The sequence below is a fragment of the Oerskovia sp. Root918 genome (genome assembly GCF_001428945.1).
Lineage (GTDB): Bacteria > Actinomycetota > Actinomycetes > Actinomycetales > Cellulomonadaceae > Oerskovia > Oerskovia enterophila.
This window is the reverse complement of sequence record NZ_LMJG01000003.1, coordinates 1-57,215: the sequence shown is the minus strand read 5'-3', so window position 1 is coordinate 57,215 and position 57,215 is coordinate 1. Positions and strand designations below refer to the sequence as shown.

48 protein-coding genes (1 of these 48 running past the window's edge) are annotated in these 57,215 nt (G+C 72.1%); 28 read left to right on the top strand and 20 right to left on the bottom strand.

Annotated elements, in window-relative coordinates; all coding sequences use genetic code 11:
* The 5 genes from ASE27_RS05865 to ASE27_RS05845 form a co-directional block, all read right to left on the bottom strand.
* A protein-coding gene (locus ASE27_RS05865; protein WP_082608597.1) for an RICIN domain-containing protein crosses the window boundary here: on the bottom strand, positions 1–2,713 show its 5' portion. It extends 821 nt beyond the left edge of the window; only the first 2,713 of its 3,534 coding nucleotides appear in the window; its start codon is at positions 2,711–2,713; the stop codon falls past the left edge of the window.
* Positions 2,714–2,879: 166 nt separating this feature from the next.
* A complete protein-coding gene (locus ASE27_RS05860; protein WP_056647443.1) occupies positions 2,880–4,934 on the bottom strand; it encodes a beta-galactosidase in 2,055 nt (684 codons plus the stop codon).
* A 133-nt stretch (positions 4,935–5,067) separates the two neighbouring features.
* Positions 5,068–6,438 (bottom strand): sugar ABC transporter substrate-binding protein, encoded by a 1,371-nt coding sequence (locus tag ASE27_RS05855; RefSeq protein ID WP_056647440.1) that lies wholly within the window; start codon positions 6,436–6,438, stop codon positions 5,068–5,070.
* Positions 6,439–6,502: 64 nt separating this feature from the next.
* On the bottom strand, positions 6,503–7,435 hold the full coding sequence (locus ASE27_RS05850) for a carbohydrate ABC transporter permease (RefSeq protein WP_056647437.1): 933 nt from the start codon (positions 7,433–7,435) through the stop codon (positions 6,503–6,505).
* Complete coding sequence (locus tag ASE27_RS05845; protein ID WP_056647553.1) at positions 7,435–8,358, bottom strand: carbohydrate ABC transporter permease; 924 nt, start codon at positions 8,356–8,358, stop codon at positions 7,435–7,437. Before ASE27_RS05845 ends, ASE27_RS05850 begins: the two co-directional genes overlap by 1 nt.
* Before the next feature lie 204 nt (positions 8,359–8,562).
* On the opposite strand from ASE27_RS05845, the gene ASE27_RS05840 reads away from it, so the two are divergent.
* The 11 genes from ASE27_RS05840 to ASE27_RS05795 all read left to right on the top strand — a co-directional run bounded on the left by ASE27_RS05840 (position 8,563) and on the right by ASE27_RS05795 (position 20,582).
* Positions 8,563–9,606: a LacI family DNA-binding transcriptional regulator gene (locus ASE27_RS05840; protein WP_082608596.1), complete on the top strand. Its 1,044-nt coding sequence runs from the start codon at positions 8,563–8,565 to the stop codon at positions 9,604–9,606.
* 58 nt (positions 9,607–9,664) lie between these two features.
* Positions 9,665–11,188 carry an alpha-N-arabinofuranosidase gene (locus tag ASE27_RS05835; protein WP_056647434.1) on the top strand — a complete coding sequence of 508 codons (1,524 nt, stop codon included), beginning with the start codon at positions 9,665–9,667 and terminating at the stop codon, positions 11,186–11,188.
* A 310-nt stretch (positions 11,189–11,498) separates the two neighbouring features.
* Positions 11,499–11,879, top strand: a complete 381-nt coding sequence (locus ASE27_RS05830; protein WP_056647432.1) for an SHOCT domain-containing protein — start codon at positions 11,499–11,501, stop codon at positions 11,877–11,879.
* A 150-nt stretch (positions 11,880–12,029) separates the two neighbouring features.
* Positions 12,030–13,199: a cell division protein ZapE gene (gene zapE, locus ASE27_RS05825; protein WP_200955897.1), complete on the top strand. Its 1,170-nt coding sequence runs from the start codon at positions 12,030–12,032 to the stop codon at positions 13,197–13,199.
* Positions 13,200–13,308: 109 nt separating this feature from the next.
* Positions 13,309–13,896, top strand: coding sequence for a dienelactone hydrolase family protein (locus tag ASE27_RS05820; protein WP_056647429.1), 588 nt, complete (start codon positions 13,309–13,311; stop codon positions 13,894–13,896).
* Between the two features lie 118 nt (positions 13,897–14,014).
* Entirely contained in the window at positions 14,015–16,660 is a 2,646-nt protein-coding gene (locus ASE27_RS05815) for a LuxR family transcriptional regulator (RefSeq protein WP_056647424.1), read from the top strand.
* A gap of 223 nt (positions 16,661–16,883) precedes the next feature.
* Positions 16,884–17,045 (top strand): hypothetical protein, encoded by a 162-nt coding sequence (locus tag ASE27_RS20180; protein ID WP_157257401.1) that lies wholly within the window; start codon positions 16,884–16,886, stop codon positions 17,043–17,045.
* Positions 17,042–17,815, top strand: a complete 774-nt coding sequence (locus ASE27_RS05810) for a glycosyltransferase family 2 protein (protein ID WP_056647421.1) — start codon at positions 17,042–17,044, stop codon at positions 17,813–17,815. The genes ASE27_RS20180 and ASE27_RS05810 overlap by 4 nt, the downstream gene beginning before the upstream one ends.
* Positions 17,746–18,120, top strand: a complete 375-nt coding sequence (locus tag ASE27_RS05805; RefSeq protein ID WP_056647420.1) for a hypothetical protein — start codon at positions 17,746–17,748, stop codon at positions 18,118–18,120. Before ASE27_RS05810 ends, ASE27_RS05805 begins: the two co-directional genes overlap by 70 nt.
* A 288-nt stretch (positions 18,121–18,408) precedes the next feature.
* Positions 18,409–19,497 (top strand): hypothetical protein, encoded by a 1,089-nt coding sequence (locus ASE27_RS20570; RefSeq protein WP_056647417.1) that lies wholly within the window; start codon positions 18,409–18,411, stop codon positions 19,495–19,497.
* 200 nt (positions 19,498–19,697) lie between these two features.
* Positions 19,698–20,582 carry a universal stress protein gene (locus ASE27_RS05795; protein WP_056647414.1) on the top strand — a complete coding sequence of 295 codons (885 nt, stop codon included), beginning with the start codon at positions 19,698–19,700 and terminating at the stop codon, positions 20,580–20,582.
* 15 nt (positions 20,583–20,597) lie between these two features.
* Here ASE27_RS05795 and ASE27_RS05790 read toward each other — a convergent pair whose 3' ends face one another.
* Positions 20,598–22,418 (bottom strand): glycerophosphoryl diester phosphodiesterase membrane domain-containing protein, encoded by a 1,821-nt coding sequence (locus ASE27_RS05790; protein WP_056647411.1) that lies wholly within the window; start codon positions 22,416–22,418, stop codon positions 20,598–20,600.
* A gap of 152 nt (positions 22,419–22,570) precedes the next feature.
* On the opposite strand from ASE27_RS05790, the gene ASE27_RS05785 reads away from it, so the two are divergent.
* Positions 22,571–23,863, top strand: a complete 1,293-nt coding sequence (locus ASE27_RS05785) for a hemolysin family protein (protein ID WP_056647407.1) — start codon at positions 22,571–22,573, stop codon at positions 23,861–23,863.
* Between the two features lie 100 nt (positions 23,864–23,963).
* Here ASE27_RS05785 and ASE27_RS05780 read toward each other — a convergent pair whose 3' ends face one another.
* The 3 genes from ASE27_RS05780 to ASE27_RS05770 form a co-directional block, all read right to left on the bottom strand.
* On the bottom strand, positions 23,964–24,281 hold the full coding sequence (locus ASE27_RS05780) for a helix-turn-helix transcriptional regulator (protein WP_200955896.1): 318 nt from the start codon (positions 24,279–24,281) through the stop codon (positions 23,964–23,966).
* Positions 24,278–24,772: an SRPBCC domain-containing protein gene (locus ASE27_RS05775; RefSeq protein WP_056647405.1), complete on the bottom strand. Its 495-nt coding sequence runs from the start codon at positions 24,770–24,772 to the stop codon at positions 24,278–24,280. Before ASE27_RS05775 ends, ASE27_RS05780 begins: the two co-directional genes overlap by 4 nt.
* Positions 24,773–24,838: 66 nt before the next feature.
* Positions 24,839–25,237: a metalloregulator ArsR/SmtB family transcription factor gene (locus ASE27_RS05770; RefSeq protein ID WP_056647403.1), complete on the bottom strand. Its 399-nt coding sequence runs from the start codon at positions 25,235–25,237 to the stop codon at positions 24,839–24,841.
* 104 nt (positions 25,238–25,341) lie between these two features.
* Here ASE27_RS05770 and ASE27_RS05765 point away from each other — a divergent pair, with 104 nt between their 5' ends.
* Together ASE27_RS05765 and ASE27_RS05760 are read left to right on the top strand one after the other, a co-directional pair.
* Positions 25,342–26,853 (top strand): NAD(P)-binding protein, encoded by a 1,512-nt coding sequence (locus tag ASE27_RS05765; RefSeq protein WP_056647402.1) that lies wholly within the window; start codon positions 25,342–25,344, stop codon positions 26,851–26,853.
* A complete protein-coding gene (locus tag ASE27_RS05760; RefSeq protein ID WP_056647398.1) occupies positions 26,850–27,248 on the top strand; it encodes a low molecular weight phosphatase family protein in 399 nt (132 codons plus the stop codon). The genes ASE27_RS05765 and ASE27_RS05760 overlap by 4 nt, the downstream gene beginning before the upstream one ends.
* A gap of 103 nt (positions 27,249–27,351) precedes the next feature.
* Here the strand turns inward: ASE27_RS05760 and ASE27_RS05755 are convergent, their stop codons facing one another.
* A complete protein-coding gene (locus ASE27_RS05755; RefSeq protein ID WP_056647395.1) occupies positions 27,352–29,136 on the bottom strand; it encodes an AMP-binding protein in 1,785 nt (594 codons plus the stop codon).
* Between the two features lie 295 nt (positions 29,137–29,431).
* On the opposite strand from ASE27_RS05755, the gene ASE27_RS05750 reads away from it, so the two are divergent.
* From ASE27_RS05750 to ASE27_RS05740, 3 genes are read left to right on the top strand one after another with little or no spacing between them, the layout of a single operon-like run.
* Positions 29,432–29,983, top strand: a complete 552-nt coding sequence (locus tag ASE27_RS05750; protein WP_056647392.1) for a hypothetical protein — start codon at positions 29,432–29,434, stop codon at positions 29,981–29,983.
* The gene (locus ASE27_RS05745; RefSeq protein ID WP_235534148.1) at positions 29,980–30,654 is read left to right on the top strand and encodes a SigE family RNA polymerase sigma factor; all 675 of its coding nucleotides are present in this window, start codon (positions 29,980–29,982) and stop codon (positions 30,652–30,654) included. The genes ASE27_RS05750 and ASE27_RS05745 overlap by 4 nt, the downstream gene beginning before the upstream one ends.
* Positions 30,651–31,814, top strand: a complete 1,164-nt coding sequence (locus tag ASE27_RS05740; protein WP_056647388.1) for a hypothetical protein — start codon at positions 30,651–30,653, stop codon at positions 31,812–31,814. The genes ASE27_RS05745 and ASE27_RS05740 overlap by 4 nt, the downstream gene beginning before the upstream one ends.
* A 19-nt stretch (positions 31,815–31,833) precedes the next feature.
* Here the strand turns inward: ASE27_RS05740 and ASE27_RS05735 are convergent, their stop codons facing one another.
* The 3 genes from ASE27_RS05735 to ASE27_RS20170 form a co-directional block, all read right to left on the bottom strand.
* The gene (locus ASE27_RS05735; RefSeq protein WP_056647386.1) at positions 31,834–32,667 is read right to left on the bottom strand and encodes a 2,3-bisphosphoglycerate-dependent phosphoglycerate mutase; all 834 of its coding nucleotides are present in this window, start codon (positions 32,665–32,667) and stop codon (positions 31,834–31,836) included.
* Between the two features lie 25 nt (positions 32,668–32,692).
* Complete coding sequence (locus tag ASE27_RS05730) at positions 32,693–35,659, bottom strand: helix-turn-helix transcriptional regulator (protein WP_056647380.1); 2,967 nt, start codon at positions 35,657–35,659, stop codon at positions 32,693–32,695.
* 161 nt (positions 35,660–35,820) lie between these two features.
* Positions 35,821–35,976 (bottom strand): hypothetical protein, encoded by a 156-nt coding sequence (locus ASE27_RS20170; RefSeq protein ID WP_157257399.1) that lies wholly within the window; start codon positions 35,974–35,976, stop codon positions 35,821–35,823.
* Positions 35,977–36,318: 342 nt separating this feature from the next.
* Here ASE27_RS20170 and ASE27_RS05725 point away from each other — a divergent pair, with 342 nt between their 5' ends.
* Together ASE27_RS05725 and ASE27_RS05720 are read left to right on the top strand one after the other, a co-directional pair.
* Entirely contained in the window at positions 36,319–36,981 is a 663-nt protein-coding gene (locus ASE27_RS05725; RefSeq protein ID WP_056647377.1) for a hypothetical protein, read from the top strand.
* Positions 36,978–37,352 carry a UBP-type zinc finger domain-containing protein gene (locus ASE27_RS05720; RefSeq protein ID WP_056647374.1) on the top strand — a complete coding sequence of 125 codons (375 nt, stop codon included), beginning with the start codon at positions 36,978–36,980 and terminating at the stop codon, positions 37,350–37,352. Before ASE27_RS05725 ends, ASE27_RS05720 begins: the two co-directional genes overlap by 4 nt.
* 107 nt (positions 37,353–37,459) lie before the next feature.
* On the opposite strand, the gene ASE27_RS05715 is transcribed toward ASE27_RS05720, so the two are convergent.
* Complete coding sequence (locus ASE27_RS05715; RefSeq protein WP_056647371.1) at positions 37,460–38,461, bottom strand: LLM class flavin-dependent oxidoreductase; 1,002 nt, start codon at positions 38,459–38,461, stop codon at positions 37,460–37,462.
* Positions 38,462–38,558: 97 nt separating this feature from the next.
* A complete protein-coding gene (locus tag ASE27_RS05710) occupies positions 38,559–39,143 on the bottom strand; it encodes a sugar O-acetyltransferase (protein WP_056647369.1) in 585 nt (194 codons plus the stop codon).
* 77 nt (positions 39,144–39,220) lie between these two features.
* On the opposite strand from ASE27_RS05710, the gene ASE27_RS05705 reads away from it, so the two are divergent.
* Entirely contained in the window at positions 39,221–40,372 is a 1,152-nt protein-coding gene (locus ASE27_RS05705; protein WP_056647365.1) for a serine hydrolase, read from the top strand.
* On the opposite strand, the gene ASE27_RS05700 is transcribed toward ASE27_RS05705, so the two are convergent.
* The 3 genes from ASE27_RS05700 to ASE27_RS05690 are packed head-to-tail and all read right to left on the bottom strand — an operon-like array spanning position 40,359 to position 45,499.
* Positions 40,359–42,146, bottom strand: coding sequence for a SulP family inorganic anion transporter (locus tag ASE27_RS05700; protein WP_235534147.1), 1,788 nt, complete (start codon positions 42,144–42,146; stop codon positions 40,359–40,361). The genes ASE27_RS05705 and ASE27_RS05700 overlap by 14 nt on opposite strands.
* Positions 42,143–43,138 carry an HAD family phosphatase gene (locus ASE27_RS05695; RefSeq protein ID WP_082608594.1) on the bottom strand — a complete coding sequence of 332 codons (996 nt, stop codon included), beginning with the start codon at positions 43,136–43,138 and terminating at the stop codon, positions 42,143–42,145. Before ASE27_RS05695 ends, ASE27_RS05700 begins: the two co-directional genes overlap by 4 nt.
* A gap of 3 nt (positions 43,139–43,141) precedes the next feature.
* On the bottom strand, positions 43,142–45,499 hold the full coding sequence (locus tag ASE27_RS05690) for an arylsulfatase (protein WP_056647359.1): 2,358 nt from the start codon (positions 45,497–45,499) through the stop codon (positions 43,142–43,144).
* 285 nt (positions 45,500–45,784) lie between these two features.
* Here ASE27_RS05690 and ASE27_RS05685 point away from each other — a divergent pair, with 285 nt between their 5' ends.
* From ASE27_RS05685 to ASE27_RS05665, 5 genes are all read left to right on the top strand, one after another.
* Positions 45,785–46,141, top strand: coding sequence for an S-adenosylmethionine decarboxylase family protein (locus ASE27_RS05685; protein WP_056647356.1), 357 nt, complete (start codon positions 45,785–45,787; stop codon positions 46,139–46,141).
* The gene (locus tag ASE27_RS05680) at positions 46,141–46,878 is read left to right on the top strand and encodes a DUF4178 domain-containing protein (protein ID WP_056647353.1); all 738 of its coding nucleotides are present in this window, start codon (positions 46,141–46,143) and stop codon (positions 46,876–46,878) included. The genes ASE27_RS05685 and ASE27_RS05680 overlap by 1 nt, the downstream gene beginning before the upstream one ends.
* Before the next feature lie 107 nt (positions 46,879–46,985).
* Entirely contained in the window at positions 46,986–47,210 is a 225-nt protein-coding gene (locus ASE27_RS05675) for a DUF350 domain-containing protein (RefSeq protein WP_056647350.1), read from the top strand.
* A 2-nt stretch (positions 47,211–47,212) separates the two neighbouring features.
* Entirely contained in the window at positions 47,213–48,895 is a 1,683-nt protein-coding gene (locus tag ASE27_RS05670) for a polyamine aminopropyltransferase (RefSeq protein ID WP_235534146.1), read from the top strand.
* A gap of 149 nt (positions 48,896–49,044) precedes the next feature.
* Positions 49,045–49,884 carry a DedA family protein gene (locus ASE27_RS05665; RefSeq protein ID WP_082608592.1) on the top strand — a complete coding sequence of 280 codons (840 nt, stop codon included), beginning with the start codon at positions 49,045–49,047 and terminating at the stop codon, positions 49,882–49,884.
* Positions 49,885–49,923: 39 nt separating this feature from the next.
* Here the strand turns inward: ASE27_RS05665 and ASE27_RS05660 are convergent, their stop codons facing one another.
* The gene (locus ASE27_RS05660) at positions 49,924–51,150 is read right to left on the bottom strand and encodes an ATP-binding protein (RefSeq protein ID WP_369818991.1); all 1,227 of its coding nucleotides are present in this window, start codon (positions 51,148–51,150) and stop codon (positions 49,924–49,926) included.
* Positions 51,151–51,345: 195 nt separating this feature from the next.
* On the opposite strand from ASE27_RS05660, the gene ASE27_RS05655 reads away from it, so the two are divergent.
* The 3 genes from ASE27_RS05655 to ASE27_RS05645 all read left to right on the top strand — a co-directional run bounded on the left by ASE27_RS05655 (position 51,346) and on the right by ASE27_RS05645 (position 56,591).
* Positions 51,346–52,551, top strand: coding sequence for a MalY/PatB family protein (locus tag ASE27_RS05655; RefSeq protein WP_056647344.1), 1,206 nt, complete (start codon positions 51,346–51,348; stop codon positions 52,549–52,551).
* Positions 52,552–52,733: 182 nt separating this feature from the next.
* A complete protein-coding gene (locus tag ASE27_RS05650) occupies positions 52,734–54,761 on the top strand; it encodes a penicillin-binding transpeptidase domain-containing protein (protein WP_235534145.1) in 2,028 nt (675 codons plus the stop codon).
* Positions 54,762–55,286: 525 nt separating this feature from the next.
* The gene (locus ASE27_RS05645; protein WP_235534144.1) at positions 55,287–56,591 is read left to right on the top strand and encodes an APC family permease; all 1,305 of its coding nucleotides are present in this window, start codon (positions 55,287–55,289) and stop codon (positions 56,589–56,591) included.
* 354 nt (positions 56,592–56,945) lie between these two features.
* Here ASE27_RS05645 and ASE27_RS05640 read toward each other — a convergent pair.
* On the bottom strand, positions 56,946–57,215 hold a 270-nt coding region (locus tag ASE27_RS05640), incomplete at its 5' end, for a response regulator transcription factor (RefSeq protein ID WP_162259219.1).

The window sequence follows — 57,215 nt, the reverse complement described above, 5'->3', positions numbered from 1 at the left end:
TGACCGTGAGGGTGTCGGTGGCGTTCTTGTCCGAGGACTTCCAGTTGGACCACGCCTTGTCCGTGGTGCTGCCGTTGACGATCCCCGAGGCCGAGTAGCCCGGCTCGGTGAAGGTCGCCGAGGCGGTCGTCCCGGGAGCGGACGTGGCTCCCTCGTCGACCGCGGCCGTGACCTGGACGCGGACCGTCGCGGGCAGGAGCTCGCCCAGCCCGGAGTCGGCCGTCCCGGCGAGCTCGACGACGCCGACCTCGGCGAACGCACCCGCGGGGGCGGTCTCCCAGGTCACGGGGCGCTCGACCTGGCGGCCGCTCGCGGTGACCGCGGGAACCGTGGCGGGAAGGACGGGCGTGCCGCCCGCGTACGCCTTGGCGCGAGCGGGCAGCGTCGCGGTCAGGGTGTCGACGACGACCTCCGCGGTGGCGGTCACGGGACCCCCGGGGGTCGTGACGGTGCCCTGGACCTCGACGGTCCCGGCCGTGGCCCAGGCAGACTCGGCCGGGAGGTCCCACGTCACGGGCAGGGTGCCGCGGGCGCCGTCGCGGTAGACGGGCACGACCGTGGTCGGCAGGGTCGGGACGGTCCCCGGCACGGTGAACGCCTCGACCGGGGTCGTACCGACCACGGTCTCGTCGGTCAGGCGCCAGCGCTGGTTCTGGCCCGAGTTCGCGGTGTACGTGGACACCGTCGCGCCGTCCGTCGAGGACTGGCCGCCGACCTCGAGCACGCGCCCGCTCGCGGCGTTGACGAGCGTGTAGGTCTCGTCGCCGGTCGTGGAGAGGATCCACTGCGCGGTCGTGGCGGGCTGCGCCGCCGCGTCGACCAGGACGGCCGTGCCGTCGGGGACGACCGCGAGCTGCTTGCCGTTCGCCGCGGACGTCACGGCGTAGCGGGTCGTGTGCGAGCCGGAGCCCTCGGGGGCGCCGAGCGGCGTGAGCTCCCACACCTGGGCCGGGGCGGCCGCGTCGTTCGTGCGGATCACGACGCCCGAGCCGCTCGCCGCGGGGGCGAGGGACTTGCCGGACTGGACGCCCTGGAGGCGGTAGACGTGGCCGTCCTGGACCAGGGCGGCGTCCTGCGCGACCCCCGCGACGCCGTCGACCACGAAGGTCGTGACGGACTCGGCCGGGACCGTGAGCGTGGCCGTTCCCGACCCCACGACGACCGGGGTGCCCTCGACGAGGGTCCCCGCGGTGCTCGTGACGAAGGGCGTGACGGTCGCGCCGTCCTCGATGCTGCCGAACCCGGACAGGTCGAGCGTGACGGCGCGCTCCGACGTCGTGCTGTTGACGTGGACCACGGTCGCCGCGTCGCCCGAGGCGGACACGGCTGCCGTGCTGCTGGTGTCGTCGACCCCGATCAGGTGGTCACCGGGCGCGATGAAGTGCGTGAAGTTCTGCGTCGTCTGGTACTTGGTGTTGGTGTAGATCGGGCACGTCTCGAGCGTGTCCTCGGCGGTGCAGTCGAAGGGGATCTGGATCTCGCCCCAGTTCGCGCCCTCGGCGCTCTCGCCGCCGGGAGCCATGTTGGTGTAGTCCTCGACGGGCTGCCAGAACACCCACGCCGAGGGCTCGAGCTCGCGCAGGTCGTCCGCGATGTGCTGGGCGCTGCCCAGGCCGGACTCCATGCTCACGAAGTCCTGCCCGGTGCTGCTCCAGGACCCGCCGACCTCGCTCATCCACAGGCGCTTGCCCTCGCCCTTGGCGATGTCGCGCACCGCGGTGCGCTGCCCGGTGCCGTACGTGTGGACGTTGAGCTGGTCGACCTTGGCCTTGACGTCGGCCGGGTACGCGTTCCAGTTGGTCGTGAACGTCCCGGGGTTGGTCTCGTCCATGGCCGCGATGCCGGCCGAGGTGTCGGCACCCTCGAGCGCCGCGTCGAGCGCGTTGATGACCTTCTGCTGGAGCGCGGGGCCCATGTGGGCACCCTCCTGGCGCCCGCCCGTGGGCTTGCCCGAGGAGTCCAGCGTGGTCCGCCAGTAGTTGGTGTTGGGCTCGTTGAACGGGTCGATCGTGCCGACCTCGATCCCGTGCGCCTTCTCGAGCCGCTCGGTCACGCCCACCATGTACGCCGCGAAGTCGTCGATGCTCTCGGTCTTGAGCTGGTCGTCGGTCGCGTTGAAGCTGCCCGAGACGTAGCCGTTGGGCGTCATGAAGTAGGGCGGGGAGTTGCTGAACGTCTCCCACGTGTCGACGTCATCCTTGATGCGGTCGACCCACCAGCGCTGGGTCGCGTCGGCGTCCTCGTTCCAGTCGGCCGGGTCCTCGGGGTCCCACCAGTCGACGTCGGTGCGGGTCGTGCCCTCGGGCGCGTTCCACCACCCCTCGACCGCGCCGCCCGCGCGCAGGTAGTCCGTGACGTCGGGCGCGTGCCCGCCGCCCACGTTGTAGCGCGCGATGTTGAGGTTGAGCCCCTCGTCACCGAACACCATGTCCGCGAGCTTGTCGCGGACCTCGTCGGGGTAGTCGCCCGTGGCGTTGGCGAACCAGACGAGGCTCGTCCCCCACCCCTCGAAGGCCTTGCCGGCGTAGCTCGGGTCGGGGCGTACGGTCACGCCGGGTACAGCGGCAGTGTCCGCGGCGGCTGCGGTCACGCCCGTGGCGAGCGCACCGCCCGACGGCGCCGCCTGGGCCGTGGCGCTCAGCGCACCACAGCTCAGGGTCACGGCGGCGACGCTCAGTGCGGCGAGCCACCTCCTCGATGCTCCTGCGTTCATCCTTGAACTGCCTCTCTCTCGCTTCTCTGCGAACCTGGCGTCGTGCACGCCACGGGCCGGCGCCTGCCGGGGTGCGGCAGGCGCCGGTCGTGGACGCGGGGGTCGTGCTGGTGGTGCGGGTCGTGCGTCGGTGCTGGTCGTGCTGGTCGGGTGGGGCGCCCGGCCCTCAGCCCCTCGGGCGGCGCAGGACGGCCACGCCGCGCGGTGCGAGGACGACCGTCGCGTCCGGTGCTCCGCCCGAGCGTCGGCCGACGAGAACGTCCCCCGTGACGCCGTCGACGTCCACCTGCTCGGCCGTGCGGTTGATGAGGAACCAGAACTCGTGCTCGTCGGTCCCGCGGACCGCGAGCTCGACCTTGCCGCGGACCGTGGCGGGCAGGTCGCCCGGGAGGTGCGCGTCGTCGAGGAGCGAGCGCACGAGCGGCTCGAGGCCCGTGCCCAGGCGCGTCGAGACGTAGGTCGCCGAGCCCGAGCCGACGGGCCGGCGCGTGATGGCGGGGCGCCCGCCCTGCTCGCCGGTCTTGTACCAGGCGAGGACCTCGACCGAGGCGTCCGTGACCGTGATCGGCTCGGACCACAGCGAGCCCTCGTTGCCGTCGTCGAGCAGGACCGTCTCGCCCTCGAGCAGCGGGGCGAACTCCTCGACCCGGATGCCCAGGAGGTCGGAGAACGCGCCCGGGTAGCCGCCCAGGTGGATGTGGTCGTTCTGGTCCACGATGCCCGAGAAGTAGGTCGTCACCAGGTGGCCGCCCCCCTCGACGAAGGCCTGGAGGCGCTCGGCGAGCACGCCCGGCACGACGTGCAGCACGGGGGCGACGACGACGTCGTACCCCGAGAGGTCGGCGCGGGCCGGGACGACGTCGGCGCGCACTCCCGCGGCGAGGAACGCCGAGTACCAGTCGAGGGCCTCCTGGCGGTACCGCAGCGAGTTGTTGGGGTGCGAGTCGAGCTCGCTCGTCCACCAGGACTCCCAGTCGAACAGGATCGCGGCCCGCGCGGGGACCTGCTCCGAGCCCGCGATCTCCGCGAGCGCGCCCAGCGTCGCTCCGAGCTCGCGCACCGTGCGGTGCACCTCGCTGTCCTCACCGGCGTGCGGGACCATGCCCGAGTGGTACTTCTCGGCGCCCGCGCGGGACTGGCGCCACTGGAAGAAGCAGACGGCGTCGGCGCCGTGGGCGACGTGGGTCAGGGAGTCGCGGACCAGGTCGCCGGGCTTCTTGGCGACGTTGATCGGCTGCCAGTTCACGGCGCTCGTCGAGTGCTCCATGAGGAACCAGGGCAGACCGCCCGCGATGTGGCCCGTGAGGTTCGCGGAGAACGAAAGCTCGTCGTGGGCCTGGACGCCCGGCAGGACGTAGTGGTCGTTGGACACGAAGTCGATCTCGTCGGCCCAGTCGACGTAGTCCATGCCCTTGGTCTCGCCCATGACCATGAAGTTCGTGGTCACCGGGACGTCGGGGGTCAGCTCGCGCAGGACGTCGCGCTCGGCGCGCAGGTACGACTTGAGCGCGTCGGACGAGAAGCGCTTGAAGTCGAGCTGCTGCGTGGGGTTGGGGTGCGAGGCCGCGAGGCGCGGGGGCAGGATCTGGTCCCAGGCGCTGTAGCGCTGCGACCAGAAGGCGGTGCCCCAGGCGTGGTTGAGCTCGTCGAGCGTGCTGTAGCGCTCGCGCAGCCAGTCGCGGAACGCGCCCGCCGCGTCGTCGCTGAAGTCGTAGACGTTGTGGCAGCCCAGCTCGTTCGACACGTGCCACGCGGTGAGCGCCGGGTGGTCGCCGTAGCGCTCGGCCATGGTGCGCACGAGCCGCAGCGCGTGCTCGCGGAAGACGGGGGAGGTGGGGCGCCAGTGCTGGCGCGCTCCGGGCCACAGGGTCTCGCCGTTCGCGGTCACGGGCAGGATCTCGGGGTGGGCGGTCGTGAGCCACGGGGGAGGGGAGGCGGTCGCGGTCGCGAGGTCCACCGCGATGCCGTTCGCGTGCAGCAGGTCCATGATCTCGTCGAGCCAGGCGAAGTCCCAGGTGTCGGCCGTCGGCTGGAGCCGGGCCCACGAGAAGATCGCGACCGAGACGATGTTGACCCCGGCGGCCCGCATGAGCCGCACGTCCTCGGCCCACACCTCACGGGGCCACTGCTCCGGGTTGTAGTCCGCTCCGAAGCCGAGGCGCGGCGTCGCGCGGTCCTCGGGCCACCGCAACCAACGGTGCGGTGTGGGGGTCGATGACATGGGTGCTCCTCGATCTCTCGTCGACCGGGGCGGCGTCTCTCGCGCCCCGGAAGGGGGACGCCGGCGTGCGTCGTGCTGCGCACGCCGGCGTCGGGTCGGTGGGCCGGGCTGCCTGCCCGGCCCACCGGGCAGGTCAGTCGTTCGTGACCTTGAATCCCTGCCCGTTGCCGTACGTGGTGATCTGGTCCTGCCAGGCCGTCAGGCCGTCGGCGATGGGCGTCGCGTTGCTGAACGCCTGGCCCGCGGTGTCACCGAAGACCGAGTTCGCGTAGACCTGGAAGGGCAGGTACTGCCAGCCCGAGCTGACGTCCTTGGACGCCTGGACGAAGACCTCGTTGACGGCCTGGCCGCCGAAGAAGTCGGACGTGGCGCCGAGGAAGTCGGTGTCGGCCATGATCGAGCTCGTCGAGGGGAAGAGGCCCGCGTCGACCTGGGCCTGGACGGCCTCGGAGTCCGTGCTGAGCCAGCGGGCGAAGGCCAGGGCCGCCGCCTTGTTCTCGCTCTTCGCGAGCACTGCCGTGCCCGAGCCGCCGTTCTCGGCGTTGGCCGGGGTGCCGGCCTCCCACACGGGCATGGTCGCGGCCTTCCAGCTGCCTGCCGTGGAGGGGACGTTGGTCTCGAGCGAGCCCGGAGCCCAGGCGCCCGTCATCCACATGGCGTAGCGGCCCGAGTCGAGCGAGCGCCAGAACGCGTCGTTCCAGCCGCCCGCGACGTCGACGAGCTTCTCCGAGATCAGGGTGTCCCAGAGCTCGTTGAACTTCTGCGTGCCCTCGTCGTCGAACGAGATGTTGACGTCCGTGCCCTCGACCGAGAACGGACGGCCCTCGGCCTGCCAGATCAGCGAGTCCACGCCGCCCGCGTCACCCGGGTCGATCGACGCGATGAAGTTCTCGGGGTTGTCGGCCTTGATGGCGCGCGCGACCGTGAGGAACTCGTCCCACGTCGTCGGGGCCTCGACGCCCAGGCGCTCGAGGATGTCCGCCCGGTAGAACATGACCATGGGGCCCGTGTCCTGGGGGAACGCGTAGTGCCCGTCGCCTGCGGCGACCTGCTCCCACGCGGAGGCCGTGAAGTCGGACTCGAGGTCGGACAGGCCGACGTCGTCGAGGCTGACGAGGGACTCGCCCAGCGCGAACTGGGGGAGCGCGAAGTACTCGATCTGCGCGAGGTCCGGTGCGCCGGAGCCCGCCTTGATCGCGTTCTGCAGCTTGGTGTACTGGTCGGCCGACTGACCGGCGTTGGTCAGCTCGACCTGGATGTTCGGGTGGGCCTCGTTCCAGAGGTCGACCGTGGGCTGGAGGTTCGGGACCCAGCTCCAGTACTGCAGGGTCGTGGTGCCCTCGGCGTCGAGGGCTGCGTCGATGTCGGCTGCCGTGACGTCGCCGCCACCGCCGCCGCCGTCCGTGCTGCCTCCGTCGCTGCCGCCCGAGCAGGCGGCGAGCGTGAGCGTGAGGGTGAGTGCTGCAGCGGTGACCGCGGCTCCGCGGGCGCGGGTGATCCTCATGGGGTGACTACCTTTCACTTCGGTGTGGAGAGGGGTCCGTCGGGGAGCCGACGTGGGGGTGGTGCTACTGCTTGACCGCACCGGCCGCGAGGCCGGACTGCCAGTACCTCTGGAGGAAGAGGAAGACGATGATCAGGGGGATGATCGCGACGAGCGACCCGGTGAGCACGAGGTTGTAGACCGGTTCGCTCGCTCCGGAGGAGCCTGCCTGCGCGCTCCACTGGTTCAGTCCCACCGTGAGCGGGTAGAGCTTGGGGTCGGTGAGCATGATGAGCGGCAGGAAGTAGTTGTTCCAGGTCGCCACGACCGTGAAGAGCAGCACGGTGATGAAGCCCGGGGTCAGGAGCCGGAGCGAGACCGACAGGAAGGTCCGCAGCTCGCTCGCGCCGTCGAGGCGCGCGGCCTCGAGCAGGGACTCGGGCACCGAGTCCTGCGAGTAGACGTACATGAGGTACAGGCCGAACGGGCTCGCGAGCGCGGGGATGATCACGGCCCAGGCCGTGTTGACCAGCCCGAGGCGGGAGAACATCAGGAACGTCGGGACCGCGAGGGCCGTGAGCGGGACCGTCATGGCACCGATCACACCGGCGAGCACCCACTTGCGACCGGGGAACGAGAACTTCGCGAGCCCGTAGCCACCGAGCGTGGCGAGGATCGTGGCTCCGACCCCGCCGACGCCCGCGTAGAGCACGGTGTTGAGGAGCCAGTTCGAGTAGATGCCGCCCTGGTAGGAGAACAGCTTGGTGAGGTTCTCGCCGAGCGCGAAGTCGTCCGCGAACCACAGGCCGAACGAGTTGAACAGCCCGCCGTTGGTCTTGGTGCTGTTGATGACGAGCCAGAGCAGCGGCACCACGGCGTAGAGCAGCATGAGCGTCATGAGGATGGACAGGGTGGGCGAGGTGCGTGCCCGGGACGGGGAGGCGGTGCGGCGGCGACCGGTCCTGGTCTTCTTGACCGGGGCCTCCTGCGACGCCTGCACGGTGCTGGTCTGCGTCATCACTTCTCTCCTGCTCGGCTCAGTCGTTGCGCGAGGGCTGCGACGACGACGGTGACCGCGCCGACGATGATCGCCACGGCGGCCGAGTAGTTGTACTGCTGACCGTTGAACGCCAGGTTGTACGCGTACATGTTGGGCGTGAAGTAGCTGCTGATCGTGGTGGGGGCCAGGGCCCTCAGGACGTTGGGCTCGTTGAAGAGCTGGAACGACCCGATGACCGAGAAGATCGTCGTCAGGAGCAGCGCGGGGCGCAGCGCGGGGAGCTTGATCGAGAAGGCGGTCCGGATCGCGCCGGCTCCGTCGATCTCCGCGGCCTCGTAGAGCTCGGTGGGGATCGAGCGCAGCGACGAGTACAGGATCAGCATGTTGTAGCCCACGAACGACCACGTGACGATGTTGCCGATCGCGACCAGGACCCACGACGCGGACAGCAGGTCCGGGGTCGCGAGGCCGATCGCGTCGCCGATCTGGCGGATGAGCCCGAACTCGTTGCCGTACATGTAGCCCCACATGAGGGCCGCGACGACCGAGGGGACCGCGTAGGGGAGGAAGAGCGTGATGCGGAACGCGCCCTTGGCCCGCAGCCGGCCCGAGTCGATCGCGAGGGCCGCGAAGAGTCCGAGGCCGAGCATGATCGGGACCTGGACCGCGAAGAACAGGAGGACCCGCCCGAGGCCGACGTGCAGCAGCGGGTCGGTCAGCGCCTGGGCGTAGTTCGCGAAGCCGGCGAAGAAGGAACCTCCCACGAGCCGGTCCTGGAAGAACGAGAGGTAGACCGCGTAGAAGAGCGGGGCGACGATCGCGAAGACGAACACTGCGAGGAAGGGGAGGACGAACGCGAGTCCTGTCCACTCGCGTCGTTCGGGGGGAGCCTTGGCGCGCCGGGCCTTGCGGGGCGGCGCGCTGGTCGTCACGGACGTCATCGTCATCTTCCTCGATTCGGGCAATCATGTTTGCGCAACCATGCGCTTGGTGCCCAGCATCACACGTCAGATTCGAGCGGTCAAGCCGCTTCGGCGTCGTGCACAGAAGGGGAGTGGGCGCTACAAGGCGTGACGAATGGTTGCGCAACCGTGATGTCGGCTACAGTTCTGCCCACAGGTCCGGAACGAAGGAGTGCGACCCCCATGACCGATTCACCCGCGACGCGGCACGGCAGGGTGCCGACCATGGTCGACGTCGCAGCGGTCGCGGGCGTCTCGCCCCAGACGGTCTCGCGCGTCTCGAACGGCTCACCGAACGTCGAGGCGTCCACCCGCACCAAGGTCCTCGAGGCCATGCGCTCGGTCGGCTACCGGCCCAACGCCGCCGCCCGGGCTCTGACGACGGGACGCTTCGGCGCGATCGGAGTCGTCGCGTTCTCGCTCTCGCGCTTCGGCGACGTCAAGACGGTCGAGGCGCTCGCGCTCGCGGCCAAGGCCCACGGGTACTCGACCAACCTCATCTCGCTCGACAGCCCGACGGCGGGCGGCGTGAGCGCGGCCATGGCCCAGCTCGCCGCGCAGAACGTCGACGGGCTGATCGTGGTCGAGAGCGAGATCCTCGAGCGCTCGTCGGTGATGTTCGCACCGGGCGTGCCCGTGGTCGTGACCGACGACGTCCTCGAGACGTCCTACCCGCTCGTCATGACGGACCAGGCCAGCGGCGTGACCAAGGCCGTCGAGCACCTGCTCCGGCTGGGTCACAAGACCGTGTGGCACGTCGCCGGCCCGCCCAACGGCAACGCGACCCGTGTCCGCCGCGACGCGTGGGAGGCCGCCCTCGTCGCGAACGGCGCCCCCGTCCCGCCGGTCTACCACGGCGACTGGACACCGGCCTCGGGCTACCGCCTGGGAGCGGTCCTCGCCGACAGGATCCCGGACGAGATCACGGCGATCCTCTGCGCCAACGACCAGATGGCGATGGGGCTCATGCGAGCCTTCCAGGAGCGGGGCATCTCGATCCCCGGAGACGTGTCCGTCGCGGGCTTCGACGACATCGACGTGGCCGAGTACGTGTGGCCGCCCCTGACGACCGTCCGTCAGCACTTCGACCAGGTCGGCCAGCTCTGCGTCGACCTGCTGCTCGAGCAGATCGCCGGCCGCCGGCCGACCCCCGGAAAGGTCCACGAGGTCGCGGTCGAGCTCGTGGTCCGCGCTAGCACGTCGGTGCCTCCCGGGCCGCGTTCCTGACCCGTCGGGCCGGACGGTCCGCCCCTGCTCCACCCTCGTCCCGAACGGAGTTCCTCCTATGCTCGCCGGCCGAATGGTCCTCAACCCCGACTTCCGGGTCGCGCCCGTCTCTCGCCGCACGTTCGGCTCGTTCGTCGAGCACCTGGGACGCTGCGTCTACACCGGGATCTACGAACCGGGGCACGCGACGGCGGACGCCGACGGCTTCCGCGGGGACGTCCTGGACCTGGTCCGCGAGCTCGGGGTCTCGACCGTCCGGTACCCGGGCGGGAACTTCGTCTCGGGCTACCGGTGGGAGGACGGTGTGGGGCCGGTCGAGGACCGCCCCGCGCGGCTCGACCTGGCGTGGCACACGCTCGAGCCCAACACGTTCGGGCTCCACGAGTTCCTCCGCTGGGCGGACAAGGCCGAGATCGAGCCCATGATGGCCGTGAACCTGGGGACTCGCGGCGTCCAGGAGGCCCTCGACCTGCTCGAGTACACCAACATCGCGGGCGGTACGGCGCTCTCCGAGCGACGTCGTGCGAACGGCGCCGACGAGCCGTTCGGGATCACGATGTGGTGCCTGGGCAACGAGATGGACGGTCCGTGGCAGGTCGGGCACAAGACGGCCTCCGAGTACGGGCGCCTCGCGTCCGAGACGGCCCGCGCGATGCGCCTCGTGGACGACCGCCTCGAGCTCGTCGCGTGCGGGTCGTCGGCTCCCGACCTGCCGACGTTCGGCGAGTGGGAGCGCGTCGTCCTGACCGAGACCTACGACGAGGTCGACTACATCTCGGTGCACCGGTACTACGAGATCAAGGGCGACGACCTGCACTCGTTCCTGGGTTCCGTGGTGGACATGGACCGGTTCGTCGACTCGGTCGTGGCGACCGCAGACCACGTCAAGGCCGTCAAGAAGTCCGACAAGCAGATCGACCTCTCGTTCGACGAGTGGAACGTCTGGTACCAGTCCCGTGCGGCGTCGGTCCCCCCGCAGGGCGCGGACTGGCCCGTGGGCCCGGTGCTCCTCGAAGACCGGTACTCGGCGGCCGACGCGGTCGTGGTCGGCAACATGCTCGTCTCGCTGCTGCGGCACAGCGACCGCGTGACCTCGGCCAGCCAGGCGCAGCTCGTCAACGTCATCGCGCCGATCATGACCGAGCCCGGCGGGCGGGCGTGGCGCCAGACGATCTTCTACCCGTTCGCGCAGGCGTCGGCGCTCGCGCAGGGCACGGTCCTGCGCGTCGAGCCGGTCTCGCCGACGTTCCCGACCGCGCAGCACGGCGACGTCCCCTCGGTCGACGCGGTCGCGACGTGGGACGAGGCTGCCGGGAGGCTCGCCGTGTTCCTGGTCAACCGCAACCCCACGGAGCCCGTCACCGTCGATGTGGACCTCGCCGCGTTCGGAGCGCTCGTGGTGTCCGAGGCCTCGACGCTCACGAGCGAGGACCCGTACGACGCCAACACGGCCGACGAGCCGGACCGCGTGGTGCCCGTCGCCCGGGAGGACCTGTCGGTCGAGGGCGGCGTCCTGACGGTCGAGCTGCCCGCGGTCTCGTGGTCCACGGTGCTGCTCGTCGCTCGCGAGGCGCAGGGCTGACGCAGCGGTCCCCGCTGGTCGGCGGGCGGCGTCGAGCATGCGGTTGTCGTCGTGATTCGTCGGATTCTTGATGACAACCGCATGCTCGATCCACGACAACCGCATGCTCGTCCTCGGGCCGCCCCGGGTGGGATTCGTGGCCGGGCCGGCCATGGCGGGAAAGTCCCGCATGCGGGGGAGTCGGCAGGTCTGAGCGAGTTCACCCGGATTCGACGTCTCTTCACCGCGCGCGCACAACGTGCCCTCAGTAGCCTGACGTCAGCGTCCTCGCGCGCCGCGAGCGCTGACGGCACTCCGAACGGGGCTTCACATGGATTTCTGGGACTTCTTCTGGCTGCTCATCTGGTCCTTCGTCTTCATCGCCTACCTGATGGTTCTGTTCCAGATCCTCGGGGACCTCTTCCGTGACCACACGCTCAACGGGTGGTGGAAGGCGCTGTGGATCGTCGCGCTGGTCATCTTCCCGTTCCTCACGGCGTTGATCTACGTCATCGCCCGCGGCAAGGGCATGACCGAGCGACAGCTCGCCGCTGCCAGCGCCGCCAAGGCGCAGGCGGACTCGTACATCCGCGAGGTCGCGACGGGTGGTCAGTCACCGACCGACCAGATCGCCACGGCCAAGTCGCTGCTCGACGCGGGCACCATCACGCCCGACGAGTTCGCGTCGCTCAAGGCCAAGGCGCTCGCCTGACCTTCGCACCACGGGCTCGCCCGCTGCGGCGCGAGCAGCAGCACCACGGACCGGTCGTCAGAAGTACCCCGGGGTTCCACCCGGCTCACTTCTGACGATCGGTCCGTGCTGCGTCCAGGTACGCCCAGGAGGCTCGCGTACCCTCGACGCGTGGACGAGGAACTGGCGACGGGCGACTCGCGCGATCTCCCGGCCGGCCACCCGACGCGTCCCCCGACCCTCGACGAGGGCGACCGACCGTCGCGCTCGGTGCGTGACGCCGTCGGGCAGGACGCCGCGCGACGTGGTTTCTCCCTCGATCCCGGCCAGGCTCCCGCGGTCGAGGCACTCGACGCCCTCGCGGCCCGGCTCGCCGACCCTGCCCCTGGCGGGCTGAACGGGCTCTACCTCTGGGGGCCCGTGGGCCGGGGCAAGACCTGGCTCATGGACGTGTTCCACGCGACCGTGGGTCGGCTCGCCCTCGGCAGCGGTAGCGGTAGCGGTCGCGGCCCCGGCACCCGCGCGGTGCGCGTGCACTTCCACGACTTCCTGCGCCGCCTGCACGGCGAACGCTTCCACCGCGGGTCGATCGACGCCGCGCTCGACGCGATCCTCGGGGACGCCGACCTGGTCTGCTTCGACGAGTTCCACGTGCACGACGCGGGCGACGCCATGCTCGTCGCGCGCGCCGTGCGGACGCTCGACGCGCGCGGCGTGCGGGTGGTCCTGACGTCGAACTACCCGCCGTCGGGCCTCATGCCGAGCCCCGCGTACCACCACCTGTTCGTCCCGACGATCGACCTGCTCACCGCGAGGCTCGACGTCGTCGAGGTCGGCGGGCACCGCGACCACCGGCGAGCGCCGAGCGAGGACGTGGCCGGCTTCCGGGGCGGCTCGTTCGTGTGGCCCGCCACGGATGCCCGGCTCGCGGCCGCGGGGCTCGACCGCCCTGGGCCGGCAGAGGCGACGACGGTCCGCATCGGCTCGCGCGAGCACCCGGTCCTCGCCGTCCGGGGGGACGTCGCGTGGCTCGGGTTCGGGCACTGGTGCGCGGGGCGCACCGCGGTCTCGGACGTCCTGTACCTCGCAGAGCGCTTCGGGACGGTCGTGCTCGACGGCGTCCCCGCCCTGGGCGCGCAGGCCCCCGACACGGGGCAACGGTTCGCGAACCTCGTCGACGTGCTGTGCGACCGTGACGTGCCGCTGCACGTCCTGGCCCACCAGGATCCCGACGAGACGCTCCGCCGCCACGGCGAGGAGGGCGTGGCGCTCGACGTCGAGCGGACCGCGAGCCGCCTCGCGCTGCTGCGGCGGCTGGGGCCGGTGGCTCCCGGGCGGTGAGGGGGACCGCGGGACCGGCGGTGCACGACACCCGGCACGTGTGGGTGTCCTGCGCGATGATCGGGGAGGCGGCGCCGCCCCGGCGCCAGCGACCGGAGGGAACCCGCACATGGCCGAGGTACTGCTCTTCCACCACTCGCTCGGACTGACGCCCGGGGTCGAGGCGTTCGCCGAGACCCTCCGCGAGGCGGGCAACACCGTCTACCTGCCGGACCTCTACGAGGGCAGGACGTTCCCCGACATCGACAGCGGTATGGCGTACGTGAAGGAGATCGGGTTCGACACGATCCGCAAGCGCGGCGTGGCCGTGGCCGACGGGCTGCCCGAGGAGCTGGTGTTCGCAGGGTTCTCGCTCGGCGTGGTGCCCGCGCAGATGCTCGCCCAGACCCGCGAGGGCGCCCGGGGCGCGCTGCTCTTCTCCTCGTGCGTGCCTACGTCCGAGTTCAGCGACGACGGGTGGCCGCTCGGCGTGCCGGTGCAGGTCCACGGCATGGACGCCGACCCGTTCTTCGTGGACGAGGGAGACCTCGATGCGGCCCGCGCCCTGGTCGAGGCAGCACCGGGCGAGGCCGAGCTCTTCCTCTACCCGGGGGACCAGCACCTGTTCGCCGACGCGAGCCTGCCGTCCTACGACGAGCACGCGGCGCGCCTGCTCACCGAGCGGGTCATCAGGTTCCTCGACGGGATCGGGGCCTGACGAGCCCCGGGCGGTGACGGCCCCGCCGGTCCGCTGCGGCCTTGAGCCGCGCGTGCCTCGAAGAGCACGGCCGAGCGCACCGCAGGCAGGGTCGCACCTCGCTCCCTATGGTTGATCGATGAGCGCACCCGTCTCTCGCGCGCCCGTCCTCGACGTCGTCCGCCGCGCGGTCGAGGCCGGGACGTCCGTCACCGTGGTCGGGCTCCCGGGGTCGGGACGCTCCACGCTACTCGCCCAGGTGCGGGACGCGGCGGACGACGACGGGTGGAGCGTGGTGTCGGTCCCCGGGCTCGGCGGAGGCGCCGAGCGACCTCTCGAGTCGCTCGTCCTCGCAGGCCTCGTCACGGGGCCGGCCGGCGCGCTGGGGGCGATGGCGACCGCGGTCGACGGAGTGACCAGGGCCGTCTCGGGTGGGCGAGCGCTCTTCCTGCTCGACGACGTCGAAGCGCTCGACGACGCATCGGCCGCGGTGATCGCCACCGTGGTCGCCCGTCGGGGCGCGAGCGTCGTTGCCACGGTGCGCCCTTCTTCTCGCGGGAACCGACCGGTCGAACGCGTGCTCGCGGGACGCGACGCCACGGTGCTGTGGATCCCCGTGCTGCCGTTCGAGGAGGTCCACCGCCTGGCGTCCGAGCTGCTCGGCGGTCAGGTGGACTCTGACGTGGCGGGCCGTGTCTACGCGCTCTCCGGGGGCCTGCCGGGCATCGCCCGTTCGATCGTGCTCGAGGCCCGGCGGGCCGGGCACCTGACGAAGCAGCCCGGCGGATGGGTCTCACGGCGCGACCTGTGGACCCCGGCCCTGGCCGTGACCGTCGGGCGCCTGCTCGACGGTCTGGGGGACGACGAACGCGACGCGCTGAGGATCCTCTCGGTCCTCGGCCCGTCGGAGGCCAGGACGGTCCGCCGGTTGCTCCCGTGGTCGGCCGTCGTCGCGCTCGACGACCACGGGCTCGTGCGCTTCGTCGAGGAGGAGGACAGGTCCCTCGTGGTCCTGTTCCCCCCGCTGCTCGCGGAGCACCTTCGACATCTCGGGCACGACGCGCGAGGTGTCCGAGCCCTGGACGCCATCGGGACCGCCCTGGACCCTGGAGGGGACACCGAGACGGAGTTCCGGCGGCCCGTGCTCGGCTCGCCGATGCGCTGGTCATCGTCGCCCGAGTCCTCGGCGATCCTCGGCCGGATCCTGCGTGAGCGCTCGGCGACCCGCCTCCTCGTCAGCCGTGACGCGTGGCGGCACGAGCCGACGAGCCGGAACACCGTGCTGTACCTCGACGCGCTCCTGACCGAAGGGGCCCCGTCGGCCGTCATCCGCGAGGTCCTCGACGAGTCGCGACGCGACGACGGGGCGGAGCCCCCACGCTTCGCCGCGTTCGTGCGGGCCTGGGAAGCGGGGTACCAGGCGCTCGTGCTCCACGACCCGGAAGGGGCGCTGGCGGATCTCGCCCGGCTCTCCGAGTCTGTCGAGGAGCGCGAGTCCTCGCTCTTCGACGCGATCGCCCGGCACGTCCTGCTCGTCGTCGCCCTCGAGCGGCCGGGCGACGCGGGACCGGAGGTGCCGGGTCATGGCAGCTCTCCGACGGGGTACGAGGCCGCTCCTGCGCCGTACCCGGTGGACGACGAGTCCTTGGCAGCACCGGGTGGGATCCTGACCCAGGTCGCCGACGTGGTCCGGCTCGTCCGGGGCGAGTCGCTCCTCGCGCAGGGACGCCCCGTCGATGCCTGGCAGGAGTTCTCCGCAGTGTCTCTGCCCGAGACGTCGCCGCGGCAGGACACCGCGTCGCTCGTGCCTCAGGCTCAGCTCGTCTCGGGCGAGATCGTGATGGCGACAGACCGGTCAATGCGCCTCCTCGACGAAGCGCGCGGGACGCTCGAGCCGGGACAGATCGAGCCGCAGGGCTACGTGGTCGCGCTCGGGCTCTTCCTGCAAGGACGGCTCACAGCCCTGCGCGAGCACCTGACGAGCATCTTCGCGATCGGCGCTCCCGCGCCGCTGCGACCGACGACCCGGGCCGGCCTGCTGGCCCTCGCATCCGCTCTGTCGCTCCTCGAGCGGAACGTCCCCAGTGCGCGGTCGCTCGTCTCCCAGCTCGATGCGATGCGGCTCGAGGCAGCGTTCTCCCCCCTGGCGCGCCCGGCACCACTCCTCGTCGCACTGGCCTTGGAGTCGGGTCGCGACGCGCGAGAGGCCGGGCGATCGGCATGGGATCACGTCTCGTCGCTCGCCGATCGCGGCTATGTCCTCGCGGCGACGTTCGACGCGGCGATCCTCGTGGACCTCTGGCCGGACGCCGGTCGTGCCGAGCGGGTCGCCGGGCTCGCGGTCGAGGCGCAGGGGAGTCTTCTTCCCGCGCTCGGACGCTACCTGCGGGCCGCGGCCGACCGCTCGGTCGAGAAGCTCCTGCTCTCGGTCGACGAGCTCTTCGAACGACAGCTCGTCACCTTCGCCGTCCGCGCCCACGTCGTCGCGATCAGGATCCTCCGCGCGGACGGAGCGACGGCGCGGGTGACGGAGGAGTCGTCCCGGCTGCGAGCCCGGGTGGCGAGCGCCGGAGAGGAGCTGGACCTGCTGGTCTCCGCGCTCACCCCCACCGAGGAGCTCAGTGCGCGGGAGCTGGAGGTTGCTCGGCTCGTCGCGGCAGGACTGAGCAACCGCGAGGTGGCCGAGCAGCTCGTGGTCAGCGAGAGGACGGTCGACAACCACGTCTACCGGATCTTCCGCAAGCTCGGTGTCGGCTCACGCGAGGAGATCGGCGGGCTGCTCTAGCCGCTCGGTCCGGGAGTGCAGCTGCCCCGCGGGCGTCGGGCACGACGCGTCTCGGCGTCTCGTCCGGGGCCGGTCCCTACGCCCCGCGTCTCGCGTACCCCACGGATCGAGGCGGCGTGCTCACCGTGCCGTCCCTGTCCGCTCAGACCGTGCCCGGACCGCCCTGAGCCCCGCCTTCGCTCGGGCACGGTGGTTCCACCAGCCAAACAACGGAGGTGGAACCATGTACCAGCTCGGTACGACCCAGGCAGGAACGGCGCTCGCGGCCACAGGAGCGATGGCCACCGGGTACACCGTGGTGGGCGCCTGGACACTGATCGTGGCAGGCCTCGCCCTCGTGACGACCGCGCGCGTGCTGCACAGGCGGCACGCCTCGCAGCGATGAGCCGGCCGGCTCCGCGAGTCGTCGCCCTCGTCCCCGCGCACGACGAGGCCGAGGCGCTCCCCGCGACCCTGGCCTCGTTGCGGGCCCAGACGCGTCCCGTCGACCGCGTGCTCGTCGTGTCCGACAACAGCACCGACGGGACCGTCGAGGTCGCACGAGCGCTAGGGGCGGACGTCATGGAGACCGTGGGCAACACCGGCCGCAAGGCCGGGGCGCTCAACCAGGCCTTGTCCGCCGTGGACGCGGAGAACGTCCTGGTCCTCGACGCCGACACCTCGATCGCCCCGACGTTCGTCGAGAAAGGGCTCGCACTGCTCGACGGACGTCCCGACCTGGGCGCGGTCGGAGGGGTCTTCCGTGGCACGCCTCCGCGGTCCCTGCTCGAGCAGCTCCAGTCCAACGAGTACGAGCGCTATGCGGTGCAGATCGACGTGACCGGGCGGACCGCGGTGCTCACGGGGACGGCCGCGCTCATCCGGACCGCAGCGCTCGCCGACGTGGCGCGGCACCGCGGGACACGGCTGCCCGGTCCCCCGGGGGCCGCCTACGACCCGGGCGCCATCACCGAGGACTCGGAGCTGACGCTCGCGCTGCGCACCCTCGCTACGAGCTCGCCTCGCCGACGAGCATGTCGTGCACGACCGAGCTCATGCCGACTGCTCGAGACCTGCACCGCCAACGCGTGCGCTGGTACAAGGGGATGCTCGACAACCTCCGCGCCTACGGGGTCACCCGGGTCACGGCTCGGTACGTGGGGCAGCAGGCGATGATCGCGCTCGGGACGCTCATGCTCGCGAGCCTCGTCGTCCTCACCGCGCTCACGGTGGCGGCGGGGTCGTTCCGGTTCGTCCCGTTCTGGCTCGCGGTGGGCCTGGTGCTCGTCGCCGAGCGGCTCGTGACGGTCTGGGAGGCGGGACCGCGTGCGCGTGCGCTCGCGTCGATGGTGCTGCCCGAGCTCGCCTACGACATGTTCCTCCAGCTCGCGTTCGTCCGCGCCTGCTTCCTGACGGCCACCTCGCGTGACGTCGGGTGGAACCCCGTGCAGCACATCGACAGCGCGTCCGTCGGCGCCTGACCGGGAGATCTGGTGCCGGGGCGAGAGCCCCGGGACTCACCCGGCAGCACGGCACTGCTCACGATCCGGTCGGCGACGTGCTGCTCGGCCGCCCGCCCGGTGCTCGGAAGCCGCTCTGAGGCGTCTGAGCGCAGGCCTCGGAGCGCTGCGATCGACCTGCACCCCGACCAGTGGACCTCGAGGTCCTCGACGAAGCCGCGGGCCCACCCGCCGGCTACCGCGCCGTGCGGCCCGCTCACCCACAGCCCAACCAGTGGACCAGCTCGCACCCTGAGAAAAGGAGCAACGATGACCAGCTCGACCATCCCGGCAGCAGCCCTGGCACTGCTGCTCACGACCGTGCCTGTCGCCGCGCAGGCCGTCCCGCAGGACACGACCGGCCCCACGCCTGTCGTCACCGAGGCCCCCTCGGGGGCCGACGACGGGTCGGACGACGCGCAGCTCCCAGCGGACGGCCCGACGGCAGAGGCCGCACCCGACGTCGACGCCTCCGAGGAAGTGCCCGACCCTGCGGGCGACGGGACGTCCGCCGCTGACGCCGCAGACTCTGCCGCGGACTCCGACGACGTCGACGGTGCGTCCGCCGACGGCGTCACGCCCGACGGGACGGTCGGTGCCGAGGAGTCGGTCGCCACGGAGGAGACCGTCGTGCCCGACGTGGCCGCCGACGGCTGCGATACGTGCGTGGCTGCCGGCGACCGGACCGTCGTGACCCCGGGCTACCGGGACGACGGCGTCTACCGCCCGTTCTGGTGGGAGGCCGACGGCCTGCACTTCGACGACCTGATCCCCGCGAACGGCTACGTCAACATCAACGTCCCCGGTGCGCAGAACGTCAGCATCGACAGCCACCGCGAGCTGATCGGGAAGACCTTCATCCCCTGGTCGTACTTCGGGCTCGAGCCCGGCATGTGCATCACCTGGACCGAGTCCAACGGGTACGACTACCACTTCGGTGAGGACAACTCGGGCCGGGGCGGGGTCGACGAGAAGGACTGGCAGTTCTGCGTGCCGGAAGAGCCGACGCCCGACCCGACGCCGACGCCCGACCCGACGCCGACGCCCGACCCGACGCCGACGCCCGACCCGACGCCGACGCCTACGCCCGACCCCACGCCGACGCCCGACCCCACGCCGACGCCCGACCCCACGCCGACGCCCGACCCCACGCCCGAGGTCGGGACCCCGGCCGTCGTGGCCGAGCCGAGCGCAGAGCGAGCCCAGCCGGTGCGTCCGACCACGGGGACAGTGTCGTCCGCCGACGATTCCCTGGCCGTGACGGGCACCGGAGCGGCCGCCACCGCGGTGGCCGCGCTGGCCACGCTCGGTGCGGGTGCGGGCCTCCTGGGTGCCTCGCGGCGGCGTAGGACGCGCTAGGCGCCGACGGATCACGAGCGGGGCCCGGCACAGGCCGGGCCCCGTCGAGCACGAGAAGGAGAGTGCGTGCGGTGCCCGTCGACGGGCACCCCGGGGGAGGTTGCGGTGTCGCGCCGCCGGCCCGGAACAGCAGGCCTGCGATGCCAGGAACGAACGAACGACACCCGGCGTGGAGCATCTCGCCGGAGAAGGAGTGAAGGATGGACGTCCAGCCCGTCGTCGTCGGGATCGACGGTTCGAGCACGAGCCGGGACGCCTTGGTCTGGGCGGTGCACGAGGCCCGCCTGCGCGGGGTGCCCCTGCACGTGGTCCACGCCTGCCCGCACCCCGCCTACGACCCAGTCTTCGCGGGCGGCTTCTGCCTGCCGCCGATCGTCCTCGGGGAGGAGGAGACCGACGTCGCCCTCGACTGTGCGGGTGACCTCGTGCGCGAGACGGCACCCGAGGTCCCGGTCGAGACCTGGGCCTGCCGGGGATCTGCGGCCTCCGTGCTCCTGGACCAGGCGCAGGACGGTGCCGGGCTCGTCGTCGTGGGCTCACGGGGCCTCGGCGCGGCCGGCGCACTGTTCCTGGGGTCGGTCAGCGCCCGGGTGGCCGCTCGTTCGACGGTGCCCGTGGTCGTGGTCCCGCCGGGGACGGAGCACACGACCGCCGGGCCGGTCGTCGTCGGGGTCGACGGCACCCCGCACTCGACGGCCGCGGTGCGCGCAGGAGCGCGCGAGGCAGCGGTTCGGGGCGTGCCCCTCGAGCTCGTCTCGGCGCACCTCGTCCCGGCGGATCTGCTGGTCAGCCACCTCACGCCACCGGTCGACCTCCGGTCGGCGTACATGGAGCGCGCCGAGCGCGTCGTCGAGGAGGCTGCTCGGACGGCCCGTGCCCTGGGACCGCACCTGGAGGTGCGCACCCACGTCGTCGAGGGGTTGCCCACCGACGCGATCGCCCAGGTCGCCGGGTCGACGGCGTCGCTCGTCGTGCTCGGCTCGCGGGGCCACGGCCTGCTGACGGGACCGGTCCTGGGCTCGGTCAGCCAGTCGGTGCTGCACCACGCGACCGGGCCCGTCATGGTGGTGCACGCCCAGGACTGATGGCCGTCCCGCCGCTCACCACGACAGGATCCCGTGGACCGCGTCCTCCAGGCGCGAGGACAGCGTGGTGTCGGCGACGACGGCGTCCCGCTCGTGCGCGGCCCTCGTCGGCAGGTCGGTGATGATCCCGTCGACCCCTTCGCGCACGTAGCCGCGCATCGCGGCGGGCTCGTCGACCGTCCAGACGAAGACCTGCTTGCCCGCCGCGTGCGCCTCGGCGAGCAGAGAGGGCGTGAAGGACGACTCCTCGACCGCGACGAAGTCCGCGGTCGTCGCGGGCAGCCGCCCCAGGTTCACGGGGAGCACGTAGCCCGTCCCGATCTCCGGTGCCAGGGCCTCGACCTGCTCGACGACGTCCTTGTCGAGCGACTGCACCAGGTACGTGCCGGCGACGCCCTTGGCCTGGAGCAGCGCGACCACGTCCTCGACGTACCCGGGGGACTCGTGGCCGTGGGGCTTGATCTCGACGAGGAGGGGGACGCCGAGCTCCTGCGCACGGTCGACGAACGCGTCGAGCGTCGGGACGGTGGCCTCGTGCCCCCGCGCGCGCACGGTCGTCGCGGTGAGCTCGGCGGTCGTCAGGTCGTAGACGTCCTGGTCGGTCCCGGCGAGGCGCTCGAGGTTGGTGTCGTGGACGACGACGATCCCGCCGTCACCCGCCTGCTGCACGTCGATCTCGACGTAGGCCGGGCGGGCCGCGGCGGCGGCCTCGAGCGAGGGGATCGTGTTCTCGACCCCCCGCGACGGGTACCCGCGATGGGCGATCACGCCCGTCTCGCTGCGGTTGCCGATGTCCGTCATGACCGAGGTGTTGTAGACCGACAGGACCGCGAGGGCGACGACGCCCGCGATCCCGACGACGACGCGCACCCATCGCGGTCCGTGCAGCCGGGCCGCGACCGGCTCGGCGGGCGCGGAGTGGATCGCTCCGCCGTCGGGCCCCTCGCCCTGGCGCACCCCCAGCGCGACCACCACGACCTGGGCGAGCATCGCCGCGACGAACCCCGTGACGACGAACACCGCGATCTGGACCGCCGCGAGCGAGAAGCCCGCGACGAGCGGCGACGCGTCGGGCATGACGCGGTCCGTGAAGCGCGTCGGTGCGAGACCCACGTTCACGACGCCCACCAGGAACGTCGCCGCGACCGCGAGCACGACGCCGAACAGCACCACGAAGCGCCACGTGTGCCAGCGCGTCAGGCGCCAGCTCGTCGCCATCGAGGCCGCGACCGACGCGTCGCTCGTGACGAACACCGCGAGCGTGAGGACCAGGCGCAGGTTGAGGTAGAGCACCCCGGCGAGGAAGCCGTAGTAGAGCCAGGTGCCCGCGTCGGTCTCGAGCAGCGACCCCACGACGAACCGCGGGATGCGGATCCCGCGCACGACCGTCGCCACGACCCCCACGTTGCCGAGCGGCAGGACCACGAAGAAGTACGGCACGAACAGCAGCACCTGAGGGCTGAGGAGCTTGCGCGCCGCCCCGAGCAGGTCGCGGGCGACCGTGCGGACCGTGACCGGCTCGCGGTGAGCGAGCCGGTGGGCGATCACGAGCAACGCCCCCACCTGGACGAGCACCACGAGGCACGCGAGGGCTCCGATGAGGAGGATCAGCAGGTCCGCGACGGGCGAGCGCAGGACCTCGCCGAGGGTCCGCTGCGTGAGGGCCTCGACGCCGGCCTGGTCGAGCGCGAGCTCGAAGAGCCACGCGAGGCCCGGGAAGACGACGAGCACGCTCACGCCCTGGAGCAGCAGGATCGCCTTGAGATACGTGCCGAACGAGGTGCCGAGGTAGGTCAGGGCGGCGCCCAGCGTCGGCCAGGTGCGCGCGGTCCTCACCCCGCGAGCCTAGGTCACGGGAGGCGGGAGACCGGCCGGCGGCCTCCTCGCGCCTCGCCCACGAGGCCGTGAGGAAGGAACTCCACGGAGCCGGGCTTCGTTGTGCAGTACCACGTGCTCATCACCTGCCCACGAGCTGAGAGAGACGGCTGATGGACTCCGGAACCTGGCTCAACGTCGGGCTGGTCCTCGTGTTCGTGCTGGTCGGCGGCGTCTTCGCCGGGACCGAGTTCGCCCTGGTCTCGTTGCGCGACTCGCAGATCAAGCAGCTTGAGCAGCAAGGGCCGCGGGGCAAGCGGGTCGCCGGGGTGGCCCGCGACCCCAACAGGTTTCTCGCCGCTGTCCAGATCGGCGTGACGGTGGCCGGCTTCCTGTCTGCGGCCTACGGCGCGTCGACCCTCGCCCCGGACTTCGTCCCGGCGCTCGAGTCGCTCGGGCTGCCGACCGGGCTCGCATCGACCGTCTCGCTCGTGGCGTTGACGCTCGTCATCTCCTACCTGTCGCTGGTGCTGGGCGAGCTGGTCCCCAAGCGCATTGCGCTCCAGCGGTCCGCCCAGGTCGCGGTCGTCGTCGGGCCGCCGCTCGACCGGTTCGCGACCGCGATGCGGCCGGTCATCTGGCTGCTGTCGCGGTCCACGGACCTGGTGGTGCGCCTGCTGGGCGGCAACCCGACCGCGCGGAGCGAGCAGATGACCGAGGAGGAGCTGCGGGACCTCGTGATCGCGCACGAGGCCTTGCCCGAGGACGAGCGGAAGATCCTCACCGACGTGTTCTCGGCGGCCGGACGGTCGGTCGTCGAGGCCATGCGGCCACGCGGCGAGGTCGTCTTCCTGTCCGCCGACCTCCCGCTCGTCGAGGCGGCCACGGTCGTGCGGACCCAGCCCTACTCGCGCTACCCGGTCACGGGAGAGGACTTCGACGACGTCGTCGGGTTCCTGCACGTCCGCGACCTCCTCGACGCTCACGACGACGCCCCGACGGGCGTGCCGCGGACCGTGCGCGACGTGACACGTGCCGTGCTCGAGCTGCCCGGCACGAACCAGCTGCTGCCCTCGCTGTCGCTCATGCGGCGGACCGGGGTCCACCTCGCGATCGTCGTCGACGAGTACGGGGGAACGGACGGGATCGTCACGCTCGAGGACCTGGTCGAGGAGCTCGTCGGGGACATCCGCGACGAGTACGACCTCGCCCACGAGCCCCTGGCCCGGGGGAGCTTCGACGCGGGCCTCACGCTCGAGGCGTTCGCCGACCAGAGCGGCATCCGGCTCGCCGACGGCCCGTACGAGACCGTCGCCGGGTACGTCATCGCGCGTCTGGGGCGTCTGGGTGCGGTCGGAGACGCCGTCGACCTGCCCGGGCACCGGTTGACCGTGAGCGCGGTCGAGGACCGGCGCATCCGTCAGGTGACGGTCACGGCGCTATCGGAGAGGGGCCTGGAGGATTGACGTGGGCGCGGGCCGGGCGCAGGGGCAACGACGCCTCCTGGTGACGGCGGTGCGGCGCGCGCCCCGGGTGTGCTCGGGGAACGCGCCACGCCACACGGCGCTACGGCGCTTCGGCGATCCTGCGGATCGTGTCGAGGCGCCGCTCCCACGTGGCGCCGATCGCGTCGAGGGCTCGGGCCGTCTCGGTGAGGCGGGACCCGACGGCCTGGTAGCGCACCTCGCGCCCGACCCGCACGGGCTCGACGAGCCCGGCCTCGGCGAGGACCGCGAGGTGCTTGGCGATCGCCTGCCGGGAGATGGGCAGGCGCGACGCCAGTGCGGAGGCCGAGAGGTCCGCCCGCCCGAGCTCCTGGAGCAGCTGCCACCTGGTGTCGTCGGCGAGCGCGGCGAACACGGGGGCCAGTGACGAGGTGCTCATGCCGTCCGTCCGTCGGGGACGGCCTGGTGGGCGCTCTCGAGGAACGCGACGAGCTCGTCCAGCTCGCCGGTCCACCCGGAACGGTTGCTCTCCATGGCGTGGGCGGATCCCTCGCCGAGGCGGTCGAACCCGGACTCGACGACGCTGAGCAGCGTCCCCGGCCCGTCGGCCGCGAGGGTGAACCGGACCTGGGTCGAGTTGTCGTCGCGCAGGGGCGTGCTGGGCTGGTTGGTCCACGTGAAGGCGAACGCGACCGGCTCGTCGTACTCGTCGATGCGGACGGCGAACTCGCCGAACCCGTCGAAGCCGAACGACCCTTCGCCGCCCACGCGCAGGTCGGGCAGCGAGGCCCTCTGGCCGAACCACTGGGCGATGAGGTCGTCGCGGGTCAGTGCCGCCCAGACGCGGTCGGGGGTCGCGTGGACGAGGACGGTGCGCGTCACCTGGAACTTCTCGGGGTCGATGACAGCCTGCTGGTCGATGGACGTCATGGTCGTTCCTCTCGAAGGGTTCATGTGCAACTTCAGAGTTGCACATGGAGACCCTGAGTGCAACCCCTAGGTTGCAGATGGGTCGCTCGGTGCCGCGATCCCCAGGAGCTCGCGCGCGACACCCTCGGCCGCGCCCGGTACCAGCGCGTAGTAAGCCCAGACCCCACGCTTCTCGCGATGCAGCAGTCCGGCGTCGACGAGGATCTTGAGGTGGTGGCTCACGGTGGGCTGGCTGAGCCCCACGGGCTCCACGAGGTCGCACACGCACGCCTCGCCGCCTGCCGAGGCTGCGACGATCGCGAGCAGGTGGACGCGCGTCGGGTCGCCGAGCGCCTTGAAGGTTCGGGCGAGGTGCTCGACGTCGGCCGGACCTGCCGACGTGCCGTGTGCCGCGGTGCCCTCGGTCTCGTCCGGTCCGCAGCACGCCGCGGCCCGGGTGTCGGCGGGGGCGATCGAGGTCGTCATGCCCACATCTTGCCACGCATCGACATTCTTCGATACGTTCAGGCATCGAAGTTTGTCGATCCCTGTGCCTGGTGCCCGGTGGGTCGCCCGAGGAAGGAGAGGCCATGGCCGTTCACGAGGAGCTGCCCGTCGTCGTCGTGGGAGCCGGACCGGTGGGGCTCGCTGCCGCCGCCCACCTGCTCGAGCGGGGGATCGAGCCCCTGGTCCTGGAGGCCGGCGGGTCGGCGGGGTCGGCGGTCGCCGCGTGGGGCCACGTGCGACTGTTCTCGCCGTGGCGCTACGACGTCGACGCCGCCGCGCGCCGCCTCCTCGAGGCCACGGGGTGGACCGCCCCGGACCCCGACGCCCTGCCTACGGGATCCGAGCTCGTCGAGCGCTACCTGACCCCGCTCGCCGCGACGCCGCAGATCGCGGCCCGCCTGCGGACGTCGTCGCGCGTGGTCGCGGTCTCGCGCGAGGGCGCGGACAAGACGCGTTCGCTCGGACGGGAGCGGCTCGCGTACCGGGTCCGCGTCCTGGGGCCCGACGGCGCCACGCACCACGTGCGCGCCCGTGCGGTCCTCGACGCGTCCGGCACGTGGGGGCAGCCGAACCCCGTCGGCACGGGCGGGCTGCCCGCCCTCGGCGAGGTCGGGTCGTCCGCCGTGACGGGGCCGCTGCCCGACGTGCTGGGCACCGACCGTGCGCTCTTCGCGGGCCGCCGGACGCTCGTCGTCGGGATGGGGCACTCGGCCGCGAACACGCTCCTGAGCCTCGTCGAGCTCGCCCGCGACGAGCCCGGCACGCGCATCACCTGGGCCGTCCGGGGCGGGTCTCCGCGTCGTCTCTACGGCGGCGGGACCGACGACGAGCTGCCCGCGCGCGGGCTGCTGGGGACCCGGCTGCGCGACGCCGTCGAGTCGGGGCTCGTCACGCTGGCGACGCGCACCTCGATCGAACGGATCGAGCCGGTCGAGCCCGCGGGTGGGAACTGGCCCGTCGGCACGTCCGGCACCGTCGGCACGGCTGACGCTCCCGTGCGGTCCGCTGCGCCGGCGGCGCCCGGCGGCCCCGTCCGGGTCCAGGGCACCACGCGCGACGGGGAGCTCGACCTCGAGGTCGACACGGTCGTCGGCGCGACCGGCTTCCGACCCGACCTCGACATGCTCCGCGAGGTCCGGCTCGACCTGGACCCGGTGGTCGAGTCGCCCCGCGCTCTCGCCGACCTGATCGACCCGAACCACCACTCGTGCGGGACCGTCCCGCCGCACGGCGAGGCCCTGCTGACCCACCCCGACACCGGCTTCTACGTCGTGGGCATGAAGAGCTACGGCCGGGCGCCGACGTTCCTCCTCGCGACGGGCTACGAGCAGGTGCGCTCGATCGCCGCGGCGCTCGCGGGCGACCGGGAGGCCGCGGACCTGGTCCAGCTCGACCTGCCCGCGACCGGGGTCTGCTCGACCGACCTCGCCCTCGACCCGGTGTCCGGCGAGGCTGCCGAGGTCTCGTGCTGCGGCACGTCCCCGGTATCCCCGGAGCCCGTGCTCGTCACGTTCGGCGCCCCCGCCGGTAGCCTGGGATTCGCGACCGGTACGGCCCACGGCCGGTCGGCTGACGAGCAGGAGGACCCCCGATGAGCGCGCCCCGATCCGTCCTGTTCGTGTGCGTCAAGAACGGTGGCAAGTCGCAGATGGCCGCAGGGCTCGCGCGGCAGATCGCACCCGACGTCCAGGTCGACTCGGCGGGCACGTCACCGGGGTCGAGCCTCAACGCGCTCTCGGTCGAGGCGCTGGCCGAGGTCGGCGTCGACCTGTCGGGCGAGCACCCTCAGCCCCTCACCCCGGAGCTGGTCGCCGCAGCGGACGTCGTCGTCGTCCTCGGGCGCGACGCCCAGGTGACGACCGACGACGGGACGCCCGTCGTCGTCTGGGACACCGACGAGCCGTCGCTGCGCGGCATCGAGGGCATGGAACGCATGCGGCTCGTGCGCGACGACATCGCGGCGCACGTGCGCGACCTGCTCGAGCGCTGAGGACGGCTGGGGTCCGCGCCACGGCGGGCGCTGCTGCCCCCGGAGACGGCACGAGGCACCTCCCGGTCCGGGAGGTGCCTCGCGTCGTACGGAGAGGGCGGGGTCAGGCGGTCGGGGCCGCGCCGCCCGTGGGGTGTGAGCCGTCGCCGTCGGTCGGCTTGCCCAGCACGTTCTCGCGGACCACGCGGCGCAGCACCTTGCCGATCTGCGAGCGCGGCAGGTCCGGCACGACGAACAGGTGCTTGGGCAGCGCGTAGCGCGCCAGCTTCTGCTCGCCCCAGGCGCGCACGGCCGCGAGGTCGACGGGCAGGCCGCTCGCGGTCGTCTCCGACTCGTCGAGCACGATCGCCGCCGCGACGCGCTCGTCCGAGCCCTCGCCCGGCAGGCCCACGACCGCGACGTCCCGGATGCCCGGCATGAGGCGCAGGTGGTCCTCGACCTGCGACGGGTAGATCTTGAACCCGCCCGTGATGATCATCTCCTTGATGCGGTCGACGAGCGTGACCACGCCGTCCGCGTCCACGGTCACGACGTCGCCCGTACGGAGCCAGCCTCCCTCGAGCAGCTGGTGGGCCGTCTCCTCGGGGCGGTTCCAGTAGCCCTGGAAGACCTGCGGCCCGTGGATGAGCAGCTCGCCGCGGACCGTGCCGTGCTCGTCGGGGACGACGTCCTGCGTCGGGTCGTCCTGGTCGACGACCCGGATGTCGGTGCTCGGGAAGGGCAGGCCCAGGGTGCCGGGGCGACGGTCGGCCGAGACGGGGTTGCCGAGCGCCACGGGGGACGTCTCGGTCATGCCGTAGCCCTCGATGAGCAGACCGCCGGTCGCCTCCTCCCAGGTGCGCGCCGTCGTCGGGCTGATGGGCATGGCCCCCGCGAACGCGAGCCGGATCGAGTGCAGGTCCACGGGCTTGCCCGCCGCGCGGGCCTTCGCGGCAGCGGCCGCGACGCGGTCGAACATGGGAGCGACGCCCGGGAGGAACGTCGCGGGGCGACGCTTCTGCGCGGCCAGGACCGAGTCGGCGTCGAACTTGGGGAACGCGACGAGCGTCGCGCCGATCCGCGCCGGGAGCGTCAGGCAGAACATGAGGCCGAACGCGTGGAAGAACGGCAGGACCCCGTAGACGGTCTCCTCGCCCTCGCGGAACGACGCCCACGCCTGACCCTGCACGGTGTTCGCGACGAGGTTCCGGTGCGTCAGGACCGCGCCCTTGGGCGTGCCCGTGGTGCCGCCGGTGTACTGGAGGAGCGCGACGTCGTCGGCCGTGGGCTGCGGCGTCGACGGGTCGAGCGGGCCGGCCGCGGCGACGAGACGGTGCCAGTCCGGCACCCCTGCCGAGGCAGGGCCGCGCAGCGCGGCCTTCTGGGTGCGCGCCGCCTCGACGGGCAGGTGCAGCGCGAGGCGCTTGACGAAGGGCAGGTCACGGGCGACGTCAACCGACACCACCTTGCGGAGCTCGGTGTGCGGCTGGGCCGAAAGGACCGCGGGGACGGCCTTCTGCCACACGAGCGCGACCGTGGCGCCCGAGTCCGCGAGCTGGTGGGCCAGCTCGTCGGACGAGTAGGTGGGGTTGTGCTCGACGACCGTCGCGCCCAGGCGCAGCGCGGCGTAGAACGCGACGAGGTGCGACGTGCAGTTGGGCATGACGAGCGCGACACGGTCTCCTGGGCCGACGCCCAGGGTGGACAGGGCGCTCGCTGCGCGGTCCACCTTCTGGGCGAGGCGCGCGTACGTGATCGTGGCGCCGAAGAAGTCGACCGCCACCCGGTCCGGCCAGCGTGCAGCGGCTCGGGCGAGCGCCGCGGTCACGGGCTCGTCGGGGACGTCGACGGTTGCGGGAACCCCTGGGGAGTACCGACTCAGCCAGGGCTGCTTTGCCAAGGTGTTCACTACTACACCGTAACTTACGGATGCGTAGGTTATGTGTGCGCTGCGTGCGAGGAACCTCGGCGTGGCCTGGGAGAACCCAGGATGTGAACTGATTCCCACCCGGGGGGAACCTTCGGGGGAGGAGCTGCGTGTTCCGTTCGTGAGGACAACGTACCGACCCCCGCCGAGCAGTTCCGGCGCACGGGTCGCAGGGGGCAGCAGCACGTCGTCCGGACCCGCGCCTGCGAGGTCTCGAGCCGTCAGGGGGCGGCTGCGGGACCTCGTGGACAGTGGGCCGGCGGGGTCGGTCGGGGTCGTGGTCGGAAGCGTCGGGGCATCGCTCCTCGCGGTCGGCCTGGCCTGGTCCTCACCCCAACCGATGCTCGGCATGGTCCTGCTCGCGGTCGCGCTGCCCGTGTGCGCCATCATCGTCTGGTGGTCGATCGTGCCGCGGCACGTCGCAGTACGCGGAGCTCGCGTCGTGACCACCGACGACGACAGGGGGTGGCTGGTCGTGCGCAGACCGCTGGGCAGGGTCGTGCTGGACGGGTCGCGCTTCGGCGTGCTCGACGCCCAGCGGGCGCTCGCGGACCGCGTCGTGGCCGTGCACGTGTCGGGCCGCGCCGAACAGGACGAGATCCTGAGGCTCCTCGACCGCGTCGTGGCGCTCGACCGGCTGGAGCACGGCGCCTCGGGATCCGAGGCGGGCGGCCGGAGCAGGTTCACCCCCGAGCAGCGTTCGCTCCTGACCCGGCACGTGCGGGACGCCCTGGTGCGGGACGTCGAGCTGCTCGAGTCCCGGTCGGCAGGGCTTCCCGCCCGGGGCTCGTACCCGGTGCGCCCCGCACCCGCGGGGGTGCTGCCATGACGGCGGTCCTGCCGCTCGTGGGGGGCGGCGGCACGATCGACGGCCCGCGACGAGTGCCCGACGGCGACGCAGCGGAGCCGCTCGACCCGGACTTCGACGGTGACCACGCCGCGCAGGACGTGGTGCTGCACGCGACTCGGAACGCCGAGTTCACGGTCTTCATGGAGCAGGCCGTGGGCCCGCTGCACCGCATGGCGTACCTGCTGTGCGGCGACCAGCACCGCGCCGAGGAGCTCACGCAGCAGACGTTCGAACGCACCTACCGGGCATGGTCCAGGGCGCGCGACGGAGACCCGCTCGTCTACGCGCGTCGCATCCTCGCGAACCTGCGGGTCGACACCTGGCGCCGGACCCGGCGCGAGGTGCTGTCCGGGCCCGAGGACCTCCAGGGGCACGTCGAGGAGCTCGCGGTCGCCCCGAGAGGCGGTGGCCCGGTGAGAACGGCTCCGGCCGGCGTGGACGACCGGGACCTCGTCGTCCGAGCCCTGCTCCAGCTCCCGCTCAAGCAGCGCCGTGTCGTGGTCATGCGACACCTGCTCGACCTCTCGGAGACCGAGGTCTCGACCGAGCTCGGTCTACCGGTCGGCACCGTGAAGTCGACCGCGTCCCGGGCCCTTGCCCGTCTCCGCACGATCCTCGACGACTCGCCCGGAAAGGGTGGCACCTCATGAACGTCCCGACCGACGACTTCTTCGACCGGCTGCATTCCGCAGCGGACGCGGTCCCCCCGTCCACGCTCGACCTGCCCGTGGTCCTGGCGACCAGCCGGCGCAAGGCCACGACGCGCCGGGTCCTGACCGGCGCCGCAGCATTCACGGCCGTCGCCGTGGTGGGCGTCGGGGTCGCGACGGGCCTGCCGGGCGAGGTCGCGCACGAGCTGGCCCCCGCAGCGGGGTACGAGACGCTGAGCACCGAGGTGGTGCACCAGGAGGTGGCACCGGGGATCACGGCCGTGGCCGAGGCGGCGACCTACGAGCTCCCGGACGGGACCGTCGTGCTCGACACAGGGATCGAGACCGGCGCGCACGGCGACCGGTTCCTGATCGTCTCGACGGTCGAGGTCGGCGCGGCCGGGTACGACATCCAGGTCGACCCGGAGACCGGCGAGGTCCTCGAGACGCAGGAGAGCAGCGACCCGGCACACATCCAGAAGATGATCGACCTCGGCTACGCGCCCGCCGAGGTGCATCACGTCCAGCTGGTGGTGGGGGACGACGGCGAGCTCGGACGCCTCCGTGAGGGAGCCGTGCCGGCCCACGTCGTCCTCGACGAGGTGGGCTCGGCCGCGCTCACCTCGGCCTCGGGCACGGAGCTTCTGGTGGGCCTCACCGAACCGACCGGAGGGTGGGCCGAGACGACGACCTACCTGGCGACCTGGGAGCCCATCGCCGGACCGGAGAACCGCGAGATCACCTCGGTCGCCGTGCCGACGCTCCCGGTGGCCGGTGACGGGTTCGAGCTCTACGTGGTCCAGGCCGACCCGCCGGGCGACCGGCTGTCCTTCCGTGGCGCGCTCGCGGTCACGAACCACAACGAGGTCGTCACGACCTGCGGACCCCAGGCCTCCGCGTGCGAGCTGACGTTCGACCCGAAGACCCGTGAGGTCGGAGCCGGCTCGACCGACCCGAGGACCGAGACCCCCGAGGACTCCGTCGCGACCGCACTGGACGAGATCGCGCCGGGCGCAGACCTGATGTCGGTGTGCCTCGAGCTCCGAGGTCAGGGCGCCGTCGCCGTCACCGAGATGGGCGCCAAGGCCCCCGAGAAGCTCGGTGTCGACCCCGACACCTGGAGGCGCTGTGTCGTCGACCGGTCGTACGCCTGGGGCTGAACAGCCCGACGGCCACGGCTCACGTCCCGCCGCGCTGCTCCAGGTCGGCCAGAGCCGCCTCGGCGCGGTCTGCGTCGAGGTAGCGGCCGCCGCGGTGCACCGGGACCAGCGACGCACCCGGGCGGGATTTCCCGCCCGGGTGCGCTCCGTCGTCGGGCACCTGGCGCGTGAAGCGGTGGACGAGCGGCATCCCCGTGGGGATGTTGAGCACCTGGACCTCGGGGGCCGTGAGGCGGTCGACGAGCATCACGAACGCCCGCAACGAGTTGCCGTGGCCCACGACCAGCAGGTTCTCGCCGCGATCCAGAGCCTCGCGCGTCGCCTCCCACAGGGGTTCGAGCCGGTGGACCACGTCGGCGAGCGACTCGGTGTCGCGGCGCATGCCCGAGCGGGCGGCGTCGGGCAGACGGCCGAACGTGTCGGCGACGCGGGCCGCGGCCTCGCTGCCCTCCTCGACGGGCGGGGGCCGGTGGTCGAACGACCGGCGGTACTCCCAGTAGGCCGTCTCGCCGTACTCGGCCCGGACGGACTCGCGCAGGTCGTCGGTGAACGCGCCGTAGTGCCGCTCGACCAGGCGCCACTCGGGGACGAGCGGCGGCGGGCCCGGCAGGGCCGCGGCGACGATCGCCGCGGTCGCCGAGGCACGCACGAGCGGTGAGGTGAGGACGCGGTGCGGCGCGAGCGACGGGTCCTGCTCGCAGGCCGCCGCGAGCTGGGCGCCCGCGAGCTCGGCCTCGTGGACGCCGCGGTCCGAGAGGTCGACGTCGAGCAGCCCCGTGAAGCGGTTCTCGGCGTTGTAGACGCTCTCCCCGTGGCGCAGCAGGACGAGGGTTCCGGGTGCTGGGGCGCTCATGGCGTCCAGCGAACCACACCCGCGGTCAGACCTCGATCAGCCCTCGCTGGTGCGCGATCGAGACGGCCTCGGTGCGCCCCGACGCCCCGAGCTTGGCGAGCACGTTCGAGACGTGGACGCTCACGGTCTTGCCGCTGATGAAGAGGCGCTCGCCGATCTGCCGGTTGGTGAGGCCCTGGGCGACCAGCAGCAGGACCTCCTCCTCGCGGTCGGTCAGCACCGTCACCGCGCCGCGACGCAGCCCCGGCAGGTCCAGGCGCCCGCGGCGTGCCAGGTCGCGCAGGGCGCCCGTGAGCGGCCCGGCGCCCATGTCCTCGGCGTCCTCGAGCGCCTGACCGGCCTGGGTCGCGGCCTCCTCGCGGTCGCCCACACCGAGCAGCGCCTGCGCCCACCGCCAGCGGGACCGGGCGACCTCGTAGCGGTAGCCGTAGTCGAACGCGCTGGTCGCCTCGGCCCAGAGCGCCGGGTCGTCGGTCCCCGAGAGACGGCTGTGCTCCGCCCGGGCCCGCACGAGCCACGCGACCCCCTCGGGTCCGAGGCGGCCCCCGCGCGGCCGGCCGCGCAGCGCCGTGGTCTCGGCCTCCGCGAGCAGCGCGTCGCCGTGCGACTGCAGGTCCGCCGTGGTGGCGCCGACCAGACGGCGTGCCTCGGCGGAGTCCGCCAGGGCGGCAAGGGCGAGGGCCGAGATCCAGATCCGGCCCAGGAAGTAGTCGCTCCAGGTGCGTCCCAGGTAGCCGATGAGCTCCTGCGCGAGCGTCAGGGCCTCGTCGCGATGCGCCGACCAGACGAGCGCGTCGATCATGCAACCGCCCGCGATGAGAGCGATCTGCCCGTCGCGCTGCCACTCGGGGCGGAGCCCGCGGGCGCGCTCGATCACGTCCTCGTCGCCTCGGGCGACGGCCGCGTAGAGCTGGACCGCGGCGAGCGCGGCGACCGCGCTGGGCGGCGGTGGTTCGGGCGACGACGGCGGTGGGCGCAGGTCGCCCGTCGCGTACCGGACGAGCTCGCCGAACAGGCGCAGCTCGACCCCGTACCCGTTCCATCCGAGGCCCGCGGCGACCGCGTGCTCGAGGCCCGTGTGCGCCTCGACGAGAGCCTGGTCCAGGTCGCCCGAGTAGTACCGGTTGGCCGCGATGTTGTACCAGCACCGCATCTCGGTCAGGAGGTCGCCCGCGGCCTGTGCGCGCTCGCGGGCCGTCGCGAGGAGCGAGGCCGCGCGGTCCGCGTCGTCGACCTCGAGGACCGCGAGCGTGGTGAGCGCGTCGGCCTCGACGTCGGGGGCGTCGATCGCCCGGGCGACCGCGATGGCTTCCTCGGCCGTCTCCTGCGCGACGACGTCCATGTCGACGCGGTCCAGGTTCATCGCGGCGCGGGCGCGCGTCGCGAGGGTCCAGGCCCGGTCGCGCGACGGGGGCTCGGTCGGCAGGACCTCGAGCGCGGCGGCCGTGTGCTCGATGACCTCCTCGACACGCTCGATCCCCAGCAGGTGCAGCGAGAGCACGTGGCGTAGCGAGGCCTGGCGCAGCGGGTCGCCCGCGGTCGACTCGACGACCTTGCGGGCGATCGCGACGGCTCGGTCCGGCTCGCCTGCGCGGCTCGCCGCGGCCGCTGCCGCGACGGCCACGTCGACACGATCCTCGCCCAGCAGCTCCGCGGCGTCGGGGACCGCGTCCCACAGGCGCAGCACCTGCTCGAGGTGCCGCAGCTCCTCGGCAGGGGCCAGGACACGCGCCGCTCGGCGGGCGGCCTCGCGCGAGGCGACCAGCGCGGTCGTGGTCTCGTGGGCCGAGAGGGCGTGGTGGGCCCGCTGCGCGGGCGAGCCCAGCGACGGGTCCTCGGTCAGGGCGGCGAGGTAGGCGCGGTGCAGCGCGGCGAGCTCTCCGGGCAGGAGGTCGGCCGAGATGGCCTCGGCCAGCAGGGCGTGGCGGAACGCGATCCGGCCCGACTCGATCGTCAGCACGTGGTGGGCCACGGCCTCGCGGAGCGTCGCGTCGAACGCCTGGTCGCACGCAGCGCGGGTGGCGGGGGTCCCTGGCGCGCGCAGCCCACCGAGCGAGAAGACGCCCAGGTCCTGCCCGACGACGGCCCGCAGCAGCGGCTCGGCGACCACGCGCCCGGAGAGCGACGCGATGCGGGCGAGCTGCTGGACGTCGGGCTCGAGCTGTTCGAGGCGGGCGTGCAGCACGTCGGCGAGGGACCAGGGCAGGGCGTCGGCCTGGGGCCCGGCCTCGACGAGCTCCTCGGCGAAGTAGGCGTTGCCCTCCGACCTCTTCATGACCCGTTCGAAGTCGTTCTTGGGCAGGGCCTTGCCGGCGACCGCGGTCGTGAACTGCTTGAGCTCGGCGGGCGTGAACGGGGCCACGTCGAGGTGCTCGACGCGCGGGTGCCGACGCAGCTCGGCGAGCACGGGGCGCAGAGGATGGCGGCGATGGAGGTCGTCGGCGCGATAGCTCGCGACCACGAGCAGGTGCTCGGCGCGCAGCCGCGCGACGAGGAAGCGCAGGACGTCGCGCGTCGACGGGTCGGCCCAGTGCAGGTCCTCGATCACGAGCACGAGGGGCGCCCCAGCGCGCCCGGGGGCTGTGATCGCGGCGGTGATGGCCTCGAAGAGCTGGAGGCGCCCGGCCTGGTCCTCACCGTTGCCCTCGAGGGCCGAGGGGCCCGCGTCGAGGAGCCGGCCCAGCGCGGGGCGACCGTCGATGGTCCGGTCGACGACCTCGTCGGCCGCGCGGAGCTCGGACAGCGCCTCGGTGAACGGCAGGTAGGGGAGCCCGACGTCGCCCAGGTCCACGCAGTGGCTCACGACCACGGTCGCCCCGGCCTCGCGCGCGAGCTCGGCAGCCCGGACGAGGAGGCGTGACTTGCCGACCCCGGCGTCGGCTCCGAGCAGGATCGCGCCCGGGTCCCCGGCGGCAGCACGGCGCACCGCTGCGGCGATCACGTCGAGCTGGTGCTGTCTTGCGACGAAATGAGCCTGGGAGGGGCGCGGCATACCGCCCATCCTTGCAGTGGCCACAGACGGCTGCCACGAAGTTTCCTGATACTCCGCACCCGGTGTGACCAAGTCCTCCTCCGGACCGTCCGCGAACGGTGTGCTGGGTGGTGCCGAGGGCGGTCGTCGTCCCCGGCTCACCCGTCCGGAGGAGGGCTCCGTCATCCGCCCTGACCCGTGGTGCTCGCGTGCTGACTGCCGACGTGGCTGCGGAGCCACCGCAGGAGGACGTTCTCCCCGGGCGAGAAGTCCGCACGGACCAGCTGCTGGTGGTAACGGAAGTCCGTCTCGAGAGACGGGCCGTTGAACTCGTTCATGATGCTCCCCGTTCCGGCAGACCTGGCGTCCGCCTGACCCTCACTCTGGTGCTGAGGCGCGAGGCGGCGTATCGGTCGACCGGGCAGCTTCTGGGCACGCCCCACCTCAGGCCCGACGGCGTATCTCACCTGAGGTGGTCTGAGGTGCCTTAGGGGGGGTTCGGGACGATGTGCCCGCGCCCCGCAGGGGGCGAGCCGAGCCGCTAGACGGGCGCTCCGCCGTCGGGCCGTCCGGGAGGAGGAGCCCACCCGTTGCCAACTCCGGGAGGCGGTCGCAGACTGGAATGGACCGGACCCCTTGATGGAGGTGCCCTCGTGACATCGACGTACGACGTGCTACCGATGCTAGGACGCGGCAAGCACCGCAACCCGAAGAAGGGCGCGTGCTTCATGGAGCTCGCGTCGTACCTGGCCGGCGAACGCTGGAGCGACCACCCCCAGTGCACGCACCCGCTCGTCGCGATGCTCGCGCGAGCGGTCAACGACCTCACGAGCGACACGGCCCGGCCCCGCCTGGCCCTGCTCATCCCGTCCGTGATCGGGCTGCGCAGCGACGACCCGCGCTGGAGCGTGTGGATCGCCCTGGGTGCCGCGCAGACCGCCCTGCCCGTCGCCCCGAGCGACCGCCAGGACGTCCTCGCTGTCGCGATCATCGCGGGCGAGCGCATGCTCGACCAGCTCGAGGACCGTGAGCCCGGCACCCGGACGCAGGCCTCGGTCGAGGCGCTGGAGAAGGTGCCGCGCACCGCGGCGTGGGCCGAGTCGTTCTGCAAGGGGTCGCGCCTGCGCCCCGCGCGGTTCGCCCGTGACGCGGCGCCGAGCATCGTCGCGGCAGCCGTCCAGGGCATCGCCGAGGCCGGGTCCCGGGACGCCGACGACGCGCTCTACGAGCTGCTCTCGTCGACCATCGAGGCCGCACGCGGATGGGCGGCCGCAGAGCCCGCCGAGCCCCTCGACCCCAAGGACTGGGAGCCGGTCGTCCGGAGCGTCGGGGCCCAGGTGTGACGGCGGCCGAGAGCGGCGGCCCGCCCAGCCTCGAGGAGTCCCTCGACCTGACGGTGCCGCCGAGCGGTCCTGGGTGCGCCGAGTGCGAGCAGGCCGCGGGCTGGTGGGTGCACCTGCGTCGGTGCGCGGAGTGCGGCCACGTGGGGTGCTGCGACACGTCTCCGTCGCAGCATGCGACCGCGCACTTCGCCCAGACCGGGCACCGGCTCATGCGCAGCTACGAGCCGGGCGAGGACTGGTACTGGGACTACGTGACGGCGCAGGCGTTCGACGGGCCCGAGCTCGCGCCCCCGCTCGCGCACCCCGAGGACCAGACGACCCCGGGGCCCGCGAGCCGCGTGCCCGCGAACTGGCGAGAACTGATCCACTGAGCGCGGGCCGGCCGGACTGGCTCGCCGAGAAGTGAGTTGATGCCCCTGATCCGCGCGGATCAGGGGCCTCAACTCACTTCTCGGCACGCCAGGTGCAGCCAGGACGTTCAGTCCCGGACCACCCGTGCCAGCGCGTCGAGCGCCGCGAAGGGGTCGTCGGGCCGGTCCGGGTCGGGGCTCGTGGGAACGACCACCACGCTGCTGACCCCGTTGGCCTCGAGCGCGGCCAGCCGCGCCCGGACCACGTCGGGGGGCCCGACGATCGCGAGCTGGTCGACCCAATCGTCGGGCAGCGCCCGGGAGAACTCCTGCGGCGTGCCAGTCGAGTCGCGCAGTTCCCGGAACGCTGCCGCGAACGGGAGCGGGTCGATCTGCGCGGTCCAGTCCGCGGCGCCGAACGTGGCCAGCGCGGGCCGGACGATCTCGCGGGCCGTCGCGACGTCGTCGTGCACCACGGCGAGGCTGAACGCGACGAGGGTGTGCTCGGGCGGGGCGCTCGAACCGGCTGCGGCCCGGCCGCGCTCGACCGCCGCGCGGACCGTCCCCAGGTACTCGGGGGTCACGGGCATGTCGAGGATCGTGCCGTCGGCGACGCGGCCTGCGACCTCCAACGATCGAGGTCCGCGCACCCCGTTGAGGACGGGCGGTGCGACGGCCGGAGGGCTGTACAACGCAACGTCATCGAGATGTACGTAGCGTCCGTCGACGCTGAGACGCTCGCCGTGCAGGAGGGCGCGGACCGCGCCCGTGGTCTCCTCGAGCAGCGTCAACGGGCTCTTGGGCCACACGCCGATCTGGCGCATCCACTCGGGCATCCCGTGCCCGATCCCCAGCAGCAGCCGCCCGGGATGGAGCTCGGCGAGCGTCCCCGCCTCGAGCGCCGTCATGGCCGGGCTGCGGACAGCGGCCGGCAGGATGCCGATGCCCACGTGGATCGCCTGCGTCCGAGCCAGGATCGTCGCGGCCTGCGCGATCCCGCCCCGGAAGAAGCAGTCCTCGACCACCCAGATCTCGTCGAGGCCGATCTCCTCGGCACGCAGGGCGAACGGGAACAGGTCGGCGATCGGCAGGTCGCGCGGGACGATCACGCCGAGGCGGGGACGGGGCATCGTGGTTCTCCTTCGAACGGTTCGGTTCCATGGTGGGGTCAGGGGGCGACGAGCCATGCGGGGGAATCGTCGCACCCCGCCGTGCGCGGGCACTCGGTCAGTCGAGCGAAGCGTCGAAGCCGGTGGTGCGCAGGATCCTCGCGGGAACCCCCGCGACGATCGTGTCGGCCGGGACGTCCTTCGTCACGACCGCCCCGGCGCCGACGATCGCACCGTCACCGATCGTCACGCCGGGGACCACCGTGACCGCGGCGCCGAGCCAGACCTTGCGCCCGATCCTGATGGGTGACGGCATCATGTCCGCCCGGCGGGCGGGGTCGACGGCATGGTTCAGGGTCGTCAGGGTGCACCCGTGCCCGACGAGGGTCCCGTCGCCGATCGTGATGCCCCCGGTGTCCTGGAAGCGGCAGCCGCTGTTGAGGAACACGTCCTTGCCCAGGGTCAGGTTCTTGCCGAACTCGCAGTAGAACGGCGGGAAGACCGTGACCGACTCGTCGACGGCCGCCCCCGTCAGTCGGGCGAGCAGCGCGCGCACCTCGTCCGGAGTGCGGTACCCGGAGTTGAGGTCGGCGACGACCTGCAGCGCCTCCTGGGCCGCTCCGTGCATGAAGGCGTGCTGCTCGGACCCGCCCTCGATGAGCTCGCCGCGGTTCACGTGGTCCAGAAAGTCCTCGAGGTCCATCCTTCGATCCTGCCACGCCCCGAACGAGCAGGAATTGCCCTGGCCCGCGCCTGCCCGGCGGGCCTACCGTCGGGGGCATGACCACTACCCCCGCGGCCTTCTCCGCGCTCGACGACCACCTCCGGCAAGCCGCCGCGCGGGACGAGTTCTCGGGGGTCGTGCTCGTGTCCCAGGACGGCAGGACGCTCTTCGAGGGGGCCTACGGCCTGGCCTCGCGGCGCTGGGGCGTCCCCGTCAAGGCCTCGACGCGCTTCGACGTCGCCTCGGTGACCAAGCTCTTCACGTCGGTCGCGGTCCTCCAGCAGGTCGCCGCGGGGACGCTCGACCTGGACGCCTCGATCCATGACGTCGTCGACCTCGACGGGACCCTCATCCCGCGCGAGGTGACGCTACGGCACCTGCTCTCGCACACCTCGGGCATCGCGGACGACGCCGACGAGGAGGCCGGCGAGTCCTACGAGGCCCTGTGGGTCGACAAGCCGAGCTACTCGGTCACCCGGACCGCGGACTTCCTGCCGCAGTTCGTCCACAAGACCCCGACGTTCCCTGTGGGCGAGGGGTGCCGCTACTGCAACGTCGGCTACGTACTGGCGGGCCTGGCTCTCGAGCACGCCACGGGCCTCACCTACCGCGACTACGTCCGCGAGCACGTCTTCGCGCGGGCGGGCATGACGTCGTCGGGCTTCTTCGACATGCGGGAGGCGGTGCCGGACGTCGCGGAGGGCTGGGAGCCCGTCCGCGCTCCCGTGCCCGACGACGGCGCGCCCGACGACGGTGCCCACGCCGGGGAGCGCGACGCACCCCCGATCGTGGGCTGGCGGCAGAACATCTACAGCTACCCGCCCATCGGCTCGCCCGACGGCGGCGCGCACGTCACCGCGGCCGATCTCGTCCGCTTCCTCGACGCCGTCCGCGCGGGCGAGCTCCTGCCACCCGACCTGACCCAGGCGTTCCTGACCCCGCAGGTCCTGCACCACGAGATAGAGGGTGCCGGGCCGGGGCAGACGGCGGCCGTGCACTTCGCGTTCGGCCTCGAGATCGAGGTGACGGCGGACGGGACGGTCCGGTCGTTCTCCAAGGACGGGATCAACACGGGGTCGAGCGCGATCGTGCGGCACTATCCCGGGCGAGACGGCGAGCCCGGCGTGACGCTCGTGGTCGTGTCCAACAGCGAGGACGGCGCCTGGGACCCGATCAGGCGCCTCGACGCGCTGATCACCGGGGCGTAGCCGGCAGGGTCTGGACCGCGTCGACCGCCGCGTCGACGCTCGGCAGGAGCCGCCCGTCGGCCACGAGCGCGGCGAACCAGGGCGAAGCCATGGCGCGGTCGGTCGTCGCGCGGGGGACCCGTGCGAGCAGGAGCGTGCAGCCGATCCCGGCGAGCTGCCGGTCGAGGTCCGCGAGACCGTCGAGCACGGTCGACGTGACGCCGCGCTGGGCCCCCGACTCCAGCACGACGGCGCGCGGCGTCGGGCTGCTGGCACGGGCCAGGGCGAGGACGCGCTCGACCGTGGGCCGGGTGTTCGCGGTGTAGAGCCCCGCGTCGAGGTGCAGGACCAGGACGCCGGGCGCGACGCCCGACTCGAGCGCCGCCTCGCGCGCGACCTCGCGGGCCACGGCCGCGTCCTCCGCGGAGTCGTCCCCCGCAGCCGATCCACGGTCCACAGGCGCCCAACCGCCCTCGGGAGCGCGGACCAGCGGCACGACGCGCGGCCGGTCGAGCTCGCGCAGCACGAGCAGCAGCGTGAGGCCGACGCCGACGCCGACCGCGGGCAGCAGTCCCGCGACGAGCCCGATCCCCGTCGTGACCACCGCGACCGCGAACTCGACCCTGTTGATCCGCCACAAGACCACGAAGTCCCCGACCTTGATGAGGCTCACGGTCGCGACGACGACCATCGCGCCGAGCGTCGCCTGCGGCAGGTCGTCGAGCACGGGGGCAAGGAACAGCGCGACCAGGACGGCGAGGGCCGCGGTCACGAGCCCCGCGGCCTGGGTGCGCGCCCCCGCGCGCAGGCTGACCGCGGTCTGCGAGAACCCGCCCGCGGGCGGCATGGCCCGGAAGAACGCCCCGACGACCGCCGCGACGCCGTTGGCCAGGAGCTCCTGGTCGGGCGAGATCTGCGGCTCGTCGGGCCGGCGCACCCCGCGGCCCACCGCGACGGTCTCGAGGAACGCCATGATCGCGATCGCGCTCGCCCCCGCGAGCATCGAGCCGACGAGCGACAGGTCCGGCAGGACGGGCAGCGGCAGCCCCGGCGGGACCGGCTCGATGACCGCGACGCCGTGGTCGGTGAGCCCCGCGAAGGCCACGAGCAGGATGCCCGCGGCCACCACGACCAGCGGCGCCGGCACCCTCGGAGCGAGGCGGCCGAGCAGCACGAGGACCGCGATGCTCCCGACCGAGAGCACGACCGTCGCGGGCACGGCCTGGTCGAGCCGGCCGAGCGCGGACCCCACGACACGGAAGAAGCCGGTCGCGTCGGGGTCGGCGGGCACCCCGAGCAGGTGCGGGAGCTGGGCCGCAGCGACCGTCGCGCCCACCCCGGCCTTGATCCCCACGAGCGTGGCCTGCGAGATGTTCTCGACGAGCGACCCGAGGCGCAGGACCCGGGTGAGGAGCAGCAGGGCGCCGACGAGGAGCGTGAGCGTGGACACCGCGCGGGCCGGGTCCTCGGCACCGGCCGCGACCCCTGCCGCGAGCAGCGTCGAGGCCGACAGCGTCGCGATCGTCGACGTCGTGCTCATGCTCAGGGCTCGCGACCCGCCGAGCAGCGCGTACACGACGAGCGGGACCATGCACGTGTACAGGCCGAAGCTCACGGGCAGGTCCGCGATGGTCGCGTAGGCCATGGCCTGCGGCACGACGACGGCGCCCGCCGAGAGCCCGCCCACGACGTCGCGGCGCAGCCAGGCCGCGCGGTACCCCCGCAGGGTGGGGAAGAGGTCGACGCCGAGCATCCCCGAGCGCGTGGGCCGTGGCGCTGCGGGCGTCGACGTCACGGAGCCTCCGCCCCGTCCTGTGCGACGGCTCCCAGGGCACCGCCCGTCGACTGGCCCGGAGGATCGGTCGACGGGACGGGGAACACCTGCGACCAGTCGTCGCGCACGCTCACGACGGTCCAGCCCTTGTCCGCGGCGACGCTGAGCGCCTGCTCCGCGCCCGTGTCGTACGGCAGGTCGCCACGGCCCGGGTCGTCGTGGTGGATCAGGACCGCCATGCCGAGCGGGTGCGCGGCCGCGTACCCGAGCATGGGCACGTCGCCGTTCGAGTTGCCGACCGCGAGCACGGGCCGCCGCCCGACCCGGCTCCAGATCCGCACGGGCTTCTCCGGCCCGTCGTCCATGAACGAGAACGACGAGCCGTAGACCACGTCGCCCGTCTCCTCGTCGTACGTCAGACCCAGGCTGGACCCCACGACCTGCTCGGGTGCCACGCCGTAGTAGTCCTCGGTGAACGGCCGCATGAAGTCGCGGTCGCCGCCCGAGGTGATGTACGTCGAGAATCCGTGGTCGCGCAGGAGGTCCAGCAGCTCACGCATGGGCTGGTACGTCGCGAACCGGTACGGGGTGCCCAGCGCCGGGTGCGTGGCCTCGTCGAGGAAGGTCCGGACCGCGTGCGCGTAGGTCCCGACCGATCGCCCGGCCTGGGCGGCCACGACGGCCTTGATCAGCACTCCGAGGTCCGAGTCGTCGCCCGCGTAGTGCTTGTCGACCGCGCGCGCCAGCCAGGCCAGGTCCCCGCTCGCGGCCGCACGGTAGGGCTGGTCCTCGGCCAGGGCCGGGTCGGCGGCGGCGGCCCGGGCCCACTGCTCGACCAGGAAGTGCAGCTGGACGGGCATGGGCTTCTCGGTCCACAGGGTGCCGTCGTTGTCGAAGACCGCGACGCGTTCGGCCGGGGGCAGTGCGTCGGGGCCGACGGCGACGCGCTCGACGAAGCGAAGGATCGCCTCGCGCGCGCCGCCGTCGACCCAGGACGGCAGGGGGCCGGGCACTGGCTACTGCTTCATCATCGCGACGTCGAACTTGTGCTCGTCGCTGATGAGGTGGCTGTGGTCGTCGTCACCGAGGTCGATCCGCACACGGTCGATCGTCCCCGTGAACTCGTTGCCCGTGGGGCCGTAGTCGCTCGAGACGGGCGAGGCCAGGTCCTGGCCCACGTCGACGGTCTCGTCGAACGTGAACTGGAAGGGGATCGTGCGCTCGACGCGGCCCGCGCCGATCTGCTGCTCGCCCACGAACAGGGTGACGTCACCCCCCTTGCCGAGACCTCCGCCGTCGTACGCGAAGTGCACGCGGAGCTCCTGCTCTCCCGCCGGGACCGGGGACCCGGAGCGCACGATGTCCGTGTGGATGCCGAGCAGGTTGTACGCGAACGCGAGCCTGCCCTCCGTCACGTAGAACGACCAGCCGCCGTACGCCCCGCCCTGGGCGATGAGGACCCCCTCGGCGCCGGTCTCGGGGACCTCGACCTTCGCGGTGACCGTGAACGACTTGTTCTTGATGTTGATGGCCGAGTTCTCGCTCAGCCGCCGCATGCCCCGATAGAGCGTCTGGCTCTGCGCCGTGATGAGCGACGGACGCCCGGCCAGGTCGGGGTTGAACCGCTCGGCCGTGCGGATGTCGAGCGGCAGCACGTTGAAGCGCGCGGCCTGGATGAGGAACAGGCGCTGGAGCTCGGCGAGCTTCTCGGGCTGCTCGGCAGCGAGGTCGTGCGACTGGGTCCAGTCGGTCTCGACGTCGTACAGCTCCCACCGGTCCTCGTCGAGCCCGTGGTCGGAACCCAACCAAGGGTCCTTGTGCTTGGCGACGGCGGTCCAGCCCTTGTGGAAGATGGCCCGGTTGCCCACCATCTCGAAGTACTGGGTCACGTGCTGCTCGGGCGCGGCCGCGTCGTCGAACGTGTAGTTCATGGCTGTGCCCTCGTAGGGGCGCTGAGTCACGCCGTGGACCGTCGAGGGCTCGGGGATGCCCGCCGCGGCCAGGACCGTGGGCGCGACGTCGATCACGTGCGCGAACTGGTTCCGGATCCCGCCCTTCTCGACGCCTCCGTTCGGCCAGCTCACGATCGTGCCGTTGCGCGTCCCGCCCCAGTGGCTCGCGACCTGCTTGGTCCACTGGTAGGGCGTGTCCATGGCGTGCGCCCAGCCCACCGCGTAGTGGTTGTACGAGCGAGGGGTCCCGATGTCGTCGATGTGCTCGGCGACGTACTCCTCGGTCTCGATGTCGTTCATGTGGTTGATCGTGAAGCCCTCGTTCGTCGTCCCGTGCATCGACCCCTCGGCCGACGCGCCGTTGTCGCCGATGATGACGTAGACCAGCGTGTCGTCGAGCTCGCCCATGTCCTCGAGGGCGTCCAGCAGCCTGCCGACGTGGTGGTCCGCGTAGGCGAGGAAGCCCGCGTAGACCTCCATCTGCCGGGCGAGCGCGGGCTTGATGGTCTCGCTCATCTCGTCCCAGGCCGGGATGCCGGGGCTGCGCGCGGTCAGCACCGCGTCCTGCGGGATGACGCCCAGATCTTTCTGCCGCGCGAAGGTCTCCTCGCGCACCGCGTCCCACCCCTGGTCGAACGCGCCCTTGTACCTGTCCGACCACTCGGTGGGCACGTGGTGCGGGGCGTGCGTCGCGCCCGGCGCGAAGTACGTGAAGAACGGCTTGTCCGGGGCCAGCGACTTCTGCTGGCGCGTCCAGTCGATCGCCTTGTCGGTCATGTCGGCCATGAAGTGGTAGCCGTCCTCGGGCGTCCCCCACGGCTCGACCGGCGAGGTGTTCTCGTAGATCGCCGGGTACCACTGGTTCGTCTCGCCGCCGATGAACCCGTAGAAGTACTCGAACCCGCCGCCCGGGTGCGGCCAGTGGTCGAACGGCCCGACGGCGCTCGCCTCCCACACGGGAACCTCGTGGCACTTGCCGAACTGGGCCGTGCTGTAGCCGTTGAGCTTCAGGGTCTCGGCCAGCGGTGCGCAGCTGTTGGGTCGCAGCGAGCTGTACCCGGGCGCGCTCGTGGCGATCTCGGTGATACCGCCCATCCCGACGGAGTGGTGGTTGCGGCCGGACAGCAGCGCGGCCCGGGTGGGGGAGCAGAGCGCCGTGGTGTGGAAGCGCGTGTACTTCAACCCCTGTGCGGCGACCCGCTCGAAGCTCGGGGTCTGGACCGGGCCACCGAACGCGCTCGACGCGCCGAACCCGGTGTCGTCGATCAGCACGACCAGGACGTTGGGCGCGCCCTCCGGAGGCAGGAGCCGCTCGATGGGCGGGTAGTGCGTGTCCGGGTCGGTCGCGTCGTACGTCACCGTCCCCGTGTAGGCCAGGTCCGGGATGGGAAGAGCGCCGCGCTGCCGTGCGTCCTGCGTCATGTCATGTCCTCCGGGGTCGCCGTCGCTGGTCCGGGGGACGGCAGGCGGCGCCGTGCACCGGACCGGGTGGTCGGGTCGTGCGGTACGTCGAGGTACTGCTGGAGCGGACGTGCAGAGGGCTCCGGCATCCGTGCCGAGGCCCCGGTCACACACGCTAGGCCGGGACGCCCGGGCGCGCTCGGTGAGCGGCCCGGGTGAACTCGCGTCCCAGGGGCCGTCCGCATTTTTCGGGAAGGTCGGGCGTCCGCTAGCGTGACCCGGCCAGCCGCAGCCCAGGGAGATCACGTGCCGACCGATCAGGTCAACCGCAACCTCGTCTACGTCTTCGACGTCTCCGGAGGCGACCCCGCCCTCCTGGACGACGAGACGACCGTCCGCACCTGTATCGCCCAGGTCGTCGACCGTGCGGGGCTCACCCCGCTCGGCGAGACCTCGCACCGGTTCGCCCCGCAGGGGTTCAGCATGGCGACGCTCCTGGCCGAGTCCCACCTCGCGGTCCACACGTGGCCCGAGGAAGGCACCGCCTACCTGACCCTCACGACGTGCCGCGCTCCGTCGTCGGGCAGCTTCGAGGAGGAGACGCGCAGCCTGCTGCGCGAGACCTTCTCCGCCGCCGGCGTGACCGTCCGGACCCTCCTCTGATGGCGCCCCGACCCAAGGCGCGCATGACGCTCGGCAAGCACCTGATCGGCGCGCCGCCGTGGCGCTCGCTGCCGCAGGGAGTCGTCGTCTACGGCGAGCAGGACCCCAGCGACGGCGTCACGTACTACTGGGAGGAGTGGGAGGTCCTCGGGTACGAGAACCTCGACTTCTGGGTCGAGTACGACCACTACACCAAGGCCGTGACCCTCTACCGCCCGGCCGAGAGCGCCGAGCGCCTCGACCCCTCGCGCCTGCGCAAGGGGCAGGTCGTCAACGTCACGCTGAGCGGCCGGACCTATCGGACCACGGTCACCGAGGCGGGCGTCGGGACCATCCGGTCGCTCGACGGGTCGTTCACGTACGACCTGTCGATCGGGCAGCCCGTCGCCTACGCCGAGCTGCGCACGAACGACATGGTGCTCTCGCTCGAGAAGTTCGACGACCGCATCATCGACCTCTATCACGGCACCGTCCTGGACGTCGCGGGGCAGAAGGCGCACTTCGGCAAGCGCATCGCGCCGCGGAACGTCTCGGTCAAGCTCGTCGGCGCGTTCCTCGCGATCGGGGTCCTCGCGACGATGCTGTTCAGCTCGTGCGGCCCGCGCAACGACACCTACTGCACGCCGCGTTCCGTCGAGCAGGCCGCGCCGTCGGACCAGGTCGTCTCCCAGGACGACGACCAGACCTGCTACCGCCGCTCGGTCTACGGCGGCGGTGGCGGCGGCCTCGGCAAGTAGCCCGGCCCGCAGACCGTCCGGCCCAGAGCGCGCCGGCACCCGAAGCCCTTCAGCACGACCCGTCCTCACCGACCACCCGACCGCACCGCGACCCACCTGGAGCAACCATGAGCATCCTCGACCAGCTGCGCCTCGACGCCTTCCTCTCCACGATCGTCTACTCGGTCCTGGGGATCGTCCTGCTCGTCCTGACGATCGTGATCGTCAACTACCTCTTCAAGCTCAACCTGCACCGTGAGCTCGTCGACGAGCACAACACGGCCTTCGGGATCATGATCGCCGGGCTGGCCATCGCCATCGGGATCATCATCGCGGGGACGATCCTCTCCTGACCGTGGCCGGCGAGACGCAGACGGAGACCGCGCCGCTCGCCGGGGGCGAGCCGCTCCCGGGGGACGCGCCGCCGTCGGGCGACGCTCCGCTCCCGGGCGACGCGCCGCCGTCGGGCCGCAGCATGGACAAGCCGACCGTGTTCGCGGCGGCGCTGCTCGTCGCGGTCGGCGGGATCATCTACGAGCTGATCCTCGGCACGGCCGCGTCCTACCTGTTCGGCGACTCGGTCGTCGCGTTCTCGGTCGCGACGGGCCTGACGCTGTTCGGCATGGGGATCGGCTCGCTCCTCGCGACGCGCCTGGCCACGAACCCCGGCCTGAACTTCGTGCGCAACGAGGTCGCGCTCGCCCTGCTGGGCGGCAGCTCGGTCCTGATCCTCTACGCCGCGTTCAGCCTGACCCAGGTGTACTGGCTGGTCTTCGTGCTGCTCTCGCTCGCGATCGGCGTGGGGATCGGCGTCGAGATCCCGCTGCTCGTCGCGCTGCTCAAGGAGCACGGCCGGGACGAGTCGGTCGGGCTGCTGTCGAAGGTGCTCGCGGTCGACTACTTCGGCGCGCTCGCCGCGTCGCTGCTCTTCCCGTTCGTCATGCTCCCGTACCTGGGGCTCATGCGGACGGCGTACGCGGTCGCGCTGCTCAACGTGCTGGTCGCGGTGTTCATGCTGCGGCGCATGGGGCGGCGCACGCGCTGGACGTGGTTCAGCTGGGCGACGGTGGTCCTCCTCGTGGTGTGCTTCGGGGCGTCGAACGCGATCGAGGGTGCGATCAACACGCGGCTCTACCAGGACCCGGTGGTCCACTACGAGTCGACGTCGTACCAGAAGCTCGTCCTGACGACGTTCGGCGACGACGTCCGGCTCTACCTGAGCGACCAGCTCCAGTTCTCGTCGGTCGACGAGGCGAGGTACCACGAGACGCTCGCGCACGCGACGCTCACGTCGGTCGCCGCGCCCGCGTCCGTGGCGATCCTCGGGGGAGGGGACGGGCTGCTCGCGCGCGAGGTCCTGCGCTACCCGAGCGTCCGGGAGGTCACGGTCGTGGACCTCGATCCGGCCGTGACCGAGCTCGCCCGGACCGACCGACTCGTGAGCGAGCTCAACGAGCACTCGTTCGACGACCCGCGCGTCACGGTCGTCAACGGCGACGCGTTCCGGTTCATGGACACCACGGACCAGACGTTCGACGCGGTCCTGATCGACCTGGTCGACCCGTCCAACGAGCGCATCGCCAAGCTCTACTCGACCGAGTTCTACGCCATGGTCGCGAACCACCTGCGGCCCGGGGGCGTGTACGCGACCCAGGCGACGTCGTCGTACTTCACGCCGAACGCGTACTGGCAGGTCGCGGCGACCGTTCGTGCGGGCTCGCCGGGGCGGACCGTGGTGCCGCTGTCGGTCAACGTGCCGTCGTTCGGGGAGTGGGGCTTCGTCCTGTCGCTCCCGGCCGCGCCGGGGCAGGGTGGGTCCGCGGCGGACGGGACCCTCGGGCCCGACGGCGGAGCGCGCCTCTTCGGCGCCACGCCCCTCCCGGAGGGGCTGCGCTTCCACACGCTCGACTCGCTGCGGGCCACCGCGACGCTCGCGGGCGACCACCCGGGACCCGAGGTCGAGATGAAGGCCTCGACGCTGCTGTCGCCCCTGATCTACCGGACGTACCAGCAGGACATGTCGCGCTGGCGGTACTGAACGGCGCCCGCCGCTGAGTGCGGAGTTCTTGCGCGAAACACCCGGCGTGTCGCACAAGAACTCCGCACTCAGCGGCAGTCCTGCACGCCCCCCCACACGTGACACGCCCGGGTTCGAATTGTCCGGTCCTCGCCGTCTACAGTCTGCGCATGCCCTTCTCGATCCTTCCCGCCGACCTCGTGCACGCGGCCGCCGCGAGCGAACCCGACCTCGGGGGGGTCGCCGGGTGGGCCGTGTCGCTCATGGAGACACTCGGCGTGTTCGGCGCAGGGCTCGCGATCGCGCTCGAGAACCTCTTCCCGCCGCTGCCGAGCGAGGTCATCCTGCCGCTGGCCGGGTTCACGGCGAGCCGGGGCAGCTTCAACGTCTTCGCGGCGATCGTCGCGACGACGATCGGCTCGCTCGTGGGCGCGATCGCGCTCTACTACGTGGGCGTCCTGGTGGGTCGTGAGCGCACGCGCAAGATCATCGGCTGGTTGCCCCTGGTCAAGCTCAAGGACGTCGACCGTACCGAGGCCTGGTTCCACAAGCACGGCAGCATGGCCGTGTTCTTCGGCCGGATGATCCCGATCTTCCGGAGCCTGATCTCGCTCCCCGCGGGTGTCGACCGCATGCCGCTCCCCAAGTTCGTGGTCCTGACGACCGCGGGCAGCCTCATCTGGAACAGCATCTTCGTGGGTGCGGGCTACGCGTTGGGTGAGAGCTGGCACCTCGTCGAGGAGTACGCGGGCGTCCTGCAGAAGATCGTCATCGCGGCCGTCGCGCTCGCGGTGCTCGTGTTCGTGGTGCTGCGGGTGTCCAGGGCGGTCTTCGGGGGAGCGCCGCCCGCGCACGCGCGCGGTCTCGCCCCGGACGCGCCCGACGACGACGCGCCCGTCCCCGAGCCGGGTGCGGTCCGGCGCACCAAGACCCCCACGACGACGCTCGCGCTGCCCAAGGGCGTGTTCGAGCGGGCCCGGGCGGGCGCGGGGCGCGGCACGGACGGCTGAGCCGCCGACGCGGGCCGCGAGCCGCCTGGCGGCGGTGCCTCAGGGACCGAGCAGGCCCGCTGGCACCACGGCGATGCCGTCCCGACGTCGGTAGGCTCCGGGACCGGTCGTGACGACCACGGCGTCGAGGAGGTCGTCTCCTGCGCGGTCACGGAGCCAGCGCAGGTGCTTGACGTCGGTGTCTGTGACGTCGGCAGCGAGCTTGACCTCGATGGCGAGGAACTTCCCGTCCTGCCTCTGGACGATGAGATCGACCTCGTGGTCGCCACGGGAGGTGCGCAGGTGGCTGGTGGTGGCGCGGGCCGCGTCCGCGTAGACGCGCACCGACAGGGTGACGAGCGCCTCGAACAGGGCTCCGAGGAGCGGGCCGTCTCTGACGACGGGGGGACCATGATGCGGGTCGTCCAGGAGCTTCGCTGTCCCGACCCCGAGGAGCCGTGCTGCCAGGGCGGGGTCGGCGAGGTGATGCTTGGGGCTCTGTGCCAGGTTGTTCAGGTGGTTCAGGCCGCCGGTCCAGGCCGGGACCTCGTCCAGCATCCACAGCTTCGAGAGGGCATCCCGGTAGCCGATGGTCGTCGCCTTCGCGGGCTTGTCCGGCAGCCCCGGGGTGGCTGCGTCGAGTATGGCGTTGTACGAGGCGGTCGAGGACGTCGCGGCCGCGTAGGCCGTCAGCCATGCGCGAAGCGTGGCCGGCCTGCGGACGGTAACACCGAGCTCGGGGAAGTCGTGCTCGACGAGTCCGTCGAGGTAGCCGTCGAGGGCGTCGTCGCGCACGCTGGACGGAAGGCTGCGGAGCGCGGGGAATCCGGAGGAGACGATCTCGTCGGCGTAGTCCGCCAGGCGCATGCTGCTCTCGCCCCCGACCGGCGGTACGTCTCCGGACAGCAGCTCTGCGAGCGAGACGGTCACCGGTTGGACATGGCGTTCGGAGAGAGTCATGGGGCGCATCCGTGCACGAACGATGCGTCCGGCGCCGGAATGGGTCGGTGGCTTCGACGGCGCCGACGAACCGGTGAGCAGGTACCTACCGGGGGTCGGGTTCTCGTCGACGTCTCTCCGGACGACGTCCCAGACCGAGGGGACGCGCTGCCACTCGTCGACGAGCACCGGCCCGGGAAGTCGCGTGAGTCGCGTCGGGTCGGCCGAGGTCAGCGTCTCGGTCGCAGGATCGTCCAGAGCGACGACGGTCTGCGCGCGCCGTAGGGCCGTGGCGGTCTTGCCGACCGCACGTGGTCCCTCGATCGTCACAGCGGGTAGTCCGTGCATCAGTCGGTCAAGCACGCGGTCCAGCACCCGCTCGGTGTAGGGCATCTCCGCACCACCGTTCCTCGGCTCTGGATGTTACCGTTCTTCGCCTTCAAACATTACCGTTCTTCGGAATCAAACACTACCGTTCTGCGGTCCCTGGTGCCTTCGTGCGGCAGATCTGCTGAGCCGATCGCGTCACCGTAGGCTCGAGCCGTGACCACCTCACCCTTCGCCACCGACAACCCGCTCGACGCCCTCACCCAGGACGAGCTCCGCCGTCGGACCAGCCTCAAGTGGCGCGCCTACGCGCCCGACGTCCTGCCCCTGTGGGTCGCGGAGATGGACGTCGAGCTCGCGCCGCCCGTGGTCGAGGCCGTGACGGCCGCGATGCGATCGGGCGACACGGGCTACGACTACGGCAACACCTACGCCGAGGCGCTCGCCGAGTTCGCGAAGCGCCGCTGGGACTGGTCGTTCGACCCCGAGGGCACACGCATGGTGCCTGACGTGATGCTCGGCCTCATGGAGATCCTCAAGGTGCTCACCGGGCCGGGGGACGCGGTCGTGGTCAGCCCGCCCGTCTACCCGCCCTTCTTCGGGTTCACCCAGAACGAGGGACGCCGCATCGTCACCGCGCCGCTCACCGCGGACTTCCGGCTCGACCTCGACGCGCTCGACGCGGCGTTCGCCGACGCGACCGGCGCGACCCTCAACGGGACCGGCCCCGGCAGCGGGCGCCGCGCGGTCTACCTGCTGTGCAACCCCCACAACCCCACGGGCACGGTCCACACGCGCGCCGAGCTCGAGGGGCTCGCCGCCCTGGCCCGCCGCCACGGCGTGCGGATCGTGTCCGACGAGATCCACGCGCCCATCACCGCGCCCGGCGTGGCATACACCCCCATCGTGACCGTGGCCGGGGCCGAGGACTCGATCGCGGTCCTGTCGGCGTCCAAGGCCTGGAACCTCGCGGGCCTCAAGGCCGCCGTCGCGGTGGGCGGTCCCGAGGCGGCCGCCGACCTGCGGCGGATCCCCGAGGAGGTCGTGCACGGCGTCGGGCACGTGTCCGTGATCGCGCACGCCGCGGCGCTCACGCAGGGCACGGTGTGGCTCGACGCGGTCCTGCGCGGCATCCGCCGCAACAAGCTGCTCCTGACCGATCTCCTCGAGGAGCACCTGCCCCAGGTCCGCTACGAGCCCACCCAGGGCACCTACGTCGCCTGGCTCGACGCGTCGTCCGTCGCAGACGACCCCTACCGGTTCTTCCTCGACCGGGCCAAGGTCGCGCTCAACGACGGGAGGCACTTCGGTCCTGGCGGAGCGGGGCACGTGCGCCTCAACCTGGCGACGAGCCAGGAGGTGCTCACCGAGGCCGTGCGTCGCATGGGCGAGGCCGCGAAGGGCGCCCCGACCGGACGCTGAGCGGGCGCGCACGGTCCGGCGCGACGTCCGCGGGGATCGTGTGGAGGCTCGGGGTTGCAGTGGTGCAGGGCCATGCCCGACGACGCCCGTCCGCGCCCGGTGGGCTAGCCTCGCTCCCGGGCGACGACGCCCGGATCGCCGTTTCTGTCGGTCTGCGACCGGCACACCGTGAGGGGGAGCACGTGAGTCTCGAGCAGCAGCGCCGGAGCACGAGGTCGACCGGAGCGCGGGTACCCGTGCGGTTCGGTGCCCTCCTCCTCGTCCCCACCCTCGCGCTGGTCCTGACGGCGTGCACCGAGGAGCCTCCCAGTGCCAAGGACGCGGCCGAGGCGCTCGCGACCGCGATCTCCGACGGAGACTTCGAGGGCGTCACGTTCACGCGGGCCACCATCGACGTCGCGGCCCACCGGGATGCCGTCCTCGAGCCCCTCGCGGAGGTCGAGCACACGGTCACGGTGGCCGACGTCGACGTCGTCGCCGAGGGCGACGACAAGGGCAAGGCGGCCACCGCGACGCTCGCGTACAGCTGGGACGTCACCGACGCCACGCCCTGGACGTACGAGACGACCGTCGACCTGGCGCTCCAGGAACCCGCGAAGGGCGAGGACGGGCCCGCGAGGTGGGCCGTGGCCTGGGAGCCCGACGTCCTGGTCCCGGACCTCGCCGACGGCGACCGGCTGGCCGTGACGCGCGTGCGCGCCGACCGCGGGCAGATCCTCGGCGGCGACGGCATGCCGATCGTCGAGCCGCGGCCCGTGCACCGGATCGGCGTCGACAAGATGAACCTCGACCCGGCCCAGCAGGACGGGGTCGCGCGCGAGGTGGCCGCGGCCGTCGGGATCGACGTCGAGGCGTACGCGCAGAAGGTCGCCGGGGCGGGCGAGAAGGCGTTCGTCGAGGCCATCGTGGTCCGTCAGGACGACACCGCGGGCATCGACGTCGGGGCGGTCGAGGCGATCGACGGGGCCTCGGTGATTCCTGGGACCCTCGACCTCGCGCCGACCCGCACGTTCGCGCGTGCCATCCTGGGCCGCGTCGGGGACGCGACCGCGGAGGCGGTCGAGGAGTCGGAGGGCAGGGTCGTCGCGGGGGACACGGTCGGGCTGTCGGGTCTCCAACGGCAGTACGACGTCCAGCTGCGCGGGAACCCGGGGATCACCGTGAGCATCGTCGCGGACGGGAGCGCGGGCGAGGACACGGGCGAGGACACCGACCTGGACGGCGAGCCGGACCCCGTGGAGAACGTCACCGACGTCTTCACGGTCGAACCCGTCGCGGGCGCGTCGCTCGCCACGACGCTCCGCCCCGACATGCAGGTCGCGGCCGAGTCGGTCCTGTCAGGGGTCCCGTCGGCGAGCGCGATCGTCGCGATCGAGCCCTCGACCGGCAACGTCCTGGTCGCGGCGAGCGGCCCGGGCGGAGACGGGACGTCCACGGCCACGACCGGCAAGTACGCGCCCGGCTCGACGTTCAAGGTCGCCTCGGCGCTCGCGATGCTGCGCACGGGGCTCACACCCGAGTCGGTCGTGTCGTGCACGCCGACCCTCTCGGTGGACGGGCGCGAGTTCCAGAACGTGCCGGGGTACCCGACGTCGGCCCTGGGCGAGGTGCCCTTCCGTACCGCGTTCGCCAACTCGTGCAACACCGCGATGATCTCCCAGCGCGACGCCGTCTCGCAGCAGGCTCTGCACGACGCGGCCGCGGACCTCGGCCTGGGCGTCGAGTCCGAGCTGGGCGCCCCCGCGTTCTTCGGCTCGGTGCCCGCTTCGGCCGAGGGGACCGAGCACGCCGCCTCGATCATCGGCCAGGGCAAGGTCGAGGCGTCGCCGCTCGGCATGGCGACGCTCGCCGCGAGCGTCGCGCACGGCGCGCGGGTCTCGCCCGTCCTGGTCCGCCCCGACGTGACCGCCGTCGCCGACGAGACCCCGGCGCCGTCGTCGCTCACCGCGGACGAGGCCGCGACCCTGCTCAGCCTCATGCGGTCGGTCGTGACGGACGGGAGCGCGGTCGCGCTCAAGACCCTGCCCGGGGACGTCGCGGTCAAGACGGGCACGGCCCAGTACGGCGACGGCAGCCAGGCGCACGCATGGATGATCGCGATCCAGGGAGACCTCGCGGTCGCGGTGTTCGTCGAGACCGGGGACAGCGGGTCGGGCACGGCGGGGCCGCTCATGCAGGCGTTCCTCGACGCGCCGAACACGGGCGAGTAGCCCGGGTCGGCGCGTTGCTCACGGCCCGGGTGAGCGAGCATCTGGACCCTCAGGCGGTCGTCGACGAGATCATCGCGGCCCAGCTCGGCCAGGCCGGGTGAACGCCCGAGGTTGCGCCCTGGTCCGCCGTCATCCTGCTAGGTCTTGCGGGTGACGAGAGGGGGAGCCAGATGGCTATCAGTGACGAGGAACGTGCGCTGGGGGGACGTCGCCGAGTGGGCCGGCCAGCTGCGCACGACCGAGATCCGCAAGGGCACGAGGGTGCCGACGCGTCTGCCGAGGAGACGGTGTCCTGGGCAGAGAGGTAGAGCCCGATAACGGCGACGATGAGCATGGCGGTGCCGAGGTAGTGGTCGATCGTGCGGCGGAAGATCCAGGGCTTCAGGGAGTGCGATCCACGCCGAGCGATCTCAGCAGCGGCCATCGTGGTGACCGACGCTGTGGCAAGGAGGCTGGGCGTTCGCGAGTCGGCCACTCCCATGCGAGCCTGCCGAGATGTCTGAAACGACCACCACGTCTACGTCCATGCCACTCAACCGTGCGGTCGGAGGACGACTTCTCTACGTCTTCATCCTGGGTGACGTCCTCGGCGCGGGGGTCTATGCACTGGTGGGGGAGATGGCAGGTGAGGTGGGCGGCGCCGTCTGGCTGCCGCTGCTCGTCGCCCTCGGGCTGTCCCTGCTGACCGCCGGTTCCTATGCCGAGCTCGTCACGAAGTACCCTGCGGCTGGGGGTGCGGCGGTGTTCGCCGAACGTGCCTTCAAGGTGCCTCTCGTGTCGTTCCTCGTGGGATTCTGCATGCTTGCTGCGGGTGTCACGAGCGCCGCCGGTCTGTCCCTCGCGTTTGCTGGCGACTATTTCGGATCCTTCGTGGATCTGTCCGTCGTGCCGGTCGCGCTCGTCTTCTTGCTTCTCGTCGCGGCCCTCAACGCTCGTGGCATCCAGGAGTCCCTACGAGCCAACGTGGCTATGACCGCGATCGAGCTCTCCGGTCTGCTTCTGATCGTGGTGCTCGCAGTGGTCGTCCTCACCCGGGGCGACGCATCGCCGGGACGCGCCCTTGAGTTCACCCAGGACACGACCCCGGTACTGGCCGTCCTCTCGGCCTCGCTCATCGCGTACTACTCGTTCGTCGGTTTCGAGACCTCCGCCAACCTGGCCGAGGAGGTCAAGGACGTCCGCCGGGTCTACCCGCGCGCGCTCTTCGGTGCGCTGATCACGGCGGGGGTCGTCTACGTCGCCGTCGGAGTGGCCGCGGTCGCGGTATCGCCCCCCGAGCGGCTCGCCGGCTCGACGGGGCCACTGCTCGAGGTCGTCAAGGTCGCTGATGTCGTACCCGAACGGTTCTTCGCGGTCGTGGCGCTCATTGCGGTCGCGAACGGTGCCCTGCTCACCATGATCATGGCGAGCCGGCTCACCTACGGCATGGCGCGACAAGGGCTGCTGCCTACCGGTCTGGCCAGGGTGCTTCCCGGCAGGCGCACCCCGTGGGTCGCGATCATGGCGACCACGCTCGTCGCGATGGGACTGGTCTTCACGGGCGACCTCGGCGCACTCGCGGAGACCGTGGTGCTCCTGCTCCTGGTGGTGTTCATCAGCACCAACATCGCGGTCCTGGTCCTGCGCAGGGACACCGTGAGGGAGGATCACTTCCGCGTCGCGACGATCGTGCCCGTGCTCGGTGCCGGGAGCTGCGTCCTGCTCCTGACCCAGCAGGAACCGCAGACCTGGCTCCGAGCCGGAGCCCTGGTGCTCGTAGGCGTGGCTCTCTATCTGGTCACGCGCCTGGCCTGTCGTCGCACGGGCTCTGCCCCCCGCGCGGACGGTTGATCGACCGCCCCAGATGCCTGTGTCAGCCCTGGTTGGAACAGCGCGTCGACGAGCGGGGGTTCGCAGCCACGACCTGGCCAGAACGTGCCCGTGTCCACCAAGCCACCGGCACCGTGATCGGCCAGCTCCAGATCGCTCCCGAGGACGATGCCGCGGGGTTGCTCGTGCTCACGAGCACGAAACCCACGGGCCCACGTATCGCTGATCGACGTTCCCAGCGATGCGCGGCCCGGACGGCCTAGCGGTGTCGTGCTTGGACGAGTCCCGTCTCGTAGGCGAGCACCACGGCCTGCAGGCGGTCGCGCACCTGCAGCTTGGTGAGGNGCCGAGGGCCATCAGGCCGGCCCGGACGGCCTAGCGGTGTCGTGCTTGGACGAGTCCCGTCTCGTAGGCGAGCACCACGGCCTGCAGGCGGTCGCGCACCTGCAGCTTGGTGAGGATGCGGCCCACGTGGGTCTTGACCGTGGTCTCGGAGAGGAAGAGACGCTCCGCGATCTCCGCGTTGGACCGGCCGTCCGCGATGGCACGCAGCACGTCGACCTCTCGGGGTGTGAGTTCGGTCAGCAGAGGGTGTGGGGCGTTCGCGGCGGGCGCCTCGCCCGTCTCCGGGAACCTGTCCGCGAA

Bases quoted from the DNA above. Each gene is read 5' to 3' on its own strand.
- ASE27_RS05860 (WP_056647443.1), bottom strand. From the start codon at position 4,934: ATGTCATCGACCCCCACACCGCACCGTTGGTTGCGGTGGCCCGAGGAC.
- ASE27_RS05855 (WP_056647440.1), bottom strand. From the start codon at position 6,438: ATGAGGATCACCCGCGCCCGCGGAGCCGCGGTCACCGCTGCAGCACTC.
- ASE27_RS05850 (WP_056647437.1), bottom strand. From the start codon at position 7,435: ATGACGCAGACCAGCACCGTGCAGGCGTCGCAGGAGGCCCCGGTCAAG.
- ASE27_RS05845 (WP_056647553.1), bottom strand. From the start codon at position 8,358: ATGACGTCCGTGACGACCAGCGCGCCGCCCCGCAAGGCCCGGCGCGCC.
- ASE27_RS05840 (WP_082608596.1), top strand. From the start codon at position 8,563: ATGACCGATTCACCCGCGACGCGGCACGGCAGGGTGCCGACCATGGTC.
- ASE27_RS05835 (WP_056647434.1), top strand. From the start codon at position 9,665: ATGCTCGCCGGCCGAATGGTCCTCAACCCCGACTTCCGGGTCGCGCCC.
- ASE27_RS05830 (WP_056647432.1), top strand. From the start codon at position 11,499: ATGGATTTCTGGGACTTCTTCTGGCTGCTCATCTGGTCCTTCGTCTTC.
- ASE27_RS05820 (WP_056647429.1), top strand. From the start codon at position 13,309: ATGGCCGAGGTACTGCTCTTCCACCACTCGCTCGGACTGACGCCCGGG.
- ASE27_RS05815 (WP_056647424.1), top strand. From the start codon at position 14,015: ATGAGCGCACCCGTCTCTCGCGCGCCCGTCCTCGACGTCGTCCGCCGC.
- ASE27_RS20180 (WP_157257401.1), top strand. From the start codon at position 16,884: ATGTACCAGCTCGGTACGACCCAGGCAGGAACGGCGCTCGCGGCCACA.
- ASE27_RS05810 (WP_056647421.1), top strand. From the start codon at position 17,042: ATGAGCCGGCCGGCTCCGCGAGTCGTCGCCCTCGTCCCCGCGCACGAC.
- ASE27_RS05805 (WP_056647420.1), top strand. From the start codon at position 17,746: ATGCTCGACAACCTCCGCGCCTACGGGGTCACCCGGGTCACGGCTCGG.
- ASE27_RS20570 (WP_056647417.1), top strand. From the start codon at position 18,409: ATGACCAGCTCGACCATCCCGGCAGCAGCCCTGGCACTGCTGCTCACG.
- ASE27_RS05795 (WP_056647414.1), top strand. From the start codon at position 19,698: ATGGACGTCCAGCCCGTCGTCGTCGGGATCGACGGTTCGAGCACGAGC.
- ASE27_RS05785 (WP_056647407.1), top strand. From the start codon at position 22,571: ATGGACTCCGGAACCTGGCTCAACGTCGGGCTGGTCCTCGTGTTCGTG.
- ASE27_RS05780 (WP_200955896.1), bottom strand. From the start codon at position 24,281: ATGAGCACCTCGTCACTGGCCCCCGTGTTCGCCGCGCTCGCCGACGAC.
- ASE27_RS05775 (WP_056647405.1), bottom strand. From the start codon at position 24,772: ATGACGTCCATCGACCAGCAGGCTGTCATCGACCCCGAGAAGTTCCAG.
- ASE27_RS05770 (WP_056647403.1), bottom strand. From the start codon at position 25,237: ATGACGACCTCGATCGCCCCCGCCGACACCCGGGCCGCGGCGTGCTGC.
- ASE27_RS05765 (WP_056647402.1), top strand. From the start codon at position 25,342: ATGGCCGTTCACGAGGAGCTGCCCGTCGTCGTCGTGGGAGCCGGACCG.
- ASE27_RS05760 (WP_056647398.1), top strand. From the start codon at position 26,850: ATGAGCGCGCCCCGATCCGTCCTGTTCGTGTGCGTCAAGAACGGTGGC.
- ASE27_RS05745 (WP_235534148.1), top strand. From the start codon at position 29,980: ATGACGGCGGTCCTGCCGCTCGTGGGGGGCGGCGGCACGATCGACGGC.
- ASE27_RS05740 (WP_056647388.1), top strand. From the start codon at position 30,651: ATGAACGTCCCGACCGACGACTTCTTCGACCGGCTGCATTCCGCAGCG.
- ASE27_RS05735 (WP_056647386.1), bottom strand. From the start codon at position 32,667: ATGAGCGCCCCAGCACCCGGAACCCTCGTCCTGCTGCGCCACGGGGAG.
- ASE27_RS05730 (WP_056647380.1), bottom strand. From the start codon at position 35,659: ATGCCGCGCCCCTCCCAGGCTCATTTCGTCGCAAGACAGCACCAGCTC.
- ASE27_RS20170 (WP_157257399.1), bottom strand. From the start codon at position 35,976: ATGAACGAGTTCAACGGCCCGTCTCTCGAGACGGACTTCCGTTACCAC.
- ASE27_RS05725 (WP_056647377.1), top strand. From the start codon at position 36,319: ATGCTAGGACGCGGCAAGCACCGCAACCCGAAGAAGGGCGCGTGCTTC.
- ASE27_RS05715 (WP_056647371.1), bottom strand. From the start codon at position 38,461: ATGCCCCGTCCCCGCCTCGGCGTGATCGTCCCGCGCGACCTGCCGATC.
- ASE27_RS05710 (WP_056647369.1), bottom strand. From the start codon at position 39,143: ATGGACCTCGAGGACTTTCTGGACCACGTGAACCGCGGCGAGCTCATC.
- ASE27_RS05705 (WP_056647365.1), top strand. From the start codon at position 39,221: ATGACCACTACCCCCGCGGCCTTCTCCGCGCTCGACGACCACCTCCGG.
- ASE27_RS05690 (WP_056647359.1), bottom strand. From the start codon at position 45,499: ATGACGCAGGACGCACGGCAGCGCGGCGCTCTTCCCATCCCGGACCTG.
- ASE27_RS05680 (WP_056647353.1), top strand. From the start codon at position 46,141: ATGGCGCCCCGACCCAAGGCGCGCATGACGCTCGGCAAGCACCTGATC.
- ASE27_RS05675 (WP_056647350.1), top strand. From the start codon at position 46,986: ATGAGCATCCTCGACCAGCTGCGCCTCGACGCCTTCCTCTCCACGATC.
- ASE27_RS05665 (WP_082608592.1), top strand. From the start codon at position 49,045: ATGCCCTTCTCGATCCTTCCCGCCGACCTCGTGCACGCGGCCGCCGCG.
- ASE27_RS05660 (WP_369818991.1), bottom strand. From the start codon at position 51,150: ATGCACGGACTACCCGCTGTGACGATCGAGGGACCACGTGCGGTCGGC.
- ASE27_RS05645 (WP_235534144.1), top strand. From the start codon at position 55,287: ATGCCACTCAACCGTGCGGTCGGAGGACGACTTCTCTACGTCTTCATC.